Here is a 55,284-nt window from a genome sequence, read left to right as displayed (position 1 = left end):
CATGTCGATGCCACAGCCGGTATAGAAACCGCCGTTGACCTGGGTGGTGTGGATGACCGTGTTGCGAAAGCGATGGAACAAGGTGTTGTCGGGCACTTCCGGCTGCTGCCAGAAGGTGTCCAGCCCACCTTGGTGGGTAAGGCCCGGCATGGCGTAGATCGGCTCGGCCAGCACGCAGGTGGGCCGGTGGTGCAGCAGCGCCGAAGCCCCGGCGGTGCTGTTGACGGTGATCATGCCGGCGATGTGCGAAAGCAGCGTGGGCATGTGCCCGCTTTCCATGAAATGCACCCGGTCTTCCACGCCGTACTGCGTGGCGAGCCTGGCCACGACCTTGCGGTAGTTCACCAGCCCGGGTGTCAGCGGGTGGTTCTTGATCAGCAGGCGGGCATCGAAGGGTGCGTTGAGCGAAAACGAGTCGATGACATGGGCGATCACCTGCTCCATGTTCTGGAACGGCGAGTGGTCGCGGATTTGCGCATCGCTGTCCAGTTGAAGCGGCAACAGGAAGGTCGGGTGCCGCTCGCGGGCCACTTCGGCCACCAGCGCATCGTCGTGCACACGGGCGCGCATCAGGCGCAAGCCCTGGCGGATGAACCCGGCATACTCGGCCGCCGCGCTGAACGGCGCATGGGTGCGATAGCGCGGGTAGAACAGCGGGTTGAGCGCGCCACCGACGTGATACAGCACATCGTGGGTGGCCCGTGCGGCAAAAGACAGCTTGAAGGCATTGCCGTTCTGGTAGCGCGGGATGTGCTTGCCCACCTCGCGGTACCACTGCGGGTCACGGGGCAGGCGCGAATGGTTGTTCACCCCGTCACGCTCCAGGGTCACCCAGTAGGGCCGGAAGTAACCTTCTTCGAACACATGCACGCGCACACCATGCAGCCGTGCCAGCTGCACCGCCGGGCGATGCACCGGGCGGCAGTCGCCGAACAGCACCAGGTCGGTGATGTCCAGTTGGCGCAGCACCTGGGCATACCACGCTTCGCTGTCCTCGGCCTTGTGCGGGCAGTTCAGGTAGCCACCGCTGGCGCCATACAGGGCGTCGCCCACGTTGAAGCGCACGCTGTGTACGCGCTGGCCAATGCCGCGCAGGGCTGTGGCCAAGCGGTTGAAGAACGGTGAACTGACCCCTTGCAGGAACAGGAAGTTATGGGTGGGGATACGCAGCAGCGGACTACGCGTCGCCCGTGCATTCAGTTGTTGGGGCGCGTGATCCCCAACAAACTGCTCAAGCGTCGTTTCAAGTCCTGCCATCGGGAGGTAGCTCCTTGCTGGGGTAGCGAATGCCAATGCTGTAGTTCGTAAAGCGTCTGTTCTGCAGTGGTGAAGCGGTTGGTGATGCGGCTTACATAGGTGGGGTAGAGCAGCAGCGTGCCGGCCACCAGTTCATCCAGGCTCAGGCGCCGGCTGCGCCTTGCCTGCACCTGAGGCTGCAGGTCCATGTCCCGGGTCAGCCCCCAGCCGGCGTAGAACGGCTGGCCGTAGGTCGTCACCGGTACCCCGCGCAGCAGCGCTTCGAAGCCCGACTGCGAGGTCAGCACATGCACCTCGTCCACAACCTCCAGCAGCTGCTGCAAAGGGGCGTTGCCGATCACCTCGTCGCACCAATGCACGGTTTGTGCCTCATCGTCGCCACGGGCGCGGGTACCGGCCAGTACTTCGGGGTGCGGCTTGTACAGCACCCACGCCTGCGGGTTGTGCTCGCGCACAGCGCGCAGCAGTTGCAGGTTGCTGCGGATCTGGTGGCCGCCGAAGCGGATCGACGCATCGCCCTCCACCTGGCCTGTAACCAGGATCACCTGGCGCGCCTCGGCCGGGCGCTGCCAGTTGGCGCCTGGCAAGTTGTACTTGGTCAGCCCGGCGCTGCAGATGGCCAGGCGCAGGGCCTGGGCACGGGCCAGCAGCTCGGTGCTGAAGGTTTCGCTGGCGAGGATGCGTTCCAGCCGCGAGGGGCGGGTGGCGTCGTAATAGATGCCCAGGTCATCGATTACCCACGACAGCGGCCGCGCCTTGCCGGCGCCCAGGCCCACCGAGCGCAGGAAACCGTCCTCGACACGGTTGACCGGTTGCGGGTGGTCACGCAGGTGATCGTCATGCTTGCAGCCCCACGACACCACCGGCAAATCACCGGTCAGCGGTTGTTCGGCCTTGACGAAGCGGATGGCCGCGCCATTGAAAAACAGGCCTGCGAGCGGCTCTTTCCAGCGGCTGAAACCGAGCATCTGCACGCTGCCGGGCAGCACACTGCGGTGCCGGCGCTGCAGGCCCAGCCAATTGATCAACGCTTCTGGCGTGCTGGGTGTGCCGCGTTCGGGGCATACATAGCGCGGGTAGGCCACCAGGCTGGCGTGCACCAGCTGCGCCAGCGGCACCGGCATACGCCGCGCTGGTGCGGGCAGGCGGTCGTCGGTCAGGCCCCAGCCGGCATAGAAGGGCATGCCCCAGGTGTGCACCGGCACGCCCCAAAGCAGGGCGTCGAAGCCCAGTTGCGAGGTCATCACATACACCGCGCGCATGCGCGGCAGCAGCTCGGCCGGGTGCACATTGCGCGCCAGCACCCGGACCCGCGGGTTGCCCGCCAGCGCCGCCAGGTCGTAGTGCCCGGCCTTGCGACCGGCGACCACGTCGGGGTGCACCTTGAGCAGGATGGTGCTGTGCGGGTAGCGCGCCAGGGCCGCTTCAAGCATGGCCTGGAAGTCGGCCGTGCCGGCGCCTTGCAGCGAGGCGTCGGCGCAGGTCTGGTCGGCCACCAGCACACAGTCCGCCGGCAAGGGCGGCTGTTCGATGCGCGCGTCGTTGTACTTGGAAACCCGCTGCTGCTGCCACAAGCTGCGCAGCGCATCGGCGCGCTCGGCCTGCTCGGCCGTGAGGGGCGTGGCGATGAGTTGCTCCAGCCGTGACGGCTGGCTGGCGTCGTAATACACCCCGACGTCATCGACGATCAGCGACAACGGTGGCTCATCTGCCCCCAGCCCCACCGAACGGACAAACCCGTCTTCCAGCGTCAGCACCTGCTTGCCGGCCTTGCGCGCCTCGGCCATGGCCTTGAGCGCACTGGGCTTGCGCCCCCAGGCCATTACCCAGTCCGCGGCCGGCACATCGCGCACGGCACCGCTGTGCAGCGCGAAATCGGGCAACAAGGCAGGCAAGGTACTGATGCGCTGGGCACCTTTGGACAGGATCAGCAAGCGCGGGCGGTGTGACGCGTCATCCATAAACGAGAAGCGGGGTTCCATACCAGAGCAAGGTGACAGGGCGTTGGACCCTTTTGGGATCCAGAATTTTTAGGCGGCGAATCTTAATACAATTCCGCATAAGGAGAATTGCTTTTAGAGGAATTTCTAACAAAGAAATCACAGATTTTTCAGCAATGTTGAGGGCAATAGAGGCGAATTGACATCAATTCACAGCTAATGACCGTCTGTCGGTGAATTTTTGTGACCTAACCTCAAATTCCGAGCTTGCGTACGGTCGTCAGCGAACTTTCAGCGCAGCGCTATCCTCGTAATGAGGGCTCGTCAATAGATTGATGTCATGGAGACCTACCGCATGCATAAAACCAAGATGCTGCACCGGACCTGCATCCTGGCCATGATGGCCACTCCCCTTGCGGCGACTGCCGCCCCCAGCACTGAACCCCGCTTCGTCGTCGGCCTGGTCGGCGCCTATGACGATTTCAACTTCCACGGTGGCAGGCAATCTCACAGTGAGCACGTCTGGGAGGGCGGCCTGTTCGCCAGCTACGGCAACAAGATGACCGCCGAATCCGGCCTGGTGTACCAGCTGGGTGCGGAGGGCAAGTACGCCGAGCAGAGCGACTACAAGTTCAAGGATGCCCGGGGTGCGTTGGATCTTGGTTGGCGCGTGGCGCTGGATGCGCGCAACTTTGCCGATGTGATCGTGGGGGCCGGCTACACCTGGCAGCGCTTCGAGCTGGTGTCACACAGGCTCGACACCGACCTGACCTACGAATCACCGTTTGCCAAGTTGGCGCTGGGTTACAACCACCAGTTCGATGCGTCCACCGTGCGGGTAGAGGCGGGGGTGCGGCACATGTTCAGTGGTCGGGTGAATCTGGATGTTCAGGGCTTTGATGATGACAGTGGCGACATGAAGGATCGCACCAACCCTTACGCCGAGATCACCTTGTTGATGAACCAGCAGGGCAATTTCCCGATTCAGGCGGGGCTTTATTACATTCGCTCCAACTATGAGCTTGAGGACAAGTCGCTGTTGGCGGATAACACCGAGCTCAAGCGCGATGAGTTTGGGGTCAAGTTGGGGATTGCGTTCTGAGGGTGGGTTGGGGGTGTGTCTGGGCTTGTAGGTGCTTGGCATAACAAGGCATCAGGGCTTCCAGGTGCCTGCCACAACATATGTAGCGCCTGTGAGATCGAGCGCCGCCCGCGCGGCGCATCGCGGATAAATCCGCTCCTACATTTGTTTCGGGCCAATCACTCCTGTGAAGCCAACAGGGACCGCCTTGTTGGCATGGCGATGCATCTTGGTGGGCGCTGATGCAGCTCCACCTGTCTCCAGTCATGCACAAAGGCGGACACCCTAACTGGCACAGGCCAGACTGGCTCGAAAGAAATGTAGGAGCGGATTTATCCGCGATGCGCCGCGCGGGCGGCGCTCGATCTCACAGGCGCTGAAGATGTTGCGGCAGGCCCATCGCGGCCCTGACCCATTTTCCAGTCAGGCCCTTGTGGCCCTGATGCAATCTCCAGCCATGCACCAAGGCGGACACCCTAACTGGCACAGGCCGGACTGGCCCGAAACAAATGTAGGAGCGGATTTATCCGCGATGCGCCGCGCGGGCGGCGCTCGATCTCCCAGGCGCTGAAGATGTTGTGGCAGGCCCATCGCAGCCCTGACCCATTTTCCAGTCAGGCCCTTGTAGCCCTGATGCAATCTCCAGTCATGCACCAAGGCGGCCCCCCTAACTGGCACAGGACAGACTGGCCCGAAACAGACTGTGGGAGCGGGCTTGCCCCGCGAAGCGCCGCGCGGGCGGCGCTCGATCTCCCAGGCGCTGATGATGTTGCGGCAGACCCATCGCAGCCCTGACCCCATCTCCAGGCAGCCGCTTGAGGCCCTGCCATAGAACAAAGCCTTACTGACTATGCCCCGTGCGCTCCATAGCTGCCCCCAGTGCATCCGCCTGCCCCCAGGCAATCTGTATCGCCCGCAACCCATGCATCAGCAGCTGGCGCGTCTCTTCATCCTCGACCCGCTCAAGGGCCCGGCGACTGTCGCTGTAGGCAAACATCAAGTAATTGGAAATATTCAGCAGCACATATTCCTTGGGAACAATGTTGTCGCTGATGGCTCGGGAAAAGGTTCTGTCGAGTGGTAAATCAATGTGGGGTGGATCGGGTACGATTTTTTTCATGGCTATTCCTGAACGCTTCTGGCACACCACCCTTCCGTTCCACAGGAAGGGTGGCGGCGGTACGCGGGGTGGAAACCCGAGTGCATTCAGGAAAACTCGGTAGGCACGAGGCCTCCCGCGTACAGCCGCCATTAACGACAGAATCCAAAATGCTTGTACGGGTTTCCACGCCCGGTCACTGAGCATCAGCGACACCAAAAGCCTATTGGGCAGGCTTCCCATCCACAATCAGACGCCTGTCGACAGACTGCGTAGGATATTTTCCCAACCCCATCACCTCCACCCCTGAACTGTAGGAATCTTCTGAATTCACCTTAAGAATCAGCCAATCAAAACCCGCCAGTCACTTTCCCACCAAACCCCGTCCCCAACGCTTTGCATCACATGACAAAAACCTTACCATTCGCCGCTTCGAATTGACTGCAGTCTTCAGGGACGAAAATGAACCACCTCGACATCGCAAAAGAAGCCCTCATCGCCCAGGCTCAAGCCGTCACCCAACTGGCCGACCGCCTCGATGGCGAATTCCAGAGCGCTGTAGAACTGATTCTCGGCTGCCAGGGCCGTACCGTCGTGTGTGGCATGGGCAAGTCCGGCCTGATCGGCCAGAAGATGGTCGCCACCTTCGCCTCCACCGGCACCCCAAGTTTCTTCCTGCACCCCGCCGAAGCCTTCCATGGCGACCTGGGCATGCTCAAGCCGATCGACGTGCTGATCCTCATCAGCTACAGCGGTGAAACCGAAGAGCTGATCAAGCTGATCCCGAGCCTGAAGTCGTTCGGCAACAAAATCATCGCCATGACCGGCAACGGCAAGTCGACCCTGGCCAAGCACGCCGACATCTGGCTGGATATCTCGGTCGAGCGCGAGGTATGCCCGAACAATCTGGCGCCGACCACTTCGACCCTGGCCACCATGGCCATGGGCGACGCCCTGGCAGTGGCATTGATCGACGCCATCCAGTTCAAGCCGATGGACTTCGCCCGCTACCACCCCGGTGGCAGCCTGGGCCGCAAGCTGCTGACCCGCGTGCGTGACGTGATGCACTCGCCGGCACCGGTGGTGACCCCGGCCACCAACTTCCACGACTGCCTGCTGGTCATGACCCGTAGCCGCTTGGGCCTGACCGTGGTGATGGACGACGACAAACTGGTCGGCATCGTCACTGATGGCGACCTGCGCCGGGCGCTGTTGGAGAATGAAGGCATCGTTCATGAAAACGTTGCCCAGTTCATGACGGCCAAGCCGCATACCATTCAGGAAGATGCGCAACTGTCCGAGGCTGAGGCGTACATGCTGGATAACAAGATCCGTGCATTGGCGGTGACGGATGCTGAAGGGGCTGTAGTGGGTGTGGTCGAAATCTTCGACTAATACCGAGACCAGCAGCGCAGATGGGCTGCTGGTTCTTCAGTGGGGGTTGCTGGTCTTGATGAGTTCATAGTGCAAGACAATGTCTGGGCATGCTGAAGCTTCAGTTAAAGAGGATCAGCCTCCCCCTGGTGATGTCAAATCATACTGCGGTTTTAGATCGGATAGCGAGCGGGCCGAGCAGGCGTTCGAATTCTTTTAGTTTTGGGTTGTTTGGTGATCGATCTTTAATTGCGTTGACGTGCTGAACGCAATCCTCAAGGCGATTCTCTAGGATTAGTGACTCGATCAATAGAGTTCGAGACTTAATGTGTCTTGGGTTGAGGAGTACGCATTTTTCAAATTCCTCAATTGCCAGTTTTTGTTTTTCTAGTTTGAGAAATATTAGGCCGCGAGAAAAGTAGGCATTGTCCATTTTTGGAGAAAGCTGTATTGCTTGGTTTTGATTGTTCAGTGCTGACTCATATAGGCCTAGATCAAATTGTGCAATGCCAAGTTTGTGGCGGGCAATTGCGTTATCAGGGCTCATATTGCATGCTGCCTGGAGGTGGTTGGAAGCAAGCTTGCTGTCTCGGTCAAGCAAGGCTAGATGACCAAGAAAAAGTTCCTTTCCAAACTCCGGGTGATCAAATTCATTTGACCAAGGAAGATTGGGGAGTTCTCCAGTTTCACCAAATCTCTGTATTAGCCCCATCAGGTCAAAGCGCTGACCAATAAATGTTGAAACTGCATGTGGTCCGCCGCGCAGAGCGTAGCGCTTAATATTTTCTATGTCATGGGTCTTGCTGGCTTGGAATATATCAGTTAGGTCTGTGTCGCCGTAGACTTGCGTAACTGATAAGTTAGATTGTTTGAGAAGTGGGCGTATATCGGCATAGCCCTTATGCTGTTCTTTTTTTCCCATGGAGCCGCTTCGGGTCTCTCGGCCGTAAAGTAGAAACTCTCCTCCAAAAGATAAGCATCTAGTTTTTACGTCATGTAATTCGTTGGAAAGGATTGCGCCATAAAGCATCGCTCCGTACCCGCCCATTGAGGGGCCAAGAAAAATTACTTCTTGGGGGGATGTGCTACGTATGATTTCCAGTAGTGATGCCGCTGCTTGAAGTGCAGTACGACCTAATCCTGGGATTCCGTGAACATACCAACCATTATCTGAGTCGTTGAGGAAAATTTTATTTCCTGGTATTGGGGACATGACACGCCAGAACATGAATTTTCCTGGTTCGATGTCGACAGAGGAGAAGATGACGTAGGTTTTGGTTGAGTTGGAATCCCGAACTACTTTGATGAAGTCACTTTCCAATGCTACTGAGTTGTTTTTTTCGGGCATGTAATTGCGCTTCTTGAGTGAGGGCTGTGCTGGCCATGATACTGCTAAGGGCGCTGCGCATCATAGGCTTATTCTGAGGGGCAGTATAGAACATCAGAGGGGCATGTATAAGGTGGTGATTGTGGGCGTCAATCATCGGCTCAAAAGTCAGATTTTCAGGCTAGGCGGCGCGTTTGGTCAGAGTGTTTGTTTCGATAGAGGTAAGATTGGATTGGTGACGCCGCCCGCTGTTGGGGCGGCATTTATTCGTTTCTGCTCCAGGCACGTGTCCCTAGTCGCAGCAGCTAACGCCATAACTTAACATCAAGGATCGAATCTTTCATTAACGCTCTTCCTTTAGCTGAAATGCATTATCAGATTCTGAATTTTTACTGCGCCATCTTCGCCATGACCTTCGCATACCCCGCAGCGCTACCCAGCACCGCATCCTTGCCTTGCGCAAACAGAATGGCGTCGGCCACTTCGCGGAACGCACCCGTACCGCCCGCCGCATTCAGCGTCTTAGTGGCGGCAGCTTTGACGTAAACCGGAGCATCAGCCACAGCAAACGACATCCCACAGGCAGCGAAGGCAGGCAAGTCAATGCAGTCGTCCCCGATGCAGGCGGTTTGCTCTGCCGTAACACCCGCCTCAGCCATCAGCTGGTTGCAGGCCGCGAGCTTGTCCTTCACGCCAAACTGGCACAGCGTCACACCCAAGTCCGCTACACGCTTGCGCAACGTCGCCGAGTCACGCCCGGAAAGCACCGCCACCCGCACGCCATTCTCTTCCAGCAAGCGCATGCCCATGCCGTCACGTACATGGAAGCGTTTGAGGCATTCGCCGGTCGCGTCGTAGTAGATGCCACCATCGGTCAGCACGCCGTCCACGTCGGTAATCACCAGGCGGATATCAGCAAGCGTCGGTTTGGGCACTGGCGCTTGCCCGGTCATCAGGGCGCGCACCTGCTCCAGGCACTCGGGGGTGTCCACGCCAGGGCCGGTTGGTTCGACGACATAAGCCCGAATGCAGTAACCCGCAGCCATCAAGCGCAGCTGCTCCAGTTTCTCGGCATGCTCCATCATCGGCCGCGGCAGGCTGGAATACTCGGCCAGCACTTCGCGGCGATAGGCATAAACGCCAACGTGCTTGAGGTAGGTCGCCGCTTCACTGTCACGTGGGTAGGGGATGGGCGAGCGGCTGAAGTACAGCGCGTTGCCATTGCCCGCCAGCACCACTTTGACGGTGTTCGGGTTGGTCGCTTCATGCGCGTCGATGGGGTGGCACAGTGTGCCAACACTGACACTGCCATCTTTCAGCATGCCGGCAGCCAGGGCCTCGATATCTGCCGGGCGCACCAGCGGCTCGTCGCCTTGCAGGTTGATGTAGATGTCCGCATCAACCTTGGCCATCACTTCAGCGAGGCGGTCAGTGCCAGACGGGTGGTCTGGCGAAGTCATCACGCACACGCCGCCAAAGCCGCGCACGGCCTCTGCAACTCGCTCGTCGTCAGTGGCAATGACCACGACCTGCGCATTGGCAACCTGCAGTGCGCGCTCGTAAACATGCTGCACCATCGGTTTGCCAGCGATATCGGCCAGTGGCTTGCCCGGCAGGCGGGTGGAGCCGTAGCGGGCCGGGATGACGATCGCGACCCGTTGTTCAGAAGTTGCCATGCTTGCAGTCCTTGTTGCCGGGCTTACGAAATAACCAGTGGCTGGAAACCTTTGACCAGATCATCCAACGCCTTGATCTGTGCCAGGAACGGCTCCAGCTTGTCCAGCGGCAGGGCGCTCGGGCCGTCGCACTTGGCCTGGTCGGGGTTCGGGTGGGCTTCCAGGAACAGGCCGGCCAGGCCAACCGCCATGCCGGCGCGGGCGAGGTCGACCACCTGTTCGCGACGGCCACCGGAGGCAGTGCCGGACGGGTCGCGGTTCTGCAGGGCGTGGGTGACGTCGAAGATGATTGGCAGGTTGTCGCAGGTGCGCTTCATCACGCCAAAGCCGAGCATGTCGACCACCAGGTTGTCGTAGCCCATGCAGGTGCCGCGGTCGCAGAGGATCAGCTGGTCGTTACCGGCTTCCTTAAACTTGTGCACGATGTTCTGCATCTGCGACGGGCTGAGGAACTGTGGCTTCTTGATGTTGACCGGCTTGCCGGTCTTGGCCAGGGCCACCACGAGGTCGGTCTGGCGGGCCAGGAAGGCGGGCAGCTGCAGCACGTCAACCACTTCGGCGACCGGGGCGCACTGGTGGATCTCGTGCACGTCGGTGATGATCGGCACGCCGAACTCGGCTTTCACTTTCTCGAAGATGCGCAGGCCTTCTTCCATGCCCGGGCCACGGTAGGAGTGGATCGAGGAGCGGTTGGCCTTGTCGAAGCTGGCCTTGAACACGTAAGGGATGCCCAGTTTCTCGGTAACCCGAACGTACTCGGCGCAGGCAGTCAGGGCCAGGTCCTCGGATTCGAGCACGTTGATGCCGCCAAATAGAACAAATGGCGCTGAGTTAGAGCAGGTGATGTGAGGTGCGATTTTCATGATATTACTCGTGAATTTGTCGCCGCTAATAGCGTTAAAAATAGAGAGAGGGGCGAAGGCCCCTCTCTGCTAGTTAGAGTTTTACGTCATGTTAAGGCTTTACATAACGGCGCATGTAGATGTTTCCTATGATGCGTACATGTGCCGCTTTAGAGTCGGCAAAAAACTTACCAGGTGTTTCCTGGAATTTTTTAAATTTCCGATCGTTCGAGGTCCTGCGAACAAGCCACTGAATAACTTTGTGCTCAAACTTTGGCTTGTGTTCGTTTTGAAGGTGCTTGAGCGGTTGAACCTGCAGCTCTGATCTTGCGGCATTGCCAATACCATTGGCACCCTTGGCCGCAGGTGCTGTGTTTGCTGCTTTTTTCTGTGCTTCAAGGTGTCCTTTGATAGACGCCATGCCTGCCTTCCAGACACAGTTCTCGTCTACTTTGTCAGGGGGCGGAAGAATGGTCTTAAGCCCGGCACCACCATAGGCATCTTCAAAGACGACGCCACTGAAGATCTGAGCATCGACAGGGTGCGGGGCGCTAAAGAACCGGTCAAGCAGTCTAAGAGACTTGTTTGGCTCGATATCAATGGCAGGCAGTCGGCGGCCCAGAATTGCACAGGTTTCATCAATGAAGTCCAACGCGCCGCTGTGGATCATGTGAACCACTTCCTCCCTGCGAGCTTCAGCAGGGAAGCGCTCCATGAAGACCGGTGTCAGTTCATTGTTCCAGTCAAGATCCATCCGAATGAATGAGCTGTCCTTGCTGCTGAACAGCGTCTCATAAAGAGGGACGAACTTGCAGAACGGGTGGAAAGTATCATGCCTGTCGATAAACTCACCCAGGTAGCCACGGCTTGGCATGCCATAGGTGTCAACACGCTTCAGCGCCTGCCTGAAGGTAATCAGGTAATAGCCGCCAAACAGCTTCTGTTTTTCGGTAAGTTGATACAGCGATTCTTGCATTGTGCCGGCGTAGCCGATGTCTACGATGCTGACATTGCCTTCGTCCAGCAGGCCTACTTGCTTGAGGTAGGACAGGTAATTGGATCTTTCTTTTTCCGCAGTGCTCAAGATGACCGGAAGCATTTCAATAAAGAAGGGCTTCAGCATCTCCTGATGCTTATTGCTTACCACGGTGTCCAACGTAAGATCGTGGCGCGCCAGGACGTCTTCCGGGATCTCGGAAACATGCAGGCCAAAGCGAGTAGTCAGCAGGTGTCGGAGAGTTGTGCGTGAGAAATCCACATGCAGCAGATCCATTACTCCCGTTACATCTTTCACCTTGGCCAGGTTTACAGCGCGGCGCGAGCACAGCAGATAAATGCTTTTGGGTGCATCTGGGTAAAGCTTGGCAATGCGATCATATGCCTCCTTCATGATGAGGCCGTCGCGGGAAAGGAAATAAAGACGATCCACTTTATCGCGAATCGCTTTTTCCATCACCCATTTGACGTAGCCAAGCAGCAAGGGGCCATGAGCGGCGTAGCCAAGTCGCCATGCCTCACCGCAGAACAGGGTGCCGCGGCGATGTGGCAGGTATGGGTTGTCGTGGAATCTGTTGCCAATGATTGCCAGCATCATCTGCCAATCCAGGGCATGGCGTTCTTCGTCACGTTTCCAGGGAATCGTATAGCTATCGCACTCGGCAAATACTTCAGATGCTTTTACCAAGTGGAAAGGCTTGATGCCACGATCTTTTGCCTTGATAACGTCGGCAGCAAGGTTGTCGCCAACATGCAGAATATTTTTGGCAGGGATATTCAGGTCTTTGAGGACATAGTCAAAGAGGCGGCCGTTGTGCTTCTTGACTTTGGCTTCCGAGGATACATAGAACTTATCGTAGCCCGTATAGCCATTTTTGTGCAGTACCTCCTCCAGGAATGATTTTGGGAGGTACATGTCAGAGATTAGAATGATTCGGCGTCCGAGGCTTTTTGCTTCATTGAACGCTTTGAAGCCCGATGACCGAGGATACAGAATGTCCATTTCTGTCTGCATTTCCAGCTCTTTGACTTTGTTTGCAATGTCAAAGCTGACTCCCTGCTGTTGGGAGAATGCATGGTAGATGTGGTCGATGTGCGTCTCGCCTTCGCCGCGGGCGATTGCTGCTTCAAAGGCGGCTTTTTCAGCTGCACGCCGTGCATTCTTGAAGTTGAGCGAAGGGATGTCGCAAATGGCACGAACTTCCTCTTCCATCATGGTGAACATGTCGGATGGGGATTTCAGTGGGCGGTAAAGCAGGGTGTCGAAGATGTCGAACGAAATAACGGGATGTTTTGCAATTTGATGAGACAGTTCGACGCAGTGGTCAATGGACGACTCATTGTTGACGCGCGCGGAATAACCGAGTTGCTTGAGGTAGTCCTCTTCTCGTCTGAATTTCTTCAGATACTCGGCGAAATCCACACCATTCGTCCAGTCAGGGAAGCTACCGGCTTTCATTTCGCGAGCTTTTTGCAACCAGTTCAGGTATCGGTCGCCTTCAGCGGAAATGTGCTGGATTGGAATGTGCTGCGTTTTGATGGCCGCGATAATTGCACTGTCTCGGCTCGGCGTTTCGCGAGCAGAGATCTGGGCAAGAAACGCTTGAAGTTTGGAGGCCGAGGCAAATTTGGATATGTGACTGTCGCCAAGCGTCAGAAGTGGCTTCTGCCAAAATGCCGCTTGGTAGCCAAGCGACGAGGAAATGGTGATAACACCATCGACGTCTGGCACGATAAGTTGCGACACCGATGGAATGTTGTCGAACGATTCGATGTAGACAAAGTTGCTGTAGCGAGCGCGTAGGTACTCGATATTTTGGCGCGTCAGCACGGCGCTTCGCGTTTGGCCCGACCAGTAGTTGGTGACCAGAAGAGCATAGTCACTCGGTAGCTTCTCAAGGATTTCGATGAGGACGTCAAATTGGCTTTTTCTGCCAATCACGGAGTTGATCATGAAATAATTGTCGATTTGCAGAGGCAGCAAGACGACACGTTGGAAGCGCTTTTTGGCTTCGCCGAGAGCGACTTTAGTTGGTGCAACGCTGTTGAGGAAGCGTCGCTCATATTCGCGCAGTTCCTGAATAGCTACCTGTTCTTCTGGTGTGCAGGCATCAAAAGCGCTGTTACTACTGTCTTTCAGTAACCCATCGTCGAAAGAAATCAGCTCTGAATACGGGGCGCGAGAGAAGAAGCCTGGCATTTGGTACATAATGCGTGCTTCGGGGAAAACGGACTGTAAATAAGGCATTGGCGTTTCCCATACCAATACCATGTCCGGGGTGAAACCTTCTGGTAGGCCTTCTTTGATAAGGGCTGTCAGCCTATCAACTTCACCTTCACGGAACGTTCCGTCTTGGTGGCGGAGAGAGCGTTCATACGAGTTTTCACCTTCAGTCCATTGAATAGGATCAATGACAGAAACGGTGCCCAGTGCCTTCATGTGCCCATCGCGCAGGGCGTGCTCGGCTACAGCGGTGCTCATGATGCAATGTACGTTAGCACCTGCGTTCTTCAGTGCTACGACCTGCGAGATGATGGAGCCGCGCAGCGTGGGGTAGCGGAATACAGGGTTGCCTAGTTCAATTGCAGGCTCTAGGAAGAAAATAATATTCATGTCATATCTCGTGTATCAGCCTCGCGCAGGTCCTTCGCGCGAGGCTCGATCATAAACGAAGCTTCAAGCCGTTCAGTTACGGGCTATCAGTTGTATGCGCCAGTAGCACGGCCCAGCAGCATGGTCTGTACGATTGGCGAGATAATTTTTTGCCATTCATACACTGCGGAATTAGTTACGTAGATGGTGTCGTCAGGTCGGATCGCAATCTGCCGCGCATAGAAGATCGCCGCCGGATCACGCATATCCAGGCGCAACACCGTCGGTTTACCATTGGCCGAATCACCCATGCGGAACACGAACACGCCTTCTGGGTTGGCATTCGCTTCACGCAGGCCGCCCACGCTACCCAGCGCATCCAGCAGGTTGGTGTTCTGGCTAGGCAGGTCTTTCAAGCCTGGCTCGCTCACTGCCCCCATCGCCACGAACCGCTGACGCGCACGGTCCAGCACCACTTCCGAATTCGGTCGCAGCACCATGTTGTTACCGGCCAGCACGTCCTCATAGTTGAACTGCTGCACCTGATCACCCGTGCGCACAGTCACATTGACCAGGTGTGGTTCCAGCACCGGGCCACCGGCCTGGTTCACGGCATCCAGCAGGGTCAGCGGGCCTTGCAGGGTGCTGAAGCGCCCTGGGGTCTTCACCGCACCAGCAACCAGCACCGAACCCGACAGGTCACCCACCAGGTCGACGTGGGTCTGCACGTCGGTGGTAATGCCCTTGAGCTTGCGACGAATCATCTGCTCGACTTCGTTCAGGGTCATGCCGGCGACGAATTCACGCCCAACGTAAGGCAGCGAGATCATGCCTTGAGCATCGACGCGGGTTTTCAGCTGGGTACCGCCAGTGGCCAGCGGTGCGAACAGTGCAGAGCCTTCTGGCGCGGTATCAGCAATCAGGATGTTGAGCACGTCACCCGAGGCCAGGCGCACTTCCGCCGATACCGGCTTGGTGACGCTGGCCAGGGCAGGGCGCGGTGCACCGAACATGTACGGGGCGATGTTGCTGGCATTGATGTCGACGAGGTTGTACGCCTCGTTCTTGCTTTCGATCGTGCCCTTGTACGGGCCTGCGCCCGACAGGGTGCCGCCGCAACCGGCCAGGCCCAGGGTTGCCAGGGCAAGTGCTGCCAGTTTCAGGTTGAAGCGCTTGGAGACAGCCAGGGAATTAATCACGGTGATCCTCGATCGAAGCCAGAATGAAGCGGGTAATGCCGTAAAGCATCAGCAGGCCCAGCAGAATCGTCGCCAGGTTGTACCAACGCTCTGGGTAAAGGGCGAGTTCAGGGGTGTTGGGGCTGACCACGGTCACCAGGGTGCGGATCTTCTTGCTCGCTTCGATGCGGGCATTGTCCAGCGCGGCGACGGCAGTCTTGTAGGTTTCTTCGGCAATGCCGGCGTCCAGCATCAGCTGCTGGTAGCGCGAAGCGACCACGTTCAGCTGCGAGCCTTGCGGCGACGACACCAGCAGGCGCTTTTCTTTGGCCAGCTGCTGGGTGATGGCTTCGACCTTCTGCTTCTGCTGGCGTACCTGAGGGGCGTCGCCACGCAGCTTGAAGGACATTTCGGTCAGGGCGGCCTGTTCCTTGGTGTACTGGCTTTCCAGGTCGGCAATGATGGTGGCGCGGCTCTGCGCGGTGTTGCCACCGTCCAGTACCTTGTTGTCGTTCTGGAAGGTCAGCAGCTGGGTCTTGCGCTTGCCGTAGTTGATGCGCGCGGTTTCCAGCTCGCCCTGGGCGAACTTCATCTGCTCGCGGGCGATGTTGTGGCTCACTTCGTTGACGAAGTGTTCGCTGGCCTGGAGGATCACCCGCAGCATCTGCTCGGACAGCTCAGGGGTGAAGGCCTGCACTTCTACCCGCAACAGGCCGGTGGTTTCGTCGTAGCGGGCCGAGACCATGCGCTGGTAGTACTCCAGCAGGTCTTCGCGCGGGGCGTCCTTGTCGAGCCAGAAGAATACGTCGCTACGCTGGGCGGCGTATTGCCCGATCCAGTGCAGCTTCTTTTCCAGCAGCAGCATCATGTCCATCGAGGTGATGTATTCGCGCAGGTACAGGGTTTCTTCGCGCGAGGCTGGGTTGGCGCCGGTCAGCAGGGTGGCCAGGCCGGGCACCTGGGCGCCCTGGTTGTTGCCGTCCTGGCGCACCACCACCTGGGCGGAGCTGACATAGCGGTCGATGGCGAAGATGCCGTAGTACACGCCGGCCAGGATCATTGGCAGGACCACCATGGCCAACGCCAGGCGCCAGCCCTTCTTGTTACCCGTACTGCTCATAGTTGGATGCATCCTTGATGTGGAACGGTGCTGCTTAATTGGAAGAGGGGTGATCAGCTGTTGTAGGCCTTGATGCCTTCGGCGACGTCGTCGTACACCTGGATGCCGCCATCGCGTACCAGCAGCACCACGTCACAGAGCTTTTCGATTTCCGGCATGGAGTGGGAAACCATCACCACGTTGGATTTCTGCAGCTTTTCCTTGAACACGTCGGCGCACTTGCGCTTGAACTGGGCGTCACCCACCGACATCACTTCGTCGATCAGGTAGTAGTCGAAGTCGAATGCCATGCTCAGGCCGAAGGCCACGCGCGAGCGCATGCCCGAGGAATAGGTCTTGATCGGCTCGTCGATCCAGTCGCCGATTTCGGCAAACTCCTGCACGTAGCGGATCTTTTCACGCATGGCTTCGCCGGTGGCGCCGTAGATGCGGCAGACGAACTTGATGTTGTCGCGCCCGCTCATGCTGTTCTGGAAGCCACCGGTCAAACCCACTGGCCAGGAGATGCTGCGGTCGGTGACGATGGTGCCGGAGTCGGGCACATCGGCGCCGCCCAGCAGGCGCATCAGGGTCGACTTGCCGGCGCCGTTGCGGCCTATCAGGCCGATGTTCTTGCCAGGCGGAATGGCCAGCGACAGGTTGCGAAAGACATATCGCCGGCCATTGGGCGTGAGGTACGACTTGGTGACGTTTCTGAGCTCGAACACGTGTGGCCTGTACTTAACCGTTCTTGGTGGAAATCAGGTGCATCCTGCGGGCGCGGTAGGCCCCAAGGGACAGGAACAGCAAAACCGTGGTGAAGGCGATGACGTACGTGGTGGACACGCCATCGACCGGGGTGTAGTGCGGCAACACCTCGGCGCGGATCAGCTCGACGATGTGCAGGAAGGGGTTGAGCAACAGCACCGGCATCATGGCCTGCGGCAGGTAGGCAGCAGGGATCAGCACACCCGAGATGAAATACAGCGGGAAGAACGCCATGCGGATGACAAACCTCAGGCTCGGCAGGGCGTGGGTGACCAGGGCCAGCAGCATGCCCAGGCCGAAGGCGAACAGCAGGCCCAGGGCCAGGGTGGCGACCCATTGCAAGGGGTGGTGCAGCGACATGTCGAAGCCGTACCAGGCAAAGCCGAACACGATGATGGCGTACACGGTGGCGGCGATGCAGGTTTCGACGATCACCCGGGCGACGTAGGTGTCGAGTGGCTTGATCTGTTTGTAGCCGAACAGCGGGCGGTTTTCCCGCAGGCTGTCCATCAGGCGCAGGGCGGTGTTGCGGTAGAGCAGGAAGGGCGCCATGCCGACCAGAATGAAAACCGGGTACTCGACGCCAGACACGGTGCGCCCGCGCAGCATGCCGAACAGCAGGGAGAAAACGAGCAGGTGGCAGATCGGTTCCAGCAGCAGCCACACGGCATCCAGGCGGTGGTCGCCGAGCCGGGAGCGAGCCTCACGCAATACGAGGGCAAAGATGACCGATTTCTGGATCTGGAGGGAGGAACGAGGCTTCAAGATGGTAACCGCAAAGCAAAGCAGCGCGCCAAGGCACGCCGGAATTCATCTTCAGGAAAGGCCCGAGCCCCCTGGCATTTTGCCTGGGCATGTTCCGGAGACTTCCATGTTCTAAGGGGCGGGAGGTTAAGCGCGGGAAGGCATAAGCGTCAAGGATGTACCACGTTTGAATAGGAAAGTTCAGGCCGCTTGAGGTGTTATTTTCGCCGTTGATCGTGTTTCATCTTTGCTGTGAACGGTGCGGATACAGGCACTTTGCCGTATGTCGGATTTGCCCCGTTGTCGGCATGCCGGCTATCCGGCCTTTGTGAATGCGCGACTGAACGCTTGAGGCAGGGGCAATCACGTTTACACTAACGCCATCATTCATTAGGCCAGTACGGGAACGACCTGACCCATGACTATTCTGGTTACCGGCGGAGCCGGGTTCATTGGCGCCAATTTCGTGCTCGATTGGGTAAGCCAGTCGGGCGAGACGATCATCAACCTGGACAAGCTGACCTACGCCGGCAACCTTCAGAGCCTGGCCAGCCTGGAAGGCAACCCACAGCATGTGTTCGTGCACGGGGACATCGGCGACAACGCGCTGGTGCTGCGCCTGCTGGCCGAGCATCAACCACGGGCGGTGCTCAACTTTGCCGCCGAGTCGCATGTCGACCGCTCCATCCATGGCCCGCAGGCATTCGTCGAAACCAACGTGGTCGGCACCTTCCAGTTGCTCGAGGCGGTGCGCGCGTACTGGCAGGGCCTGGGCCAGACTGCACAGGGCGCTTTCCGCTTCCTGCATGTTTCCACCGACGAGGTGTACGGCTCGCTCAAGGCCGACGAGGCGGCGTTCACCGAAACCCATCAGTACCAACCCAACAGCCCGTACTCGGCCAGCAAGGCGGCCAGTGACCACTTGGTGCGCTCCTACCATCACACCTATGGCTTGCCGGTGCTGACCACCAACTGCTCGAACAACTACGGGCCGTTGCATTTCCCCGAAAAGCTGATCCCACTGATGATCGTCAACGCCCTGGGCGGCAAGGCGCTGCCGGTGTATGGCGACGGCCAGCAGATTCGTGACTGGTTGTATGTCAAGGACCACTGCAGCGCCATCCGCCGAGTACTGGAAGCAGGGCGGGTAGGGGAGGTGTACAACGTCGGCGGCTGGAACGAGATGGCCAACCTGACCATCGTTCACCGTGTCTGCGCGCTGCTCGACGAGCTGCGCCCGCGTACTGACGGCCAACCCTACGCCAGCCAGATCAGCTTCGTGCAGGACCGCCCCGGCCATGACCGGCGCTACGCCATCGATGCTCGCAAGCTCGAGCGCGAGTTGGGCTGGAAACCGGCGGAAACCTTCGACACCGGTATCCGCAAGACTGTGCAATGGTACCTGGCCAACGCGGACTGGGTGGCGGCTGTGCAGTCGGGCAGCTACCGCGAATGGGTCGAGAAGAACTACGCGGCACGTAGCCAATGCTAGGCTTGCCGATAATGGCAAAAAGATGGCTACGCACACGCCTCATCCGTCTGAACGGAATCTACTGACATGAACACTGACACGACCACGCTCAATCGCAAAGGCATCATTCTGGCGGGGGGCTCAGGCACCCGCCTGCACCCGGCCACCCTGGCGATCTCCAAGCAACTGCTGCCGGTTTACGACAAGCCGATGATCTACTACCCGCTGACCACGCTGATGCTGGCGGGTATCCGCGACATCCTGATCATCTCCACCCCGCAGGACACGCCGCGCTTCGAACAGTTGCTCGGTGATGGTCACCGGTGGGGCATCAACATCACCTATGCCGTGCAGCCATCGCCGGACGGCCTGGCCCAGGCGTTCATCATTGGTGAGGACTTCATCGGTAACGACCTGTCGGCATTGGTGCTGGGTGACAATATCTACTATGGCCACGACTTCCAGGCGTTGCTGCTGGACGCCATGGGGCGGCGCGAAGGCGCCAGTGTGTTCGCCTACCACGTGACCGACCCAGAGCGGTACGGGGTGGTGGAGTTCGACAGCACCGGCAAGGCCATCAGCCTCGAAGAAAAGCCGCAGCAACCGAAGTCCAACTATGCCGTGACCGGGTTGTACTTCTACGATCAGGATGTGATCGAGATGGCCAAGGGGCTCAAGCCTTCGGCGCGTGGCGAGCTGGAGATCACCGACCTCAACCGCCTGTACCTGGAGCGCGAGCAGCTGTCGGTTGAAGTGATGGGGCGTGGCTATGCCTGGCTCGACACCGGCACCCATGACTCGCTGCTCGAAGCCAGCGGCTACATCGCTACCATCGAGCGCCGCCAGGGCTTGAAGGTCGCCTGCCCGGAAGAGGTTGCCTACCGCCAGCGCTGGATCGACGCCGAGCAGCTGGCCAGGCTGGCTGCACCGCTGACCAAGAACGGTTATGGGCAGTACCTGCAACGGGTGCTGCGCGATACGATCTTCTGAGGCAGTAGGTTATGTGCACGCCTGTTGTGGGAGGTTTTTCTCGCTGGGCGTGCAACATGTTGTGACGTCTAATCTGGTAACTATTCCCTCGCGCCAGTTGCTGGGCCAATGGCCTGTGAGCCGCTAGTTTGAAAGGGCAGCCAAGGAGCTTGCTGCATTCAAACCTAACTCACAGGAGTGACCTTCATGCGCAATACCGTCCTCAACTACCTGCTGCTGCCGCTGTTTGCCGGTTTGTCGTTTTCCATCAGCGCCGCGCCGGGGGCCGCCACCTTGCCGAAGGAACCGGTGCCGGTGGTCAGCCAAGTGCAAGCGCCTGCGGGCGTGGTCGATCTGAACAAGGCCGATGCGCCAACCTTGCAGCGTGAGCTTAATGGCATAGGCAAGGCCAAGGCCGAGGCGATCGTGGCTTATCGGGAGGCCAACGGGCCGTTTGCTTCGGTGGATGAACTGCTGGAGATCAAAGGCATTGGCAATGCCTTGCTGGAGCGCAATCGGGCCAAGCTGATGGTGGAGTGAGCGCGGCTTAGTTAGTTGCTGTGCCGGCCCTTCGCGGGGCAAGCCCGCTCCCACAGGGATTGCATGTGCTTCAGGTGCTGTGGTTCCTGTGCTGGCCCTTCGCGGGGCAAGCCCGTTCCCACAGGGATTGCATGTGCTTCAGGTGCTGTGGTTCCTGTGCTGGCGCTTTCGCGGGGCAAGCCCGCTGCCACAGGATTCCATGTGCTTCAGGTGCTGTGATTCCTGTGCAGGCCCTTCGCGGGTAAGCCCGCTACCACAGGGGGATTGCATTGGCTTCAGCTGTTGCGATCTAGCCAGGGGCAGGTGTGTTGGTCAATTTCAGAAAAGCGGCACGGTCTTTTGTGGGAGCGGGCTTGCCCCGCGAACACCGGCGAAGCCGGTGCCAGGCAATGCGTTTGGGTTCAGCGGTCCTGCGCATCCTTGGCATCGGCCTCGGCATTGCGTTCATGCACCTTGCGCAGTTGCTCATCAGTCAAGGGCAGTTTTTTTGCCGTATCGCGCAGCATCATCAACCCGCCAACGATCGACCCGAGGGCTATGATGAGTATCAGCCAGGCATACCAGGGCATTGTGTGTTCTCCTGTAAACATCACGGGGCAGTACGTGTACAAATATTGAACAATCGCCGGTTCCGTTGGTTCAATTATAGGCTCCGCGCCTTGCCGGGCCAATTCCGTTGACCCGCGGCCCCCAAAGCCTGTGCCACTTCGTTTACAATGCGCGCCGTTTACGAATTGCCAAGAGACCCCGACCATGTCCGCCTGCCAGACGCCCCTGATCGTCGCCCTGGATTTCCCTACCCGTGACGCCGCCCTGAAGCTGGCCGACCAGCTCGACCCCGCCCTGTGCCGGGTAAAAGTTGGCAAGGAGCTGTTCACCAGCAGCGCTTCGGGCATTGTCGAAACCCTGTGCGCGAAGGGCTTCGAGGTGTTCCTCGACCTCAAGTTCCACGACATTCCCAACACCACGGCCATGGCGGTCAAGGCTGCTGCCGAGATGGGCGTATGGATGGTCAACGTGCATTGCTCCGGTGGCCTGCGCATGATGGCTGCCTGCCGCGAAGAGCTGGCCAAGCGCAGCGGCCCGCAGCCGCTGCTGATCGGCGTGACCGTGCTGACCAGCATGGAGCGTGAGGACCTGGCCGGCATCGGCCTGGACGTGGACCCGCAAGAGCAAGTGCTGCGTCTGGCGGCCCTGGCCGAAAAGGCCGGTATGGACGGCCTGGTGTGCTCGGCACTGGAAGCACCGGCGCTGAAGGCTGCACACCCGGCGCTGCAACTGGTGACGCCTGGCATCCGCCCTGCGGGCAGTGCCCAGGATGACCAGCGCCGTATCCTCACCCCGCGCCAGGCGCTGGATGCAGGCTCCGACTACCTGGTGATCGGTCGCCCGATCAGCCAGGCGGCAGACCCGGCACAGGCGCTGGCAGCCGTGGTCGCAGAGATCCGCGGTTGATCGACCAGCCTAGCCAAGGCTGAAAAAAAGGGCCGGCATGCAGTGCGCATGTCGGCCCTTTTTCATTGCCTTGCGAATCAGGCAATAACCAGCGGCTGGAAGCCTTTGATCAGGTCGTCCAGCGCCTTGATCTGTGCCAGGAACGGCTCCAGCTTGTCCAGCGGCAGGGCGCTCGGGCCGTCGCACTTGGCCTGGTCCGGGTTCGGGTGGGCTTCCAGGAACAGGCCGGCCAGGCCAACCGCCATGCCGGCGCGGGCGAGGTCGACCACCTGTTCGCGACGGCCACCGGAGGCAGCGCCGGACGGGTCGCGGTTCTGCAGGGCGTGGGTGACGTCGAAGATGATCGGCAGGTTGTCGCAGGTGCGCTTCATCACGCCGAAGCCGAGCATGTCGACCACCAGGTTGTCGTAGCCCATGCAGGTGCCGCGGTCGCAGAGGATCAGCTGGTCGTTACCGGCTTCCTTGAACTTGTGCACGATGTTCTGCATTTGCGACGGGCTGAGGAACTGTGGCTTCTTGATGTTGACCGGCTTGCCGGTCTTGGCCAGGGCTACCACCAGGTCGGTCTGGCGGGCCAGGAAGGCGGGCAGTTGCAGCACGTCAACCACTTCGGCGACGGGTGCGCACTGGTAGATCTCGTGCACGTCGGTGATGATCGGCACGCCGAACTCGGCTTTCACTTTCTCGAAGATGCGCAGGCCTTCTTCCATGCCCGGGCCACGGTAGGAGTGGATCGAGGAGCGGTTGGCCTTGTCGAAGCTGGCCTTGAACACGTAAGGGATGCCCAGTTTCTCGGTAACCCGAACGTACTCGGCGCAGGCGGTCAGGGCCAGGTCCTCGGATTCGAGCACGTTGATGCCGCCGAAGAGGACGAACGGGGCGGTGTTGGAGCACTCGATGGTGGGGGTGATCTTGATCATGGTCATCTCTGCAAATCCCTTGTCACTGGTTTCAGTGGCGAAGGGGGATCTTACAAGATCTGCGTTGCCCGTGCCGGCCCTTTCGCGGGGCAAGCCCGCTCCCACAGGGCGGCGCACAGTTCAGCCGTTGTGGTAATCCTGTGGGAGCGGGCTTGCCCCGCGATAGGGCCGGTACAGGCTAGGCGCAATCTCAGACCTTCAACACCAACTTGCCAAAATTCTCGCCGCTGAACAGCTTGAGCAGGGTCTCGGGGAACGTCTCCAGCCCCTCGACCACATCCTCCTTGCTCTTGACCTTGCCCGCGGCCAGCCAGCCGGCCATTTCCTGCGCGGCCTTGCCATAGTCCTTGGCGTGGTCCATGACCACGAAGCCTTCCATGCGCGCGCGGTTCACCAGGAGCGCCAGGTAGTTGGCCGGGCCTTTGACAGCTTCCTTGTTGTTGTACTGGCTGATGGCGCCGCAGATGACGATGCGTGCCTTGAAGTTGATGCGGGTGAGCACGGCGTCGAGGATTTCGCCACCAACGTTGTCGAAGTACACGTCAACCCCTTTGGGGCATTCGCGTTTCAGGCCAGCCAGCACGTCTTCGGCCTTGTAGTCGATCACGCCGTCGAAGCCCAGTTCGTCCTTCAGGTACTGGCATTTCTGCTCGCCACCGGCAATGCCGACCACATGGCAGCCCTTGAGCTTGGCGATCTGGCCGACGATGCTGCCCACCGCGCCGGCTGCGCCGGAGATGACCACGGTGTCGCCAGCCTTGGGCTGGCCGACTTCGAGCAGGGCGAAGTAGGCGGTCATGCCGGTCATGCCTAAGGCCGAGAGGTAGCGGGGCAGGGGCGCGAGCTGGGGGTCGATCTTGTGCAGGCCCTGGGGCTCGCCGGTGAAGTAGTCCTGCACGCCGAGGGCACCGCTGACGTGGTCGCCGGGTTTGTAGTCCGGGTGGTTGGAGGCGACCACTTCGCCGACGCCCAGGGCGCGCATCACCTGGCCGAGGGCGACGGGCGGGATGTACGACTTGCCCTCGTTCATCCAGCCACGCATGGCCGGGTCCAGCGACAGGTAGAGGTTGCGTACCTGGATCTGGCCGGCGGCGGGGGCCTCGGCAGGCACTGTCTCGAAGGTGAAATCGTCACGGCGCACGGCGCCGACCGGGCGTCTGGCAAGCAGGAAGCGGCGGTTGGTCTGGGTCATGGCAGGTCCTTTTAGGCGATGAGGCACAGCGGTCAATTTAACCTGCTGATGCAGGTTGGTCCGCAAAATCACTGGTAAGCATGATAGCCCAACCGTTGCCCTGATGATGCTGCCCAGCCGGGCGGTGGGCTGACTAGACTCTGCCCGGAAACCTGCAAGCTGCTGCGGTCCTTGAACTGATGATTGGAGCAAACGATGAGCATGACCTTTTCTGGCCGGGTAGCCCTGGTCACCGGCGGTGCGGCGGGTATTGGCCGGGCAACGGCACTGGCCTTTGCCCGCGAAGGGCTGAACGTGGTGGTGGCCGACCTCGACCCGGTCGCTGGCGAGGCCACGGTGGCCCTGATTCGCCAGGCCGGTGGCGAGGCGCTGTTCGTGGCCTGTGACGTGACCCAGGACGCCCAGGTGCGCCAGCTGCACGAGCGCACCATCGAAGCCTATGGGCGCCTGGATTACGCCTACAACAATGCCGGCATCGAAATCGAAAAGGGGCGCCTGGCCGAGGGCAGCGAGGCGGAGTTCGACGCCATCATGGGCGTCAATGTCAAAGGCGTGTGGCTGTGCATGAAGTACCAGCTGCCGCTGCTGCTGGCCCAGGGCGGTGGGGCGATCGTCAACACCGCATCGGTGGCGGGCCTGGGCGCGGCGCCGAAGATGAGCATCTACGCCGCTTCCAAGCATGCGGTGATCGGCCTGACCAAGTCGGCGGCCATCGAATATGCCAAGAAGGGTATCCGGGTGAATGCCGTGTGCCCGGCGGTGATCGACACCGACATGTTCCGCCGCGCCTACGAGGCAGACCCGCGCAAGGCCGAATTTGCCGCCGCGATGCACCCGGTCGGGCGTATCGGCAAGGTCGAGGAAGTTGCCGGTGCGGTGTTGTACCTGTGCAGCGACGGGGCGGCCTTTACCACTGGGCACAGCCTGACGGTAGATGGCGGGGCCACCGCAATCTGAGCACCGTTCGCGTAGCACTGCGTAACCTCTTGACGGTGAGTGTTAAGTTGTGTAAAGGCGAGTTGCTTTGCGGCTGTCTATACTTTTGCGACTCAGTATTGGGATGCAACAGTGGAAACAGTCAGTACCAACCCGCCTGCCCGGCATACCCCGATCATGGATTTCGCGGCATGCCGGGGTATTGCCGAGGGCCCCGCATTCATCGTGGCGTCGGGCGCCTCTGCCAAGGGCTTCCCCATTCAGCGCTTCGCCCATGTACCGATGATCACGCTCAACGGCGCGATCTCGATGTTCCCGGAACATGGCCTGCGCCCTTACTTTTATGTGTGCACCGACACCGGGTTTGCCCACCAGCAACCTGAGCTCTATGCAAAGGCGGTACGGCTCAGCCAGCGTGTGGCGGTCTGGCCGAGTGAAGTAGGGGCGCTACCGGTGCCAAGCAAGGCGCACATCTTCCCGTTGGCCAAGGCGGCTCGCTCGCGCCTGTTCGAAGCACTGCTCAACCCCAACCCGCACCTTGTGCGCAGCCGGGCATGCTGGGGCAGCCGCTCGCGATCGCTGGGCTTTAGCAAAGACCTGTCGCAAGGGTTTTTCGATGCGCGCACGGTGGCCTATGCGGCGCTGCAGATCGCCTGTCATCTAGGCTTCAATCAGGTTTTCCTGGTCGGGGTTGACCTCGACCAGTCGGTGGGGCGCTTCTATGAGGCCCCCGGCCAGTCGGTTTCGCCCTGTGGCCTGGATGAGGCCTATGAACGGCGCATCCTGCCCTCGCTGACGCTGATGGCCGATCGGGTTGTCGATGAGCATTTTGCCGTCTACAACCTGTCTGCCACCTCGAAAATTCCGGATGCTGTGATCCCCAAGGTCACCCTCGACCAGGCCCAGGCGATGATCCTGGGTAACCCGCCTCAGGCCTGCATGTGCACCCACCCCGCGTGAACCTTTACTGGCCGATGGGCCCATGTCGCCTATAGGCAGGGCGCCCGCGCCCAAACCGATCTCCAGCACGCAGGGCGACCTTCAGCTAGCTGATAGCGACAGGCCTATAGCCATTTGACACCATTTTGCCGCCAACCCCTTGTTAGGAGGCAGAAAACGTTGCCACGCTTGACCCTCGGCAAAACCTTGCACGGTGAAGGGGGATCGGCGATGGCGGCGAACAGGCACGGTGTTCTGGCCAACCTGGGCATGGCCCGCAAACTGGGCCTGGGCTTTGCCCTGGTGCTGCTGCTGACTGTCGCGGTGGCGGCCATCGGCATCGCGGCGCTGCATAGCGTTGGCCAACGCTTCGACGGCCTGCGCGAGCTAGGCCAGTTCAATACCGACCTGTTGCGCCTGCGCCAGCACGAGCAGGCCTTTGCCTTGCGCTCCGACATCAAGGAGGCCGAGGCCTTGCGCAGTGGCTTGCAGAACCTTGCCGAACGCGCCCGCAGCCTGCCGGCGCTGGCGGCGGCCGAGGCTGACCTGGCGGCCTACGGCCAGGCCTTTGAAGCCTTCGTCGAAGCCGTGCAGGCCAAGGAGCTGGCGCTGGACATGGCCAGTTGGTCGGTGTCCAGCGTGGCCAACAACCTCGATGTGCTGCAGGCCGGCCTGGCCGACGACGCCACCTATACCCTCAAACAGTCCCAGGGCCAGCAAGGAGGCGAGTTCCTGGAGCAGGCGGGGCAGGTGGCGCAGGTGTCGCGGCTGATGCTGCAGGCCATGGACCAGGCACGGGTGCGCCTGGACAAGAGCCGCAAGGGTGAGGAGGGGGAACAAGGCCGTATCGCCCAGACGCTCGAGGCGGCGCAGTTGGTCGAGCAGCTCAAGGCGGCGGTGACCGATGCGGGCTACCAGAGTGTGCTCGGCGAGGTGGCCGGGCACATTGCCAGCTTCTCCGACAAGCTCAACGAATACACCGACCTGCTCGGCAAGGAGCAAGGCATCAAGGCGCAGCTGCAGGCAAGTGCCGAGCAGGTCACCGGGCGGGTAGACCAGGCCTATGCGGTCGATCAGCAAGCCATGCAGGCTGAGTTGGCGCACAACAGCTTGGCCATCGCCCTGGCCACCGGGCTGGCGTTGCTGGTGGGCATCCTCGCCGCCTGGTTGATCACCCGCGCCGTGGTCGGCCCGCTCAAGCGCGTGATCGGCCGAGCCCAGCGCATTGCCGCTGGCGAGTTGGGCCTGGAGGACGAAGCGCCGCGCACCGATGAAGTGGGTCAGCTGATGCAGGCCATGCAGCAGATGGCCGCCGGGTTGTCCGGGGTGGTCAGTGGCCTGCAGCAAGGCATCGAGCAACTGGCCGGGAGCGCTCAGGCGTTGTCGGCAGTGACCGAGCAGACCAACCGGGAAGTTGGCAGCCAGAAGGAAGAAACCGAGCAGGTGGCCACCGCCATGCAGCAGATGACGGCCACCGTGCACGACGTGGCGCGCAATGCCGAAGAAGCCGCGCAGGCGGCGCAGGCGGCCGATGACAAGGTCGACGCCGGCCAGCGCGTGGTGCGCGAGAGCATGCAGCGCATCGAGCAGCTGGCGACGGCAGCGGACACCGCCAGCGCCGGCATCGACAGCCTGAGTGCCGAGATCCACACCATTGGCGATGTGCTGGCGGTCATCAAGAGCGTGGCCGAGCAGACCAACCTGCTGGCGCTCAACGCGGCCATCGAGGCGGCCCGGGCGGGTGAGCAGGGGCGTGGTTTTGCGGTGGTGGCCGACGAGGTACGGGCCCTGGCCCGGCGTACCCGGCAGTCGACCGAGGAAATCGAACGGCTGGTGGCCAGCCTGCGTGGCAATGCCCAGCAGTCGGTGGCGCAGATCCGCGGCAGCACCGAGCTGGTGCGCCTGGCCGTGGCCGATGCGTTGCAGACCGAAAGCGCGCTGGGCAGTATTGCGGTGGCAGTGTCGTTGATCCAGCAGATGAACCAGCAGATTGCCGCGGCGGCCGAGCAGCAGAGTTCCGTGGCCGAGGAAATCAGCCGAAGCGTGACGCAGATCCGTGGCAGTGCCGACCAGGCGGCGCTGGCGATGCAGGACAATGCCCGGTCCAGTATCGAGCTGGCGCAGTTGGGCAGTGACCTTAAAGGCATGGTTGGCCATTTCAGGCTATGAGTGTCAGGCGGAAGATTTTTGTAGGGGTTGAGATCGAGCGCCGCGCGGGCGGCGCTCGATCTCAACCGCAACGCCGATCTACCGTCGAACACCCCGCGGATTGAGGATCAGCAAGGTCAGCACCCCCGCCACGATCCCCCAGAACGCCGAGCCGATCGAGAACAGGGTCAACCCTGAGGCCGTCACCATGAAGGTGATCAGCGCCGCCTCGCGCTCCCTTGCCTCGCTCATGGCCACGGTCAGCCCGTTCATGATCGAACCGAACAACGCCAGCGCCGCAATCGACAGCACCAGCTCTTTCGGCAACGCCGCGAACAAGGCCGCCAGGGTGGCGCCGAACGTGCCGGCAATGCCATAGAAAATCCCGCACCATACCGCCGCGGTATAGCGTTTGCTCGGGTCTTCATGGGCGTGCGGCCCGGTGCAGATCGCGGCACTGATCGCGGCCAGGTTGACCCCGTGCGAGCCAAACGGTGCAAGCAGCAGCGAGGCGAAACCGGTAGCCGAAATCAGCGGCGAGGCGGGCACCTGGTAGCCGTCGGCGCGCAGCACGGCCACGCCAGGCATGTTCTGCGAAGTCATCGCGACCACGAACAAGGGAATGCCGATGCTGATGGTCGCGGCCAGCGAGAAGCTTGGCGTGGTCCACACCGGTGTGGCCACTTCCAGCTTGAAGCCGCTGAAATCCAGCAGGCCGAGGGCGCCGGACAGTGCCGTGCCCACCAGCAAGGCGGCCAGTACGCAGTAGCGCGGCGACAGGCGCTTGACCAGCAGGTAGCTGAAGAACATGCCAAGTACCAGCAGGGTGCGATGCTGGGCGGCAACGAAGATTTCACTGCCGATCTTGAACAGGATCCCGGCCAGCAAGGCCGACGCCAGCGATGCGGGGATGCGCTTGACCAGGCGTTCGAAGCTGCCGGTCAGGCCGCAGATCACCACCAGCACCGCACAGGTGATGTAGGCACCGATGGCTTCGCCGTAGCTGACCCCGCCCAGACTGGTGATCAGCAGCGCAGCACCGGGGGTTGACCAGGCCACGGTGATTGGCGTGCGGTAGCGCAGCGACAGGCCGATGCTGCACACCGCCATGCCGATCGACAACGCCCAGATCCACGAAGAAATCTGCGCGCTGGTCAGGCCGGCTGCCTGGCCGGCCTGGAACATCAGCACCAGCGAACTGGTGTAGCCGGTGAGCATGGCAATGAAGCCGGCGACCACCGCCGACGGTGAGCTGTCTGCCAGGGGCCGCAGGCGTGCGGAAGTGGCATCGGTCATGGGTTGGGTCCTTGTCCAGGTGTAAGCATTTTTTTCAGACTAACGCGGGCTGGATTGATCCTTGCCATACAGCAGGCATTGCTTTTAGCCGTACAGTCGCCAACTATTGGGCAAGTTTGCGCAACTGCATGGGAGGGGGCGGGCAATGTACAAGGTGTATGGTGACTACCAGTCGGGCAATTGCTACAAGGTCAAGCTGATGCTCAGCCTGCTCGACCGCCCGTATGAATGGCAGGCGGTGGATATCCTCAAGGGCGAGACCGAAACGCCTGAGTTTCTGGCCATGAACCCCAACGGCAAGGTGCCGGTGCTCAAGCTCGAGGACGGTACCTGCCTGTGGGAATCGAACGCCATCCTCAACTACCTGGCCGATGGCAGCGAATTCCTGCCCAGCGAGCCGCGTCTGCGGACCCAGGTGTTGCAGTGGCAATTCTTCGAGCAGTACAGCCATGAGCCGTACATTGCCGTGGCGCGGTTCATCCAGTTCTATCTGGGGCTGCCGGACGAGCGCGTGGAGGAATACCGCAAGCTGCACAAGGGCGGTTACAAGGCGTTGAAGGTGATGGAGCGGCAGTTGCAGATGACGCCGTATCTGGTCGGGGACCAGTACTCGATTGCCGATGTGGCGCTGTATGCCTACACCCATGTGGCGCATCAGGGTGGCTTCGACCTGACGGATTACCCGGCAGTACGCGAGTGGCTGGCGCGGGTGGCCAGCCATCCGCGGCATGTGCCGATGGTCGACTGAGCTGACGCGGCTCCCACAGGGGGTCGCGCAGGGATTACGCGAAGCGTTTGTCCAGATAGGCGATGATGGCCTTGGATTCATACATCCAGGTCACCTTGCCCTGTTCCTCGATGCGCAGGCACGGCACTTTCACCCGGCCGCCACCTTCGAGCAACGCCTGGCGATGCAGGTCGTCGTTCTTGGCATCACGCAACGCTACCGGCACGTTCAAGCGGTGCAGGGTACGGCGGGTCTTCACGCAGAACGGGCAGGCATGGAACTGGTACAGCGCGAGGCCCTTGGCCTCCTGCTCGACACGCGCCTGGGCCGCGGCATCACGCTTCTGCTTGGCTGGGCGGCTGATCCAGTCGCCGAACACGATGAGCTGGCCGAGGCCGACCCGCAGGGCTTTGACGATCATGGGCTACTCCTGAAATGAAAAAGCCGACCCCTGGGGGCCGGCTCGGGTCATGCGCCGATCACTTGATCAGGCTGAGGAACTCGCTGCGAGTCGAGGCGTTTTCACGGAACTCACCCAGCATCACCGAGGTGAGCATGGTCGAATTCTGTTTTTCCACGCCGCGCATCATCATGCACATGTGCTTGGCTTCGATGACCACTGCCACGCCAGCGGCGCCAGTCACCTGCTGCACGGCCTCGGCGATCTGGCGGCTGAGGTTTTCCTGGATCTGCAGGCGGCGGGCGAACATGTCGACGATGCGCGCGACCTTCGACAGGCCCAGGACCTTGCCCTTGGGCAGGTAGGCCACGTGAGCCTTGCCGATGAAGGGCAGCATGTGGTGTTCGCACATCGAATACAGCTCGATGTCCCGGACCAGCACCATCTCACTGTTGTCGGAGGTGAACAGCGCGCCGTTGGTGACTTCTTCCAGCGTCTGCTCGTAACCGCGGCAAAGGTACTTCATGGCCTTTGCAGCCCGCTTGGGCGTGTCGAGCAGGCCCTCACGGGAGACGTCCTCGCCAAGTTGGCTGAGGATCTCGGTGTAGTTCTGTTCCAGGGACATGTATCTACCTGTGGGAAAAATCGCAAAAATGAAGGGTACGGCGGCGCGCGCGGCGCTGCAAGCACGGCGTTACTCGTCGCGGCCTTCCATCATGGTTCGCTTGAGCATCACATACACCGCGCCGGTGCCGCCATGGCGGGCCTGGCACGAGGTGAAACCGAGCACTTGCGGGTGCTGGCGCAGCCAGGTGTTGACATGGCTCTTGATCATCGGGCGCTTGCCGTCCAGGCGGGCGGCCTTGCCGTGGGTCACCCGTACGCAGCGGACTTCGAGCTGGGTGGCTTCGGCGATGAAGGCCCACAGGGTTTCGCGGGCCTTCTCCACGCTCATGCCATGCAGGTCGAGGCTGCCTTCGAAGGCGATCTGGCCGAGCTTGAGCTTGCGGATCTGGCTTTCCTGCACGCCATCGCGGCGCCACATCAGCTCGTCTTCGGCACCGACGTCGATGACGAACTGGTCGGACAGGCCGTCGATCACCAAGGTCTGGTCGCTGCGGATGGTCGCCGCCTGGCGCAGGCCGGCGAGCTGCTTGCGGTCGGTTTTCGGTTTGCCCACATCGGCGCGGTCGTGCTTGATCGGCTTGACGCCGCGCACTTCGGCGCTGAACAGGGAAAAATCGTCGTCTTGCATGGTGCCTCCACGTGGGCGGCGTAGTTTACGCGATCAACCCTGCGTCGTCAGTACCGGCCTCTTCGCGGGTTTACCCCCGAAGAGGCTCGCAGCTCAAGCCACTAATCATGCTTTTTCATCAGGTGCGGCGACAGGTTCAGCTCGCGCCCGCGGCGCAGGCGAATGCGGCTGCGCCGCCAGAAGCGCACGCCCAGGTACAGCAGCAACAGCCCTGCCACGGCCAGGATGCCGGCCAGCGGGCGGTTGGCATTGAGTTCGGCGAGTGCTGTGTAGTTGCCAAGCAGCCCGGCGATGCCGGCCATGCCCAGCAACACGCCGAGTGTGGCGATCAGGGCCGACAGGCCGGCGGCAATGCGCGCACCCCAGTTACGCGGTTCCCGCGGGCGCAGACGCTTGGCGTCGAAACTGCCTTTGAGCTTCATTCCAGTTTCCTCTGTGGACATCCGGAATTCGACCTGGGCCCGGCCCTGGGGTTCCGCCCGGCTGCCGGGCGGTCATCGCAACGTCAGCTCAGATCAGGCTGGCGGTAGGGGCGACACAGGCGAAGTTGTCGGCCATCACGGCCATTTCACACGCGTGGATCTGGGCGGCGGGGATCACCTGATCCTTCAGCGCCAAGTCACGTGTTGCCGAGGCGTCTTCCACCAGGGTGCAACGATAACCATAGTCCTTGGCGCGGCGCACGGTGGTGCTGACGCTGGAATGGCTCATGAAACCGCACACGATCAGGTCCAGGTGCCCCAGCGCCTGCAGGGTGTCGTGCAGCTTGGTGTTCTTGAAGGCGTTGGGCATGCGCTTTTCGATGACGATTTCACCTTCGCGCGGCTCCAGGCCCGGGATGAACTGGCCGGCCGGGCCCTGCGGGTCGAAGCGCCCGCCAACGGTACCGAGGTGGCGAACGTGGATGATCGGACGGCCGGCCTTGCGGGCAGCGTCGAGCAACCGGGCGATGTTGGCCACGGCCTCGTCCATGCCCGACAGTTGCAGAGGACCGCTCAGGTATTCCTTCTGCGCATCGATGATGATCAGGCTGGCTTGGCTCAGCTTGGCCGGCGGATAGTCGCGACCAGTGAGGCGGAACATCGTGGTTGGAACGGACATCAAGGGCTCCTTGGGTAGGGCTTTTGTATACCTATTCTCCCTTGCCTTGGCGCCAATGGGAATGGTTGACATCGCAAGCGGCGTGGTTACTGGCCTGTGGCTTGCCGCTGGAGCATCGCGGGGAACAAATGTACGGGTTGGGCTGTTAGACTTTTGTACGGTCTGAATAGGAGTACCCCGTGATCACATCTCGTCTGCGCACGTTGCGCGACCATATCCGCTGGGCGGTCAGCCGCTTCCATGAGCACGAGCTGTTCTTCGGCCATGGTGCCGACAATGCCTGGGACGAAGCGCGCCTGCTGGTGCTGGGTGCCGTGCACTTGCCATGGGAAATCGCCGACAGCTACCTGGACTGCCAGCTCGAGGACGACGAGCGGGTCCGCCTGCAGCACCTGCTCAAGCGCCGCATCGAAGACCGCGTGCCGACCGCCTACCTGCTGGGCGAAGCCTGGTTCTGCGGCATGTCGTTCATCGTCGACGAGCGCGTGCTGATACCCCGCTCGCCAATCGGCGAGCTGATCGAGAAGCGCTTCGAGCCGTGGCTGGCGGCTGAGCCGGCCCGTATCCTTGACCTGTGCACCGGCTCCGGCTGCATCGGTATCGTGGCGGCCGAAGTGTTCCCCGAGGCCGAAGTGGTGCTGGCCGACCTGTCGTTCGACGCGCTGGAAGTGGCCAACCAGAACATCGAGCGCCACGGCCTCGACGAGCGCGTGTTCACCGTGCAGGGTGATGGCTTCGCTGGCCTGCCAGGGCAGCGTTTCGACCTGATCCTGTCCAACCCGCCGTATGTCGATGCCGAGGACTTCGGCGACATGCCGGCCGAGTATCACCACGAGCCGGAAATGGGCCTGGCCTGTGGCAACGACGGTCTGGACCTGGTGCGGCGGATGCTGGCCGAGGCGGCTGACCACCTGACCGAAAAGGGCCTGCTGATCGTTGAGGTCGGCAACAGCCAGGTGCATGTCGAGGCGCTGTACCCGGAAGTGGACTTTGCCTGGCTGGAGTTCGAGCGTGGCGGGCATGGTGTGTTCATGCTCACCGCCGAGCAGTGCCGTCAACACCAGGAGCTGTTCAAGGCTCGCGTCTGAGCTGGGCCTGCCGGGGCTGCTTTGCAGCCCATTCGCGGGGCAAGCCCGCTCCCACAGGAGTGGTGCTATCCACAGGTTGGCATCGATCCTGTGGGAGCGGGCTTGCCCGCGAAGCAGGCGGCGCGGTTTCAGCGGGTAGCGATCCAGATCAGCAGCCCGGCCTGAAACACGGCAAACGCCACCAGGCAGGTGATGGTGAAGCGCAATCCGCTGTCTTCGCGCCGATATTTGGCAACCCGCTCATCGCGCTCGCGCAACTGCCCCTCTTTTTCCAGCAATTGCTGCTCGGCCTGCTGCAGCATGCCCGCTGCATCGAGCATGCTCAGCTGTTGCACCTTCTCGGTGTTCCAGCCGCCCTTGAGCTGGCTCACCGTGGTGTCGAGCGTACGGCCCTTGAGGTGCTGCGAGTCGGCGTATTCCACCTCCAGGCCGGTGGCGGTGATGAAGCGGTCACGGCGCAGGCGGGTGTCTTCGTTCAGTGCATCCTTGTTCGGCAGCGCCATGCCTTCGACCCGGTAGTTCGACCAGCGGCGCTGCAGCCACTGCACGGCCTGGCCCAGCATGAAGCGGCCGATGCCTCGGTTCAGTGGCTCCAGTTGCAGGCCGCTGTCGCTGCCGAGGGTCACCAGGCGCTCGGCGTGATCCACCCGCACATCCAGCTGGTTCTGCTCCTTGCGCACCTTTTGCCCGGGCAGGCGGATTTCCATGCGCAACAGGCTGTGGTCCTTGTCATGGCGCTCGGCATAGGCGAACTCGACGAAGCGCAATGGCCGTGCACCACTGTTGCGGTCGGTGGGCATGGGCGCCAGGCGCAGCAGCTGGAAGTGTTCGACGGCAAGGTCGGCCCAGGGCAGGGCGGCGGGCTCCGGGGCGTGCGGCTCTTCGGCTGGCTCTACGGCGGCGGGGGCATCGGTCATCAAGGCATTCCTCAGATACGGGCGGGCGCTGACCGGGGCTGCCTTGCAGCCCATCGCCGGCAAGCGCAGGGGCGCACAGCAATCTGCCTTGTGGAGATTCTGTGGGAGCCGCGCTTGCCGGTGATGGGCCGCAAAGCGGCCCCAATCAGCACCAATACCGTTTTATCGGCAGCTTTTGCCGATGTTTGAGGGTCAGGCCGAAGGCAGTTGGTGAATGAAGCTGACCACCCGCTCGCCGAGCTCCCGTGCCAGTGGCAATTCTGGGTTGAGGTAGCTGTCACGCTGCAGATGCATGTCCTTGGGGCTGATGCGCAGCATGTGGTTCATGCCGTCGATCAGTACCAACTGGGCATCCGGCTTGGCCGCCTTGAGGCGTTCGGCGTCGGCCACGTCGACCTGCACGTCGTTGCGGCCCTGCACGATCAGCGCCGGCATCGGCAAGCGGGCGAAGGCCTGCGCCGGGTCCTGCTGGAGCAGGGTGATCAGGTACGGCTGCACGCTGGGGCGAAACACCTGGCGCAACGGGGCCGGCACGTCCAGGCTGGTCTGCCCGGCCTGCAGGCGGTCGAGCAGGGCGCTGCCACCGGCCAGCTGCGCCGGCGGCAGGCGTTGGGCCAGTTGCTCGCGCAGCACATCTGCCAGTGGTCGGCCGATGCCGGCAAGGGTGATCACGGCGCTGGCACCGGCACGCTCGGCGGCCAGGCTGGCGATCAGCGCACCTTCGCTGTGGCCGACCAGGATCAGTGGGCCGAAGCGGGGGTCGGCCTTGAGCTTGCGGCTCCAGGCCACCACGTCGTCGACATAGCGTTGCACGCTGAGGTCGCGCTCATCCGGTGTCGCCGGCTGGCTGGCGGCCACCCCGCGCTTGTCGTAGCGCACGCTGGCGATATGTTCGTTGGCCAGCACCAGGGCCAGGCGCTTGAGGTTGTCGACGCGCCCCGAGGCCGGGTTGTTGCCGTCGCGGTCGGTGGGGCCGGAGCCGGCGATGATCAGCACCACCGGCGGCGGTGTGGCCTGTTGCGGCAACAGCAGGCTGCCGTGCAGCACGCCCTGGCCAGTGTCCAGGTCGATAGGGCGTTGCAGCACGGTAGGGGCGGCGGCCTGGGCCAAGCCAGTGCACAGCAGGAGGAAGAAGGCGACGAGGCGCGACATCATGCGGTACTACAGTGGGGAGATGACGGTTTGACCCAGTGTTTGTGGGAAGGTTCGGTGGCTGTATGTGGCAGGCCTGGCCGTTTCCCGGTTAAACCCGCTCTCACCGGGACCGCGCAAGGCCTGTGGGAGCGGGTTTACCCGCGAAGAGGCCAGCACAGGCAACCAAACCCTCTGTATACTCCCTGCTTTCGTTCACCTCAGGCAGATTTCGCGGAGCGTCCATGTCCGGCAATACCTATGGCAAGCTGTTCACTGTCACCACCGCTGGCGAAAGCCATGGCCCGGCGTTGGTCGCCATTGTCGATGGTTGCCCACCTGGCCTTGAAATCTCCCTCGCCGACTTGCAGCACGACCTCGACCGGCGCAAGCCTGGCACCAGCCGGCACACCACCCAGCGCCAGGAAGCCGACGAAGTGGAGATCCTCTCCGGCGTGTTCGAAGGCCGAACCACCGGCTGCTCGATCGGCCTGCTGATCCGCAACACCGACCAGAAGTCCAAGGATTACTCGGCGATCAAGGACCTGTTCCGCCCGGCCCACGCCGACTACACCTACCACCACAAGTACGGCATCCGCGACTACCGTGGCGGCGGCCGCAGTTCGGCACGGGAAACCGCCATGCGCGTGGCCGCCGGTGCCATTGCCAAGAAATACCTGGCCACCCAGGGCATCCAGGTGCGTGGCTACATGAGCCAGCTGGGCCCGATCGAAATCCCTTTCAAGACCTGGGATTCGGTGGAGGAAAACGCCTTCTTCAGCCCCGACCCGAGCAAGGTGCCGGAGCTGGAGGCGTACATGGACCAGCTGCGCCGTGACCAGGATTCGGTCGGGGCCAAGATCACCGTGGTCGCCGAAGGCGTGATGCCCGGCCTGGGCGAGCCGATCTTCGACCGCCTCGACGCGGAACTGGCCCATGCGCTGATGAGCATCAACGCGGTCAAGGGTGTGGAAATCGGCGCCGGTTTCGCCAGCGTTGCCCAGCGTGGCACCGAGCACCGTGACGAGCTGACCCCGGACGGCTTCCTCAGCAACAATGCCGGCGGCATTCTTGGTGGCATCAGCTCGGGCCAGCCGATCGTCGCCCACCTGGCCCTGAAGCCGACCTCCAGCATCACCACCCCGGGCCGTTCGATCGACGTCGATGGCAACCCGGTCGACGTCATCACCAAGGGCCGCCATGACCCGTGCGTAGGCATCCGCGCCACGCCGATCGCCGAAGCGATGATGGCCATCGTGCTGATGGACCACCTGCTGCGCCACCGTGCGCAGAATGCCGATGTGAAGGTCAACACCCCGGTGCTGGGCCAGCTCTGACATAGCCAGGCCCGGCCACTTCGCGGGCAAGCCCGCTCCCACAGGATCACCACCACTTGCAAGCGTGTGAGGTCCCTGTGGGAGTGGGCTTGCCCGCGAAGTGGCCGGTACAGCCTCACACAAGGCCCACCCGATGCCTGAGATCCCCTACTGGCGCCTGTCCAGCTTCTACCTGTTCTACTTTGCCCTGCTGGGTTCCACCGCCCCGTTCCTGGCCTTGTACTTCGACCACCTGGGCTTCTCCCCGGCACGCATCGGCGAGCTGGTGGCCTTCCCCATGCTGATGCGCTGCATCGCTCCCAACCTGTGGGGCTGGCTCGGCGACCGCAGCGGCCAGCGCCTGCTGATCGTGCGCCTGGGTGCCTTGTCGACCCTGGCGACCTTCTCGCTGATCTTCTTCGGCAAGAGCTATGCCTGGCTGGCGCTGGTCATGGCGCTGCATGCGTTCTTCTGGCATGCAGTGCTGCCGCAGTTCGAAGTCATCACCCTGGCCCACCTGCATGGGCAGACCGCGCGCTACAGCCAGGTGCGCCTGTGGGGTTCGATCGGCTTCATCCTCACCGTGGTCGGCCTGGGGCGGCTGTTCGAATGGCTGAGCCTGGACATCTACCCGGTGGCCTTGGTGACCATCATGGCCGGCATCGTCGTCGCCAGCCTGTGGGTGCCCAACGCCCAGCCGGTGGAGCAGGGCGAGCGCCGGGAGACGGGCGGCTTCCTGCGCCAGCTGACCGCGCCGGGGGTGATCGCCTTCTATATCTGCGTGGCGTTGATGCAGCTCAGCCACGGCCCGTACTACACCTTCCTCACCCTGCACCTGGAACACCTGGGCTACAGCCGCGGTGCCATCGGCTTGCTGTGGGCGTTGGGGGTGGTCGCCGAAGTGCTGATGTTCATGGTCATGAGCCGTGTGTTTGCCCGCTTCAGTGTGCAGCGGGTGCTGCTGGTCAGCTTCCTGCTGGCGGCGCTGCGCTGGCTGTTGCTGGGCAACCTGGCCGATGAGCCGGCCGTGCTGATCTTCGCCCAGTTGCTGCACGCGGCCACCTTCGGCTGCTTCCATGCCGCGTCCATTGCCTTCGTCCAGGCCAGTTTCGGTGCCCGCCAGCAAGGCCAGGGGCAAGCGCTGTACGCGGCGCTGTCCGGTACCGGTGGTGCGTTGGGCGCCTTGTATTCAGGCTACAGCTGGAAACTGCTGGGGCCGACCTTCACCTTTGGTATGGCCAGCGCCGCAGCGCTGGCGGCAGCCGTTATCATTGCCACTCGTTCGAAATCGACCAGGACCAGCAGCCGATGAGCATCCTCTGTGTTTTCCACCCGTCCAGCCCGGACTTGCCGAACAAGGTGCTGACCCACCACGACGACATCGCCGCGACCCTGGCCGAGCAGGGCGTACGCTTCAGCCACAGCCCGCTGGCGCTGCGCGTGCGCCCCGGCAGCAGCCAGGAGGATGTGCTCGATGCCTGCCGCGAGCACCTCGACCAGCTGATGACGGCCCAGGGCAGTGTGGCGTACGCGCTGCTCAACCGTGACGGCCTCGACCCGACCCAGGTGGATGTGCGTGACGAGCATGTACATGACAGCGACGAAGTGTTCGCCGTGGTGGCCGGCCGCGCGCAAGTCGGCATGCGCCTGGGCGAGTATGTGTATACGGTGCTGTGCGAGAAGGGCGATCAACTGGTGGTCCCGGCGCAGACCCGGCGCTGGGTTGAGCTGGGGGATAACCCGTTCTGCCTGGCGTTGCGCCTGTTTGGCAGTGAGCAGGGTACAGAGCCGCGCTTTACCGGCGATGCGACCGCTCGAGCGTTTCTCGGGATCGACGAGCTTTGATGCCTGACCGGCCTCATCGCGGATAAATCCGCTCCTACAATCAGGTACCCCGCCATCCCTAAGGGCAATGCAGTACCTGTCTGTAGGAGCGGATTCATCCGCGAGAGGCCGGCACAGACAAACCTCAGCGGTAGGTCGGCAGCGCGAACCGCTGCTGACTCTGCAGCATGGAAATCACCGGCAGTTCACTGGCCTGCTCGGCCAGGTCACGGCGAATGGCGCTGATTGCCCACGAGAGCTGCTCGGCACTGTGGAGTTGGCCGTAGGTCAGCACGCGGCGGGTTACCTTGCCGTCAGCGGCGCGCAGGGTCAGCAACACGCCACCGTCAGGGCGGGGCTGGGTGGCAACCTGATAGGCCGAGAACACCGAGACGAATTTTTCCTGGATGAGGTCCATATCAACTCCTGACTGTTGTGTGGGCAGACGTGAGTTGATCGTTGCAGTGACCGTGCCAGAACTGGGAGATGGGAAAAGCCCAGCAAATACAGGGTGTTATGGGGTTTTTTCAGAAGCGGCATCGTGCAGGCTGCATGGTCGTGCATTTTGCACAGTGCATTTTGCACGGCTCAGGCTTTGCCTATCGACCCAATAGAATCTGAACCTTTGACCCTAATGGCATGCCTGACAAAAACTTGGGCAATCATTTATGCCAGGAGGTTCCCGATGTCCGCTCAACCCACCGCTACCGCCATGACCGATGACGAAACCGCCGCCTTTGCCGAGCAGGTCTTCGAGCGTGCCCGCCAGGGCGATGCCGATATGCTCGGGCGCCTGCTGGCCAGCGGTCTGCCGGCCAACCTGCGTAACCACAAGGGCGACACCTTGCTGATGCTGGCCAGCTACCACGGCCATCATGAAGCGGTAAAGGTGCTGTTGGCCCACGGTGCCGACCCGCTGATCGCCAACGACAACGGCCAGCTGCCCATCGCCGGTGCGGCGTTCAAGGGCGACCTGGCGATGATCTGCCTGCTGCTGGAAAGTGGCGTGCCGGTGGATGCTGCCGCACAGGACGGGCGTACCGCGCTGATGCTGGCGGCAATGTTCAACCGTGGCGAGATTCTCGATTACCTGTTGGCCCAGGGGGCTGACCCGGCGCGCCAGGACGCTCGCGGCGCCACGGCGCTGATGGCGGCGCAGACCATGGGCGCAGTGGACACCGCCGCCCGGCTGCAAGCGCTGGCCGGCTAACCGCCCGGGGGCATTTGCGGCTATCCTTGGCGACTTTTCACCCGTCGCAGGCCCCCTTCATGAAAAACCAGTTGCTCGAATTCATCAGCCTCATCGGTGCCGGCTGCATGCGCGATGAGGACATCGAGCGCATCGCCGACGAGGCCGCCCAGGCCTACGCCGACCCCGCCGCCTTCCTGGCCGCCAACCCTGATATCAACTACGACGACAGCTTCCCGATCCCGCTGGGTGAATGGGTCGTGCTCGGCAGCCTGCCTGACACCGTGGTGTTCCAGGCCGACACCTACCAGGAGCTGTTCCAGCGCATCAGCGATTCGTTCGACCAGAGCGTGCCGTTCACCCTCAAGCCCAAGCAACTGGCGCGCACCGAGCCGCTGACTGCGCTCAACCGCATTCAGGTGCAGATGGGCGCGTTGAACAAGGAAGCCGGTGGCTATGTGCTGCTCAACTTCAGCCAATTGCTCGATGATGAACTGCAGATGGTGATGGTTGGCCAGCAGGACCTGGCGCGGGTGCTTGAGCTGGGGGCAGAGCTGGGCATCAAGGTGGAGCCGGCGCTGGAGGCCTTGAAGGTGGCGGTTCACGTCTGATTTGCGGCGCTCGATCTCACCGACACCACAAATCCACCGGCGAACCCATCTAACCCAACGCGGTATCGAGAAACATCATCACCGCAAACCCACCCATCAACCCCAGGGTCGCCGAGGTCTGGTGCCCGTTGCGGTGGGTCTCGGGAATCACCTCGTGGGACACCACGAAGATCATCGCCCCCGCCGCCAGCCCCATGCTGATCGGGTAAGCCAGGGCAAACCCGGTGGAAATGCCCAGGCCAATCACCGCGCCCAAGGGTTCCATCAGCCCCGAACCAATCGCCACCAGCGCAGCTTTCAAGTTCGACAGCCCGGTCGCCCGCAAGGCCAACGCCACGGCCAGGCCCTCAGGGATGTCCTGGATGGCGATGGCGCTGGTCAGCGGCAGGCCGATGTTCATGTCGCCATTGGCGAAGCTCACGCCGATCGCCATGCCCTCGGGCAGGTTGTGCAAGGTGATCGCCAGCACGAACAACCATACCCGGCTGATGCGCTCGGCCTCCGGACCACAGGGGCCGGTGCTTTCATGCTCGTGCGGGGTGAAGCGGTCGAGGCCGAGCATCAGCAGCACACCCAGGCCCATGCCCAGCACCACGGTGAACGCCGCCGCCGGGCCGTTGCCGGTGATCGCCCGGGCGGCATCCAGGCCCGGCAGGATCAGCGAGAACGAACTGGCGGCGAGCATCATGCCGGCGGCAAAACCGAGCATTACATCCTGGCTGCGCGCGCTGACATCGCGCAGCACAACGGCCAGCACCGCACCGAGGGCGGTGGCGGCGAAACCGGAAAGCCCGCCGAGCGCGGCCAGGTGCAAGTTGTCGGCGTGGTCGCCGTTGATGGCATTCCAGAAGCTTGCCGCCAGCAGCACGATGACCGCCAGCAAGCTCACGCCCAGGCCCGCGCTGAGCCATGGTGTGCTGAGCACTTGCTGGCGCCAGGCATTCAGCAAGGAGGGTGGGGTGGCGCTTTGGCTGTGGGCGGGGGGCATACGAACCTCGAATCCATGAATGCTTGCAGTTTATGCAGTGACCTGCGCGGCTGGCCAAGGATTCCCTTCTATAGCCTTGATAGAGGATGATGCACAACGACAGCCTTTCAAGGAGAACGTGGCAATGGGCTCTAGCTTCAATGGCCTGGTCGGCCTGATCATCCTCGCCCTGGACATCTGGGCAATCCTCAATGTGATCAAGAGCAGCAGCGAAGTGGGGATCAAAGTGCTGTGGATTCTGCTGATTGCCCTGCTGCCAGTGATCGGCCTGGTGATCTGGGCGATTGCCGGGCCGCGGGGTAATGTGCGGATATGAAAGCCGCGTCCCAGACAAAATCAGCAATAGTAACGTGACAAAATTTTCACATTGGATTAAACAGAATCCGCTCCCGCATAATGCTTGCGTTGGGCCAGCCCCAACGCCATCTCCGCAAACCGCAATCCTAGGACCTTCCCATTCATGGCTAACACGGATGCCTTGAGGCAACAGGGCGCGCGAGCGTTCACGCCGACCTTGAAATCGCACCTGGCCTATACGCTGCTCAGCGGCCTGGTGATCATGTTGATGCTCAGCCTGGTGCGTCTGGCGCTGCTGGTCTACAACAGCGACATGATCGGCGACACCCCTTACTCGACCGTCGCCGAAGGCTTCTTCAACGGTTTGCGCTTCGACCTGCGGGTGGTGGTGTACCTGAGCATTCCGCTGCTGCTGGCGATGCTCAGCCCCTGGCTCATGGCCCGGCGTGGGCTGTTCCGCTTCTGGCTGACCGTGGCCTCGAGCGTGGTGATGTTCCTCGGCCTGATGGAGATGGACTTCTACCGTGAGTTCCACCAGCGCCTCAACGGCCTGGTCTTCCAGTACATCAAGGAAGACCCGAAGACCGTGCTGAGCATGCTCTGGTATGGCTTCCCGGTGGTCCGTTACCTGCTGGCCTGGGCCTTCGGCACCTGGTTGCTGAGCCTGTTGTTCAAGGGCATCGACCGCCTGACCCGTGGTACCGGCGAACAGCGCGTGGCGCCGTGGTATAACCGTCTGGCGGTGTTCATGGTGATCCTGCTGGTGGCCGTGGTCGCCGCCCGTGGCACCCTGCGCCAGGGCCCGCCGATGCGTTGGGGTGACGCCTTCACCACCGACTCGAACTTCGTCAACCAGCTGGGCCTGAACGGCACCCTGACCCTGATCGACGCCGCCAAGAGCCGCTTCGGCGAAGACCGCGCCAATATCTGGAAGCCGGTGCTGAAGCAGGAGCTGGCCACCGAGACCGTGCGCAAGCAGCTGCTGACCGCCCACGACACCCTGGTCGATGCCGACGAGGCTGCCGTGCGCCGCGACTTCGTGCCGCCGGCCGACCGCACCTTGCCGATCAAGAACGTCGTGGTGATCCTCATGGAAAGCTTCGCCGGCCACTCGGTAGGCGCCCTGGGCAGCCCGAACAACATCACCCCGTACTTCGACAAGCTGGCCAAAGAAGGCCTGCTGTTCGACCGCTTCTTCTCCAACGGCACCCATACCCACCAGGGCATGTTCGCCACCATGGCCTGCTTCCCCAACCTGCCAGGCTTCGAATACCTGATGCAGACCCCTGAGGGCGGCCACAAGCTGTCGGGCCTGCCGGCGCTGCTCAGTGCCCGCGACTACGACGACGTCTATGTCTACAACGGCGATTTCGCCTGGGACAACCAGTCCGGGTTCTTCGGCAACCAGGGCATGACCACCTTCATCGGCCGTAACGACTTCGTCAACCCGGTGTTCTCCGACCCGACCTGGGGTGTGTCCGACCAGGACATGTTCGACCGCGGCAACGAGGAACTGGCCAAGCACGATGGCAAGAAGCCGATCTACGCGCTGCTGCAGACCCTGTCCAACCACACGCCTTACGCGCTGCCAGCCAACCTGCCGGTCGAGAAGGTCACCGGCCAGGGCCGCCTGGATGAGCACTTGACCGCCATGCGTTATTCCGACTGGGCGCTGGGCCAGTTCTTCGAGAAGGCGCGTAAAGAGCCGTACTTCAAGGACACCCTGTTCGTCATCGTCGGCGACCACGGCTTCGGCAACCAGCAGCAGGTCACCGAGCTGGACCTGGGCCGCTTCAACGTGCCGCTGCTGCTGATCGCGCCGGGCATTCAGGAGAAGTTCGGTGCGGTCAACCACACCGTGGGTACCCAGGTCGACATCGTGCCGACCATCATGGGCCGCCTGGGTGGCGAGACGCGCCACCAGTGCTGGGGGCGCGACTTGCTCAACCTGCCTGAGGGCGACCCGGGCGTGGGCATGATCAAGCCGTCGGGCAGCGAGCAGATCGTCGGCCTGGTCAAGGGCGATCACCTGCTGATCGAGTCCAAGGACATGAGCCCGCGCATGTACCGCTACCAGCTGGGCAGCGAGTTCAAGGCCGAGCTGATCGAAAGCCCGGAGCAGCCGCAGATGCTGCAGCAGCTCGAGGCCTTCATCCAGACGGCGACCAAGAGCCTGCTGGACAACACGGCCGGTGTCGTACACGGTACGCCGAAGAAGTAACTAGCAAGCAGTAAACAGAAAAGGGCCGCATTGCGGTCCTTTTCTGTTGCTGAACGAATTCTCAGGCACAAGGTCTGCATCTACAGGCGTCACTCACCGGGTGTTCTTTGATTGAGAGGGCAATTCAATGAAAGAGTGGGAAGTCATCTTTGCCGATCAGAAAGGCGAGCCAACCACTTTGTTGATGCACGGTGAACAGTGCCCCAGCGAGGAAGAGGCTGCCCGCGCCATCCGTTCGCATCTGTTTCCGGTCATGGATGAACTGGACCTCAACGACTTCCAGGACCGCGCTCCATCCCCTACCGCACGCTGGCTCAAGGAGCAGAATGGCGTGATCATCACCAGCATTCACGAAGCGCCCTGAATCACAGGTTGGCGTGGTGCCTGCGCAGGCACTACGCTGGTGGGAGGTGTGGGCCTTTTCTGCGGGCCTGCACCCATTCAATTCGCGTCTTGCATCAGCTCGATCTGCTGGCAATGCCGGCAGGTGCGTAGTGCACGGAAAGTCTATCCATCGCTTTATTCGGGAGGACGATTCATGAGCAGCCTGAACGACGATATCAGCAGCAATGTCCTGCGCCAGATGAAAGCTGGCGGTTTCGACTTCACCCGCATCCACCCCATCGAGTTCTACGCGGTATTTCCAGATGAAGCCGGCGCGCGACGGGCCGCCGGGCAATTTCGTGGTGAATCGTTGAATGCTCAGGTGCGTGAACTGGACGATGGCGCGTGGCACCTGGAACTGAGCAAGGTCATGTACGCCACCTATGGTGGCATTGGTGACTTCGAGGAGGCCTTCGAGCAGGTCGTATCACCCTATGGCGGCGAAGTCGAAGGGTGGGGCGTCAAGCACGAAAGGCCGATAGCCTGAAAGGAATGCATTGCCTTCTTCGCGGGCGTGCCCGCGAAGAAGCCTCCCCGACTTCAGGGCTTGCGCCCGGCCATATGGCCCAGATAGGCCAGCAGTTCATCCAGCTCCTGCTCACTCAGCACACTTTCAGTAAACCCCGGCATCCTCGCCTGCGGCCATTGCCGCAAGCTCTGCGGGTCTCGAATGTACCGGCGCAGGTACTCAGGCCGGAAATACTCGGTCGGGTTGTGTGGCACATTCAGGTCCGGCCCGAACTGAGCATCCCCCGCGCCATTGAGCCGGTGGCAGGCCAGGCAGTTCTGCTGGAACAGCGCAAAGCCTTGACGCACCGGGTCGTTGGCCGGCAAAGCGGGGTCGGGCAGCAGCGCCGGAAAACGCTGTTCGACCGGCGCCAGGCGGCGGATCGTGGCGACCTGGAAGGGCCATTGTTCGGGGCGAATGCTGCTTGCCTGTGGGTTAGTCCAGACCAGGTAGAAAGGCCCTGCGCTCGGTTTGCCGTCGCCCAGTGCCGGCCACGGCGTGGCTGGGTCCTCGACAGCCAGCCAGGCACGTGCCGGGCCTTCCTGCAGCAACGGCCCGGCCGGCATTTCTGCGGCAAAGCCATCCAGTGCCACTGCCTGTAGATGGTCATCGGCCTTCACCCCTTGCAGCAGCGTTGCCAAAGGCACGGCGCGATAGTGCATGGGCCGCTGGTAGGAAACGTCCTGATCGATATCGATATCGCGAGCCTGAGGGTGCTTCAGCAGTGCTTCACTGGACCACTGCCGGGCGCTGTCACCCAGCTCCAGGTGTAACTGCGCCGCCGATAGCGGCAGGCTCAACAACAGGGCTAGCGCAGCAAGGCAATGGCGCATGGGCAAACTCCGGCATAAAGCCGAAAGATTAACCCAAGCGAAGCATTGGCGCTGTCAACCGAACAACCGCGTAAGGTTGGGGAGGATCAGTAGCAAAGTCGTGGCGAAGAGAATGAGCCCGGCTTGGCGAAGTTTCGATTGTCTGAACATGGCGGACCGCCTTCTTGTTGTTATTCCTGAATACCCGGTGGCTTCCTTGTCGGGTCTGCTTGCCTCATGTATGTGGATATAAACCACCCGCAGGGCGAGCGTTATCCATTATTGAGAACCCTTTGTTCTAAAGGGCTAACTCTTAGATTTCGATTGGCTATGAGGCCAGTGGCCATTCCGCTGACACGCTCTGCCTAGACAGCCGCGTCTCCACCCGCGGTTCCCCGACAAAATGTGACCGTTCGTCAGTACAGCCTACTTGCTTGTACGTGTCTTTCGCGTCAGTCTCTACACCAGATTCCCACCCATGTCGTTCAGGACTATCCCTATGTCGTTACGCATCTGCATCCTTGAAACCGATGTCCTGCGACCGGAGTTGACCGCGCAGTACCAGGGCTACGGAAGGATGTTCGAGCAGCTCTTCTCGCGTCAGCCGATCGCAGCCGAGTTTCGTGTGTACAACGTGATGAACGGCGACTACCCGCCCGACGGTGAACGCTTCGATGCCTACCTGGTCACGGGCAGCAAGGCCGATTCGTTTGGTAGTGATCCCTGGATACAGACCCTGAAGGCTTACCTGCTCAAGCTCTACGAGCGTGGCGAGAAGCTGCTGGGTGTGTGTTTCGGGCACCAGTTGCTGGCGCTGACCCTGGGTGGCAAGGCCGAGCGCGCCGATCAGGGCTGGGGGGTGGGCATTCACCGCTATTCACTGGCGGCGCATGCACCGTGGATGGACCCGGAGGTTTCCGAGCTGACCTTGCTGATCAGCCACCAGGACCAGGTTACCGAGCTGCCCGAAGGCGCCACGGTGATCGCCTCCAGCGATTTCTGCCCGAATGCGGCCTACCACATTCGCGACCAGGTGCTGTGCTTCCAGGGGCACCCGGAGTTCGTCCATGAATACTCGCGGGCGCTGCTCGATGCGCGTCAGGAGTACCTGGGGGACGAGGTGTATCACAAGGCCATTGCCAGCTTGGCCAACGAACACCAGGGCGACCTGGTGGGGGAGTGGATGCTGCGCTTCATCCAGCAGCCGGCCAAGGCCAGCGACAGCGCCGCCTGATCGATTACCGGGGCTGCCTTGCAGCCCATTCGCGGGCAAGCCCGCTCCCACTGCTATTGGATCGCATTCGAACCCTGTGGGAGCGGGCTTGCCCGTGAAGAGGCCTCACAGCCAGCCAGATTTCTTGAAGCTGGCATAGAGCCCGCTACAGCCCAGCGCAATCACGCCGAGTACCCCAAAGTAGCCATAGTGCCAGTTCAGCTCCGGCATGTTCTGGAAGTTCATCCCGTAGATCCCGGCAATCGCCGTGGGGAAGGCCAGGATCGCCGCCCACGCGGCAAACTTGCGCTGCACGATGCTCTGCCGTGACGACTCCAGCAGCATGCCGATCTCGATGGTCTGGCTGGCGATGTCGCGGATCCCGGCCAGGTCCTCCATCTGCCGCGTGACGTGGATCTGCACGTCACGGAAGTACGGGCGCATGTTCTTGTCGATGAAGGGGAAGCTCAGGCGCTGCAGTTCCTCGCTGATTTCCACCATCGGTGCCACATAGCGGCGCAGGCGCAGGATGTCGCGGCGCAGGCTGTGCAGGCGCTGGATGTCTTCTTCCTGCAACGAGTTGCTCAGCACACTGCGCTCCAGCTCCTCGATCTCGCCATGAATGGCCTCGCTGACCGGTTGGTAGTTCTCGGTGACGAAGTCGAGCAGGGCATACAGCACGAAGTCCTCGCCATGTTCGAGCAGCAGCGGGCGCGCCTCGCAGCGTTGGCGCACCAGGGCGTAGGATTTCGAGTGGCCGTTGCGGCAGGTGATGATGTAGCCGTTGCCGGCGAAGATGTGGGTTTCGATGAACTCCAGCTTGCCTTCGTGGCGTACCGGCGAGTAGGTGACGATGAACAGCGCGTCACCGAAGGTTTCCAGCTTGGGCCGGCTGTGCTTTTCCAGCGCATCCTCGATGGCCAGTTCGTGCAGGTTGAACTGGCACTGCAGGTTGGCCAGCTCCTCGGCATTGGGCTCTTCCAGGCCGATCCACACGAAGTGCCCCGGCTTGCGCGCCCACTCGCTGCCTTCGTCGATGCTGATGTTGGTGACCTTTCTGCCGGCGGCATACACCGCCGATGCCACGACTCGACCCATGGTTATCCACTTTTCCGGTTGCACACGGCTTACAGCTTGGGCTGTAGTGGCGCGCAGAGCAACCTAGCGATTGCCGAGTTCATCTTCCATATGGTCGATGCACTGCTGCATCTGGGTACGGCACTGTTCGATCAGCGCCGGCAGGTCCTGCTGGCTGAGGCCACTGGTGGCGATCGGTGGCAGCGAGCGCACGATCACGGTCCGCCGCCGCCAGCTGTTCAGGTTCAGGCGCCGGGCATAGCGGCTGACGCACACCGGCACGATGGGCACGCCGGCTTCGATGGCCATGTGGAACGCGCCTTTCTTGAACGCCAGCAACTGTTCTGCCGGGTTGCGCGTGCCTTCCGGGAAGATCCAGATCGAGGTGTCGTCACGCAGGATGCGCGTGGTGGTCTGCATCGCCTTGCGCGCCTGGTAGGCGTTCTTGCGGTCGATCAGCACATTGCCACCGAGCCAGAACAGCTGGCCGAACAACGGAATCCAGCCGAGGCTCTTCTTGCCGATGGCGACAGTGCGTTGCGGTACCACATGGCCAAGGATGAACAGGTCGAAGTTGGACTGGTGATTGGCGACGATCACGCAGCCAGGCGGCTGGTCCCACAGCGGGCCGACTTCGGTCTTGACCTTGATGCGCATCAGCCAGGTGGCCGGCAGGCTGTAGAGGCGGGCGAAGACCCGGCTGTTGTCGCGGTTGAAGGGGCGCAGCAGGCCGATCAGCAGGCCGACGGCGCCCACCAGCAGAAAGTGCAGCCCCAGCAGGAGCATGCGAAGCGAGTAAAGCATGGTACGACTCACACCAGACAGTCGCGGCGCAGTGTACGGCTGTGCACTGGCCGGGGCAAACCCTGGTGTAAGCCTGTGCGCCCTCTTCGCGGGTAAACCCGCTCCCACAGGTACAGCGCTGCACTCAGGGTCAGTGATATACCTGTGGGAGCGGGTTTACCCGCGAAAGGGCCGGTACAGGTCAGCCCATGTGGCCCTGATCGAGCAGAATCGCCTCGTCCAGGGCGTCCAGCAGCCCCTTGCGCACTTTCAGCTTGGTGTTCTTGTGCGCCAGCATGTTCAGCTTCTTCAGCTCACCGGCAACACCCTTGGCGATCTCCAGCAGCTGCTCGGCCGGCACCACCTTGTCGAGGAAACCGGCATCCAGTGCATCCTTGGGCTCGAACATCTCGGCGTTGATCACCGAGCGGTGGAAGGCCGAGCGACGCAGGCGGTCGCGGGCCAGCTCGATGCCGGCGTGGTGCATGGTCATGCCGATCTGCACTTCGTTCAGGCCGATCTTGTACGGGCCCTCGACGCCGATGCGGTAGTCGGCCGACAGCAGCAGGAAGGCGCCCTTGGCCACGGCATGGCCGGGGCAGGCGACGATCACCGGGAACGGGTGCGACAGCAGGCGCCGGGCCAGGGTGGAACCGGCGGTGACCAGGGCAACGGCTTCCTTGGGGCCGGAGGTCATTACCTTGAGGTCGTAACCGCCGGAGAGGATGCCCGGCTGGCCGGTGATGATCACCAAGGCACGCTCCTGCGTGGCGCGGTCGAGGGCGGCATTGAAGGCCGCGATGACGTCCGGCGAGATGGCATTGACCTTGCCGTTGTTCAGGGTCAGGGTGGCGATGCCGTCTTCGGCGTGGTAGGTAATCAGCTCGCTCATGGCGGAATCCTTTGGGTGGCGTGGCGACGACGTTACCCAGCACGGCAGGCCAGGTAAAGCAGCAAGGCTGACCGGCCAGTCAGCGCCGGGGCGCGATGCCTTGCACGGCGCGGGCAGAGCGTTTGCAGCGGGTAAAAGCGCTGGCGAGATTGGCAGCATTGCCCTGGCAACCTCGGGTTTTCAGTGGGTTGGCTTAAATGCATGAAAAATTTGAAAAAAATGCTTGCCAAAGAAAAGCTCTTCTACTAAATTAGCGCGCCTCGACGGGGTGAAAGCCTTGAAGAGAAAACGGTGAAGTGTCCGAGTGGTCGAAGGAGCACGCCTGGAAAGTGTGTATACGAGAAATCGTATCAAGGGTTCAAATCCCTTCTTCACCGCCACATTCTGAAAAGCCCCCGCGCTGAAAAGCTCGGGGGCTTTTTTCATTCTGGGCAGTTTGTGCCCAAACTTCTGAGCCTTGCGCGGACCCTGTGGGGGCGGGCTTGCCCGCTCCCACAGGGTTTCTACGAGCTGTCAGAAACTGATGGAAGCCGACAGCCGCGCCGTCCGCGGCGCCCCCTGGAACAGGTAGTTGTCGCCCAGGTAATCCCCCACATCGCGCCAGTAGCGCTTGTCGAAGACGTTATCCACGGTCAGCCGCAGCGTCGTGTCATACCCGCCAATGCGCGTGCGGTAGCGGCTGCCGAGATCGAACACGGTGTATCCACCCACCTCGACATTGCCGGCCTGGCTCGCATATTTACTGGCGCTGTAGCGCGCCCCACCGAGCAGTGCCAGGCCAGGCACTGGCAGGCTGTACTCGGCCTGCAGGGCTGCGCGCAGTCGCGGCACGTTGATCGCCTGATGGCCTTCATAGGCGTCGGTGCCGCTTTCCTGCACCCGGGCGCGAATCGCCGCGGCGCTGGCCTGAAGCTGAAGGTTCGAAGTTGCCCAGCCGCTGGCGCCCAGTTCCAGGCCGATGTTCTTCTGCTGGCCCTGCTGCACATAGGTGAAGCTGCCGTCGCCTTCCGGCCGTGCGTACTGGTACGCCTGGCGGATCTGGAACAGCGCGGCGCTGAAGCTCATGCCTTGCCAGTCACGCTTGATGCCGAGCTCCAGCTGGTGCGAGAGGGTGGGGGCGAGAATCTCGGCCGCGTTGCTGGCATACCAGGGCGCTGTGCCGCCCGCCGACAGCCCCTTGGCGTAGCTGGCATACACCGTGGTGTCGGGGCGGGGTTTGTAGATGAGCGCGGCATTGGGCAGCAGCTGGTATTGCCGGGTATGGCGCCCGGCCACGCCGTTCTCGTCCCAGGTCCTTTCATCCAGGCGCACTTCGCGGGCGCCAAGTACGGTCTGCCATTGCTCGTTGAAGCTGATGCGGTCGCTGACGAACAGGCCGTACTGGCGGCTGTCCAGGCGCTTTTCGCTGGCGCCGACCGCCTTGCCCGACGGCGCCACAGCCGGTGCGCCGGTATAGATGTTGCCGCTGCCGACCAGCTCGTTGTAATAGGGGCGCTGATCGAGCGTGCGGCGCTGGGCGCTGCTGCCCACGGTCAGGTCGTGCTGCACGCCCAGCGCGTCGAAATGGCCATTGAGCATGGCCTGGGCCTCATCGGTGCGGCGGGTATCGTCGGGGCTGCGGAAGTCGTAGATGTCGTAGTCGCCTTCGGGGCTGAAGTGTGACTGCCAGCCGCCCTCGCTGCCCCAGGCGAACGCGCTGTAGTCATCGATCACCACCTGGCTGCGCGACGCGCTCAAGGTGCCGGTCCAGGCCTCGTTGAAGCGGTACTCGAAGCGCCCACCGAGGTTCAGTGCGTCGGTCTGCACTGGCTTGGCCCAATGCTGGTAGGCCAGGCGGTCGCTCGGGTCGATGTCATGGGGCAGTTCGCTGCCGCCCAGCAGCTGGTAGCCCGGCACTGAGCGCTGCTCGCGGTGCTGGTATTCGGCGTCCAGCTGCAAGGTGGCCTCGGGGCTGATCTGCCAGTCGAAGGCCAGCGAGGCGAAGTCGCGCCGGCCGTCGGCATGGTCGACGTAGGAGCGGATGTCCTCATGGGCCAGGTTGGCGCGCAGGCCGAACTGGCGCTCGCTGCCGAACCAGCCGCCGAGATCGGTGGCCAGGTAGCGCTCGCCTTGCGCGTTGGTCGAAACCGTCACACTGCGTACGTCGGCGGCGCGCTTGGTCACGTAGTTGATCAGCCCGCCAGGCTCCGATACGCCGCTCTGTAGCCCGGACAGGCCCTTGAGCAGCTCGACCTGCTGCTTGTTCTCCAGCGCCACGTTCTGCTCGCCGGCGATGGTCTGGCCGTTGATGCGGTAGCTGCTGGCGGCATTGAGCTCGAAGCCGCGCACGTTGAAGTTTTCGTAGTAGCCGATCGGGGCATAGCTATCGCCCACCGAGGCGTCGCTTTGCAGCACTTCGCTGAGCAGGCGGACCTGGCGGTCTTCCAGTAGCTGCTGGCTGAACACGCTGACCGAGGCCGGGGTGTCGAGCAGTGGCGCGGGCTGGAAGCCGCCGACCGAGGCCTCGCGAACCTGGTAGCCCTCATCGCCGTAGGTATCGGACACTTGCACCGGGGCCAGTTCCAGGCTGTCTTCAGCCAGGCCATGGGGGCTGTGCAGGGCCAGGCCCAGGCTGAGCAGGCTCAGGGGCAGGTGAGGGCGAAGCAGGGGCATGCAGAGAGCGTCCTTGGGGCAGATACCGCGCAGGCCCTTTCGCGGGTAAACCCGCTCCCACAGGTACGGCACTGCCCATGAAAGCAGTGCGGAACCTGTGGGAGCGGGTTTACCCGCGAAAAGGCCGGAACAGGCGAAAAAAGGGCCGCTATCTTAACAGGGCCAAGCCCCGCTGGGGTTCAATCGGCAGGTGGCGGGCGGCGATGCTGGCGCCAGGTGTCGTCGATTTTCGACCAGGTCTTGCCGTCGGTGATGGCCATCAGTTTGCGGCCATCCTTGAAGGTGGCCAGGAAGGTGGCCTCTTCCTCTTTACCGCCTAGCCAGAGGCCGGCAAGCAGGCCAACCGGGCCGGCCACCAGCGCCCCGGCCACGCCCCAGCCGAGGGCGGTACCCAGGCTGCGACTGGACTCCAGGCTGGCCAGGCGCAGGTCAGCGATGCGGGCAAGTGAAATGCGTTCGCCAGGTGAGGGGCTGCGCGGGGTCTTGAGTGTGAGCGATCCATTGCGAAACTCGCCTTCACCTTGCAAGAAATCGCCGGATTGCACCGTGAGTCTTGTCATTGATTCGTCCTGTCAGTGAAAGGTCCTTGACCAGCGCCTACTGAGCGCCGCCGGGGCAGCCAAGTCAACGATCAGGCGACGGAGGGTAATGCGACAGCCCGTCGCGCTCAATGGTGGCTTCAGGCTAGCTGCGCCGCGGCCTTGCGCTGCGCCAGGCCCCATACCACCAGGGCCAGTGTGCCGATCGCCAGGCCTGCCACCACGATGCCCATCCACCCTTGCCGCTGGAATAGCTGCGTGCCCAGCAACGAGCCTAGCGCACCACCGACGAAGTAACAGGTGATGTAGCCGGCATTCAGCCGGGTACGTGCTTCAGGTCGCAAGGCGATCACCGCATTCTGGTTGCTCACGTGCACCAGTTGCACGGCCAGGTCCAGTACCAGCACGCCCAGCAGCAAGGCCAGCAGCGAGCTTTCGGCAAAGCCCAGCGGCACCCACGACAACAGCAGCGCCACCAGGCCAACGGTGGTGCCCAGCGAGCCTTTGCCACGGTCGGCCAGGCGCCCGGCCCAGTTGGCCGCCAGGGCACCGGCCGCGCCGGCCAGGCCGAACAGCCCGATGGCGGCGTCGGAGTAGTGGTAGGGCTCGCGCGCCAGCAGGAACGCCAGTGGTGTCCAGAACAGCGCGAACAGGCTGAATGCCAACAGGCCCAGCAGCGAGCGCAGGCGCAGCACGGGCTCTTCGATGAACAGGCGGAACACCGAGCCGATCAGCGCCGGGTACTTCAAGCCAGCATGGCTGTTGTGCTCGGGCAGGTTGCGGTACAGCGCCAGTGCCGTCAGCGCCATCAGCGCCGCGGCCAGCACATAGATGCTGCGCCAGCCGCCCAGCTCGGCCATGAAGCCGGCCGCAGTGCGCGCCAGCAGGATGCCCAGCAGCAGCCCGCTCATCAACGTGCCCACTGCGCGGCCACGCTGATGCGGCTCGCTCAGGGTGGCGGCCATTGGCACGAGGATCTGCGCCACCACCGAGAACAGGCCGGTGAGCGCGGTGCCGAGCAGCAGCCAGGGCAGGCTTGGGGAACAGGCGCTGATGACCAGGCCGAGGGTGGAAATGGCGGTCATCACCACGATCAGCCGGCGCTGCTCGAACAGGTCACCCAGCGGCGCCAGCAGCAGCAGGCCGGCGCCATAGCTCAGTTGCGCGGCAATGACGATACTGCCGGCGCTGGCGGTACTCAGGCCGAACTGTTGGGCGATGCTGTGCAGCAGCGGTTGGGCGTAGTAGTTGCTGGCCACGGCCAGGCCGGTGGCGGTAGCCATCAGCAGGATCAGGGCGCGGCTCAGGGATGGGGATTTCATGGGCATTCCGTTTGCGGCGGTAGGTATGAGGTTGTTTGCGGTTGGCGATGGATGTTCAGTGCCTGTGGGATCGAGCGCCGCCCGCGCAGCGCATCGCGGATGAATCCGCTCCTTGTATGTTGTGTCTGGCCTAACGAGAGAGGTTATGCTCGTTGGGCTAAGAAGCACTTCCGGGGAGACCGATCGCTCCTGAAGGC

Annotated in this window: 52 protein-coding genes, 1 tRNA gene and 1 pseudogene (1 of these 54 only partly in view); 23 read left to right on the top strand and 31 right to left on the bottom strand. The window is 61.9% G+C overall.

The genetic code is table 11. The annotated features are described in order from the left end of the window. Both ACIPZ5_RS23550 and ACIPZ5_RS23545 read right to left on the bottom strand, forming a co-directional pair. Positions 1–1,257, bottom strand: the 5' portion of a protein-coding gene (locus ACIPZ5_RS23550; protein ID WP_400810867.1) for a capsule biosynthesis protein. Its footprint begins 63 nt before the window's first position; 1,257 of the gene's 1,320 nt are visible here — the first part of the coding sequence; it begins with the start codon at positions 1,255–1,257; its stop codon lies off the left edge, out of view. Continuing rightward, the gene (locus tag ACIPZ5_RS23545; RefSeq protein ID WP_400810865.1) at positions 1,197–3,218 is read right to left on the bottom strand and encodes a capsular polysaccharide biosynthesis protein; all 2,022 of its coding nucleotides are present in this window, start codon (positions 3,216–3,218) and stop codon (positions 1,197–1,199) included. The genes ACIPZ5_RS23550 and ACIPZ5_RS23545 overlap by 61 nt, the downstream gene beginning before the upstream one ends. Before the next feature lie 334 nt (positions 3,219–3,552). Here ACIPZ5_RS23545 and ACIPZ5_RS23540 point away from each other — a divergent pair, with 334 nt between their 5' ends. Beyond that, complete coding sequence (locus ACIPZ5_RS23540) at positions 3,553–4,299, top strand: outer membrane beta-barrel protein (RefSeq protein ID WP_343600315.1); 747 nt, start codon at positions 3,553–3,555, stop codon at positions 4,297–4,299. Between the two features lie 820 nt (positions 4,300–5,119). Here the strand turns inward: ACIPZ5_RS23540 and ACIPZ5_RS23535 are convergent. Continuing rightward, a complete protein-coding gene (locus ACIPZ5_RS23535; protein WP_400810863.1) occupies positions 5,120–5,398 on the bottom strand; it encodes a hypothetical protein in 279 nt (92 codons plus the stop codon). A gap of 441 nt (positions 5,399–5,839) precedes the next feature. Between ACIPZ5_RS23535 and ACIPZ5_RS23530 the strand changes: the two genes are divergently transcribed. After that, positions 5,840–6,772: a KpsF/GutQ family sugar-phosphate isomerase gene (locus ACIPZ5_RS23530; RefSeq protein ID WP_343599529.1), complete on the top strand. Its 933-nt coding sequence runs from the start codon at positions 5,840–5,842 to the stop codon at positions 6,770–6,772. A 139-nt stretch (positions 6,773–6,911) separates the two neighbouring features. Here the strand turns inward: ACIPZ5_RS23530 and ACIPZ5_RS23525 are convergent, their stop codons facing one another. From ACIPZ5_RS23525 to ACIPZ5_RS23490, 8 genes are all read right to left on the bottom strand, one after another. Then, entirely contained in the window at positions 6,912–8,099 is a 1,188-nt protein-coding gene (locus ACIPZ5_RS23525; protein WP_400810861.1) for a tetratricopeptide repeat protein, read from the bottom strand. A 368-nt stretch (positions 8,100–8,467) separates the two neighbouring features. Further along, the gene (gene kdsB, locus ACIPZ5_RS23520) at positions 8,468–9,754 is read right to left on the bottom strand and encodes a 3-deoxy-manno-octulosonate cytidylyltransferase (RefSeq protein WP_400810859.1); all 1,287 of its coding nucleotides are present in this window, start codon (positions 9,752–9,754) and stop codon (positions 8,468–8,470) included. 23 nt (positions 9,755–9,777) lie between these two features. Further along, complete coding sequence (kdsA, locus tag ACIPZ5_RS23515) at positions 9,778–10,617, bottom strand: 3-deoxy-8-phosphooctulonate synthase (protein WP_400810857.1); 840 nt, start codon at positions 10,615–10,617, stop codon at positions 9,778–9,780. A gap of 91 nt (positions 10,618–10,708) precedes the next feature. Further along, positions 10,709–14,206 (bottom strand): HAD-IA family hydrolase, encoded by a 3,498-nt coding sequence (locus ACIPZ5_RS23510; protein WP_400810855.1) that lies wholly within the window; start codon positions 14,204–14,206, stop codon positions 10,709–10,711. A gap of 86 nt (positions 14,207–14,292) precedes the next feature. Continuing rightward, positions 14,293–15,384, bottom strand: a complete 1,092-nt coding sequence (locus ACIPZ5_RS23505) for a polysaccharide biosynthesis/export family protein (RefSeq protein WP_400810853.1) — start codon at positions 15,382–15,384, stop codon at positions 14,293–14,295. Then, positions 15,377–16,483, bottom strand: coding sequence for an ABC transporter permease (locus ACIPZ5_RS23500; protein ID WP_400810851.1), 1,107 nt, complete (start codon positions 16,481–16,483; stop codon positions 15,377–15,379). Before ACIPZ5_RS23500 ends, ACIPZ5_RS23505 begins: the two co-directional genes overlap by 8 nt. 53 nt (positions 16,484–16,536) lie before the next feature. Further along, positions 16,537–17,190 carry an ABC transporter ATP-binding protein gene (locus tag ACIPZ5_RS23495; protein WP_400810849.1) on the bottom strand — a complete coding sequence of 218 codons (654 nt, stop codon included), beginning with the start codon at positions 17,188–17,190 and terminating at the stop codon, positions 16,537–16,539. Positions 17,191–17,203: 13 nt separating this feature from the next. After that, positions 17,204–17,995 (bottom strand): ABC transporter permease, encoded by a 792-nt coding sequence (locus tag ACIPZ5_RS23490; RefSeq protein WP_343599545.1) that lies wholly within the window; start codon positions 17,993–17,995, stop codon positions 17,204–17,206. A 397-nt stretch (positions 17,996–18,392) separates the two neighbouring features. On the opposite strand from ACIPZ5_RS23490, the gene rfbB reads away from it, so the two are divergent. The 3 genes from rfbB to ACIPZ5_RS23475 all read left to right on the top strand — a co-directional run bounded on the left by rfbB (position 18,393) and on the right by ACIPZ5_RS23475 (position 20,954). Then, entirely contained in the window at positions 18,393–19,466 is a 1,074-nt protein-coding gene (gene rfbB / locus ACIPZ5_RS23485; RefSeq protein ID WP_343599547.1) for a dTDP-glucose 4,6-dehydratase, read from the top strand. Positions 19,467–19,532: 66 nt separating this feature from the next. Then, entirely contained in the window at positions 19,533–20,435 is a 903-nt protein-coding gene (rfbA, locus tag ACIPZ5_RS23480; RefSeq protein ID WP_400810847.1) for a glucose-1-phosphate thymidylyltransferase RfbA, read from the top strand. A 186-nt stretch (positions 20,436–20,621) separates the two neighbouring features. Further along, positions 20,622–20,954, top strand: coding sequence for a ComEA family DNA-binding protein (locus tag ACIPZ5_RS23475; protein ID WP_343599551.1), 333 nt, complete (start codon positions 20,622–20,624; stop codon positions 20,952–20,954). 401 nt (positions 20,955–21,355) lie between these two features. On the opposite strand, the gene ACIPZ5_RS23470 is transcribed toward ACIPZ5_RS23475, so the two are convergent. Next, positions 21,356–21,523: a DUF2897 family protein gene (locus tag ACIPZ5_RS23470; protein WP_016500979.1), complete on the bottom strand. Its 168-nt coding sequence runs from the start codon at positions 21,521–21,523 to the stop codon at positions 21,356–21,358. Positions 21,524–21,707: 184 nt separating this feature from the next. On the opposite strand from ACIPZ5_RS23470, the gene pyrF reads away from it, so the two are divergent. Further along, complete coding sequence (gene pyrF / locus ACIPZ5_RS23465; RefSeq protein WP_054886624.1) at positions 21,708–22,409, top strand: orotidine-5'-phosphate decarboxylase; 702 nt, start codon at positions 21,708–21,710, stop codon at positions 22,407–22,409. Between the two features lie 77 nt (positions 22,410–22,486). On the opposite strand, the gene kdsA (ACIPZ5_RS23460) is transcribed toward pyrF, so the two are convergent. Both kdsA (ACIPZ5_RS23460) and ACIPZ5_RS23455 read right to left on the bottom strand, forming a co-directional pair. After that, a complete protein-coding gene (kdsA, locus tag ACIPZ5_RS23460; protein WP_152959350.1) occupies positions 22,487–23,329 on the bottom strand; it encodes a 3-deoxy-8-phosphooctulonate synthase in 843 nt (280 codons plus the stop codon). Positions 23,330–23,519: 190 nt separating this feature from the next. Then, entirely contained in the window at positions 23,520–24,521 is a 1,002-nt protein-coding gene (locus ACIPZ5_RS23455; protein WP_400810844.1) for an NADP-dependent oxidoreductase, read from the bottom strand. Positions 24,522–24,716: 195 nt separating this feature from the next. Between ACIPZ5_RS23455 and ACIPZ5_RS23450 the strand changes: the two genes are divergently transcribed. From ACIPZ5_RS23450 to ACIPZ5_RS23435, 4 genes and pseudogenes are all read left to right on the top strand, one after another. Continuing rightward, the gene (locus ACIPZ5_RS23450; RefSeq protein ID WP_313711500.1) at positions 24,717–25,478 is read left to right on the top strand and encodes an SDR family oxidoreductase; all 762 of its coding nucleotides are present in this window, start codon (positions 24,717–24,719) and stop codon (positions 25,476–25,478) included. Between the two features lie 111 nt (positions 25,479–25,589). Next, a complete protein-coding gene (locus tag ACIPZ5_RS23445; protein WP_400810842.1) occupies positions 25,590–26,417 on the top strand; it encodes a lipopolysaccharide biosynthesis protein in 828 nt (275 codons plus the stop codon). Positions 26,418–26,627: 210 nt separating this feature from the next. Then, a pseudogene (locus ACIPZ5_RS23440) lies at positions 26,628–27,704 on the top strand (HAMP domain-containing protein); the annotation flags it as partial. Next, complete coding sequence (locus tag ACIPZ5_RS23435) at positions 27,684–28,565, top strand: methyl-accepting chemotaxis protein (protein ID WP_400810903.1); 882 nt, start codon at positions 27,684–27,686, stop codon at positions 28,563–28,565. The pseudogene ACIPZ5_RS23440 and the gene ACIPZ5_RS23435, both read left to right, overlap by 21 nt. Before the next feature lie 78 nt (positions 28,566–28,643). Here ACIPZ5_RS23435 and ACIPZ5_RS23430 read toward each other — a convergent pair whose 3' ends face one another. Next, a complete protein-coding gene (locus ACIPZ5_RS23430; protein WP_343599560.1) occupies positions 28,644–29,840 on the bottom strand; it encodes a benzoate/H(+) symporter BenE family transporter in 1,197 nt (398 codons plus the stop codon). A gap of 145 nt (positions 29,841–29,985) precedes the next feature. Between ACIPZ5_RS23430 and ACIPZ5_RS23425 the strand changes: the two genes are divergently transcribed. Beyond that, the gene (locus ACIPZ5_RS23425) at positions 29,986–30,588 is read left to right on the top strand and encodes a glutathione S-transferase family protein (protein WP_343599562.1); all 603 of its coding nucleotides are present in this window, start codon (positions 29,986–29,988) and stop codon (positions 30,586–30,588) included. Positions 30,589–30,622: 34 nt separating this feature from the next. On the opposite strand, the gene ACIPZ5_RS23420 is transcribed toward ACIPZ5_RS23425, so the two are convergent. From ACIPZ5_RS23420 to ACIPZ5_RS23400, 5 genes are all read right to left on the bottom strand, one after another. After that, positions 30,623–30,988, bottom strand: coding sequence for a glutathione S-transferase N-terminal domain-containing protein (locus ACIPZ5_RS23420; RefSeq protein ID WP_261941103.1), 366 nt, complete (start codon positions 30,986–30,988; stop codon positions 30,623–30,625). Between the two features lie 58 nt (positions 30,989–31,046). Further along, entirely contained in the window at positions 31,047–31,592 is a 546-nt protein-coding gene (folE, locus tag ACIPZ5_RS23415) for a GTP cyclohydrolase I FolE (RefSeq protein WP_103449647.1), read from the bottom strand. 69 nt (positions 31,593–31,661) lie between these two features. Further along, the gene (locus ACIPZ5_RS23410; protein ID WP_261941102.1) at positions 31,662–32,222 is read right to left on the bottom strand and encodes a Smr/MutS family protein; all 561 of its coding nucleotides are present in this window, start codon (positions 32,220–32,222) and stop codon (positions 31,662–31,664) included. Between the two features lie 101 nt (positions 32,223–32,323). Further along, the gene (locus ACIPZ5_RS23405) at positions 32,324–32,644 is read right to left on the bottom strand and encodes a hypothetical protein (protein ID WP_400810839.1); all 321 of its coding nucleotides are present in this window, start codon (positions 32,642–32,644) and stop codon (positions 32,324–32,326) included. Positions 32,645–32,732: 88 nt separating this feature from the next. Continuing rightward, positions 32,733–33,323, bottom strand: coding sequence for a cysteine hydrolase family protein (locus ACIPZ5_RS23400; protein WP_085675474.1), 591 nt, complete (start codon positions 33,321–33,323; stop codon positions 32,733–32,735). A gap of 179 nt (positions 33,324–33,502) precedes the next feature. On the opposite strand from ACIPZ5_RS23400, the gene prmB reads away from it, so the two are divergent. Then, positions 33,503–34,411, top strand: a complete 909-nt coding sequence (gene prmB / locus ACIPZ5_RS23395; RefSeq protein WP_343599568.1) for a 50S ribosomal protein L3 N(5)-glutamine methyltransferase — start codon at positions 33,503–33,505, stop codon at positions 34,409–34,411. 128 nt (positions 34,412–34,539) lie between these two features. Here the strand turns inward: prmB and ACIPZ5_RS23390 are convergent, their stop codons facing one another. Further along, entirely contained in the window at positions 34,540–35,328 is a 789-nt protein-coding gene (locus ACIPZ5_RS23390) for a hypothetical protein (protein ID WP_400810837.1), read from the bottom strand. Positions 35,329–35,520: 192 nt separating this feature from the next. Next, on the bottom strand, positions 35,521–36,483 hold the full coding sequence (locus tag ACIPZ5_RS23385; protein ID WP_261941099.1) for an alpha/beta hydrolase: 963 nt from the start codon (positions 36,481–36,483) through the stop codon (positions 35,521–35,523). A gap of 221 nt (positions 36,484–36,704) precedes the next feature. On the opposite strand from ACIPZ5_RS23385, the gene aroC reads away from it, so the two are divergent. The 3 genes from aroC (at position 36,705) to ACIPZ5_RS23370 (ending at position 39,620) form a co-directional block, all read left to right on the top strand. Next, positions 36,705–37,796: a chorismate synthase gene (gene aroC / locus ACIPZ5_RS23380; protein WP_261941098.1), complete on the top strand. Its 1,092-nt coding sequence runs from the start codon at positions 36,705–36,707 to the stop codon at positions 37,794–37,796. 133 nt (positions 37,797–37,929) lie between these two features. Next, positions 37,930–39,087 (top strand): MFS transporter, encoded by a 1,158-nt coding sequence (locus tag ACIPZ5_RS23375; RefSeq protein ID WP_400810835.1) that lies wholly within the window; start codon positions 37,930–37,932, stop codon positions 39,085–39,087. Further along, positions 39,084–39,620: an oxidase gene (locus ACIPZ5_RS23370; RefSeq protein ID WP_400810834.1), complete on the top strand. Its 537-nt coding sequence runs from the start codon at positions 39,084–39,086 to the stop codon at positions 39,618–39,620. Before ACIPZ5_RS23375 ends, ACIPZ5_RS23370 begins: the two co-directional genes overlap by 4 nt. Before the next feature lie 124 nt (positions 39,621–39,744). On the opposite strand, the gene ACIPZ5_RS23365 is transcribed toward ACIPZ5_RS23370, so the two are convergent. Then, positions 39,745–40,017, bottom strand: a complete 273-nt coding sequence (locus tag ACIPZ5_RS23365; protein ID WP_027596016.1) for a DUF3509 domain-containing protein — start codon at positions 40,015–40,017, stop codon at positions 39,745–39,747. A gap of 267 nt (positions 40,018–40,284) precedes the next feature. Between ACIPZ5_RS23365 and ACIPZ5_RS23360 the strand changes: the two genes are divergently transcribed. Then, complete coding sequence (locus ACIPZ5_RS23360) at positions 40,285–40,809, top strand: ankyrin repeat domain-containing protein (protein ID WP_343599572.1); 525 nt, start codon at positions 40,285–40,287, stop codon at positions 40,807–40,809. Positions 40,810–40,868: 59 nt separating this feature from the next. Then, complete coding sequence (locus ACIPZ5_RS23355) at positions 40,869–41,399, top strand: hypothetical protein (protein WP_343599573.1); 531 nt, start codon at positions 40,869–40,871, stop codon at positions 41,397–41,399. 49 nt (positions 41,400–41,448) lie between these two features. On the opposite strand, the gene ACIPZ5_RS23350 is transcribed toward ACIPZ5_RS23355, so the two are convergent. Continuing rightward, positions 41,449–42,387 (bottom strand): ZIP family metal transporter, encoded by a 939-nt coding sequence (locus ACIPZ5_RS23350; RefSeq protein WP_261941093.1) that lies wholly within the window; start codon positions 42,385–42,387, stop codon positions 41,449–41,451. Positions 42,388–42,511: 124 nt separating this feature from the next. On the opposite strand from ACIPZ5_RS23350, the gene ACIPZ5_RS23345 reads away from it, so the two are divergent. The 4 genes from ACIPZ5_RS23345 (at position 42,512) to ACIPZ5_RS23330 (ending at position 45,776) form a co-directional block, all read left to right on the top strand. Next, positions 42,512–42,703 carry a PLD nuclease N-terminal domain-containing protein gene (locus ACIPZ5_RS23345; RefSeq protein WP_261941092.1) on the top strand — a complete coding sequence of 64 codons (192 nt, stop codon included), beginning with the start codon at positions 42,512–42,514 and terminating at the stop codon, positions 42,701–42,703. Between the two features lie 144 nt (positions 42,704–42,847). After that, positions 42,848–44,905 (top strand): LTA synthase family protein, encoded by a 2,058-nt coding sequence (locus ACIPZ5_RS23340; protein WP_261941091.1) that lies wholly within the window; start codon positions 42,848–42,850, stop codon positions 44,903–44,905. Positions 44,906–45,032: 127 nt separating this feature from the next. Then, entirely contained in the window at positions 45,033–45,269 is a 237-nt protein-coding gene (locus tag ACIPZ5_RS23335; protein WP_261941090.1) for a hypothetical protein, read from the top strand. 174 nt (positions 45,270–45,443) lie between these two features. Next, the gene (locus ACIPZ5_RS23330) at positions 45,444–45,776 is read left to right on the top strand and encodes a ribonuclease E inhibitor RraB (protein ID WP_261941089.1); all 333 of its coding nucleotides are present in this window, start codon (positions 45,444–45,446) and stop codon (positions 45,774–45,776) included. Positions 45,777–45,829: 53 nt separating this feature from the next. On the opposite strand, the gene ACIPZ5_RS23325 is transcribed toward ACIPZ5_RS23330, so the two are convergent. Beyond that, on the bottom strand, positions 45,830–46,630 hold the full coding sequence (locus tag ACIPZ5_RS23325; protein ID WP_343599574.1) for a cytochrome c: 801 nt from the start codon (positions 46,628–46,630) through the stop codon (positions 45,830–45,832). Between the two features lie 478 nt (positions 46,631–47,108). Between ACIPZ5_RS23325 and ACIPZ5_RS23320 the strand changes: the two genes are divergently transcribed. Further along, the gene (locus ACIPZ5_RS23320) at positions 47,109–47,843 is read left to right on the top strand and encodes an amidotransferase (RefSeq protein ID WP_343599575.1); all 735 of its coding nucleotides are present in this window, start codon (positions 47,109–47,111) and stop codon (positions 47,841–47,843) included. A gap of 105 nt (positions 47,844–47,948) precedes the next feature. Here ACIPZ5_RS23320 and ACIPZ5_RS23315 read toward each other — a convergent pair whose 3' ends face one another. From ACIPZ5_RS23315 to ACIPZ5_RS23305, 3 genes are all read right to left on the bottom strand, one after another. After that, a complete protein-coding gene (locus tag ACIPZ5_RS23315; protein ID WP_313711524.1) occupies positions 47,949–48,920 on the bottom strand; it encodes a magnesium and cobalt transport protein CorA in 972 nt (323 codons plus the stop codon). Between the two features lie 63 nt (positions 48,921–48,983). Beyond that, the gene (locus ACIPZ5_RS23310; protein WP_343599576.1) at positions 48,984–49,703 is read right to left on the bottom strand and encodes a lysophospholipid acyltransferase family protein; all 720 of its coding nucleotides are present in this window, start codon (positions 49,701–49,703) and stop codon (positions 48,984–48,986) included. Between the two features lie 181 nt (positions 49,704–49,884). Further along, a complete protein-coding gene (locus ACIPZ5_RS23305; protein WP_400810831.1) occupies positions 49,885–50,574 on the bottom strand; it encodes a crotonase/enoyl-CoA hydratase family protein in 690 nt (229 codons plus the stop codon). Positions 50,575–50,864: 290 nt separating this feature from the next. Here ACIPZ5_RS23305 and ACIPZ5_RS23300 point away from each other — a divergent pair. Further along, positions 50,865–50,954: transfer RNA gene (locus ACIPZ5_RS23300), tRNA-Ser, on the top strand. 133 nt (positions 50,955–51,087) lie between these two features. On the opposite strand, the gene ACIPZ5_RS23295 is transcribed toward ACIPZ5_RS23300, so the two are convergent. The 3 genes from ACIPZ5_RS23295 to ACIPZ5_RS23285 all read right to left on the bottom strand — a co-directional run bounded on the left by ACIPZ5_RS23295 (position 51,088) and on the right by ACIPZ5_RS23285 (position 55,087). Next, positions 51,088–53,226 (bottom strand): TonB-dependent siderophore receptor, encoded by a 2,139-nt coding sequence (locus ACIPZ5_RS23295; protein ID WP_343599578.1) that lies wholly within the window; start codon positions 53,224–53,226, stop codon positions 51,088–51,090. A 179-nt stretch (positions 53,227–53,405) separates the two neighbouring features. Further along, on the bottom strand, positions 53,406–53,786 hold the full coding sequence (locus ACIPZ5_RS23290) for a hypothetical protein (RefSeq protein ID WP_054883694.1): 381 nt from the start codon (positions 53,784–53,786) through the stop codon (positions 53,406–53,408). A gap of 119 nt (positions 53,787–53,905) precedes the next feature. Further along, positions 53,906–55,087 (bottom strand): MFS transporter, encoded by a 1,182-nt coding sequence (locus ACIPZ5_RS23285; RefSeq protein WP_343599579.1) that lies wholly within the window; start codon positions 55,085–55,087, stop codon positions 53,906–53,908. Positions 55,088–55,284: the final 197 nt, after the last annotated feature.

It is taken from the genome of Pseudomonas sp. NPDC089428 (assembly GCF_044749325.1).
Classification (GTDB): Bacteria; Pseudomonadota; Gammaproteobacteria; order Pseudomonadales; family Pseudomonadaceae; genus Aquipseudomonas.
Note: the sequence above shows the minus strand (reverse complement) of the source record. Positions and strands in the feature narration are given on the sequence as shown.

What these genes read in the sequence shown, in the direction of transcription:
- ACIPZ5_RS23545 (WP_400810865.1), bottom strand. Translation starts at nt 3,218, where the DNA reads ATGGATGACGCGTCACACCGCCCGCGCTTGCTGATCCTGTCCAAAGGT.
- ACIPZ5_RS23540 (WP_343600315.1), top strand. Translation starts at nt 3,553, where the DNA reads ATGCATAAAACCAAGATGCTGCACCGGACCTGCATCCTGGCCATGATG.
- ACIPZ5_RS23535 (WP_400810863.1), bottom strand. Translation starts at nt 5,398, where the DNA reads ATGAAAAAAATCGTACCCGATCCACCCCACATTGATTTACCACTCGAC.
- ACIPZ5_RS23530 (WP_343599529.1), top strand. Translation starts at nt 5,840, where the DNA reads ATGAACCACCTCGACATCGCAAAAGAAGCCCTCATCGCCCAGGCTCAA.
- ACIPZ5_RS23525 (WP_400810861.1), bottom strand. Translation starts at nt 8,099, where the DNA reads ATGCCCGAAAAAAACAACTCAGTAGCATTGGAAAGTGACTTCATCAAA.
- kdsB (WP_400810859.1), bottom strand. Translation starts at nt 9,754, where the DNA reads ATGGCAACTTCTGAACAACGGGTCGCGATCGTCATCCCGGCCCGCTAC.
- kdsA (WP_400810857.1), bottom strand. Translation starts at nt 10,617, where the DNA reads ATGAAAATCGCACCTCACATCACCTGCTCTAACTCAGCGCCATTTGTT.
- ACIPZ5_RS23510 (WP_400810855.1), bottom strand. Translation starts at nt 14,206, where the DNA reads ATGAATATTATTTTCTTCCTAGAGCCTGCAATTGAACTAGGCAACCCT.
- ACIPZ5_RS23500 (WP_400810851.1), bottom strand. Translation starts at nt 16,483, where the DNA reads ATGAGCAGTACGGGTAACAAGAAGGGCTGGCGCCTGGCGTTGGCCATG.
- rfbB (WP_343599547.1), top strand. Translation starts at nt 18,393, where the DNA reads ATGACTATTCTGGTTACCGGCGGAGCCGGGTTCATTGGCGCCAATTTC.
- rfbA (WP_400810847.1), top strand. Translation starts at nt 19,533, where the DNA reads ATGAACACTGACACGACCACGCTCAATCGCAAAGGCATCATTCTGGCG.
- ACIPZ5_RS23475 (WP_343599551.1), top strand. Translation starts at nt 20,622, where the DNA reads ATGCGCAATACCGTCCTCAACTACCTGCTGCTGCCGCTGTTTGCCGGT.
- ACIPZ5_RS23470 (WP_016500979.1), bottom strand. Translation starts at nt 21,523, where the DNA reads ATGCCCTGGTATGCCTGGCTGATACTCATCATAGCCCTCGGGTCGATC.
- pyrF (WP_054886624.1), top strand. Translation starts at nt 21,708, where the DNA reads ATGTCCGCCTGCCAGACGCCCCTGATCGTCGCCCTGGATTTCCCTACC.
- kdsA (WP_152959350.1), bottom strand. Translation starts at nt 23,329, where the DNA reads ATGATCAAGATCACCCCCACCATCGAGTGCTCCAACACCGCCCCGTTC.
- ACIPZ5_RS23455 (WP_400810844.1), bottom strand. Translation starts at nt 24,521, where the DNA reads ATGACCCAGACCAACCGCCGCTTCCTGCTTGCCAGACGCCCGGTCGGC.
- ACIPZ5_RS23450 (WP_313711500.1), top strand. Translation starts at nt 24,717, where the DNA reads ATGAGCATGACCTTTTCTGGCCGGGTAGCCCTGGTCACCGGCGGTGCG.
- ACIPZ5_RS23435 (WP_400810903.1), top strand. Translation starts at nt 27,684, where the DNA reads ATGCAGGCCATGCAGCAGATGGCCGCCGGGTTGTCCGGGGTGGTCAGT.
- ACIPZ5_RS23430 (WP_343599560.1), bottom strand. Translation starts at nt 29,840, where the DNA reads ATGACCGATGCCACTTCCGCACGCCTGCGGCCCCTGGCAGACAGCTCA.
- ACIPZ5_RS23425 (WP_343599562.1), top strand. Translation starts at nt 29,986, where the DNA reads ATGTACAAGGTGTATGGTGACTACCAGTCGGGCAATTGCTACAAGGTC.
- ACIPZ5_RS23420 (WP_261941103.1), bottom strand. Translation starts at nt 30,988, where the DNA reads ATGATCGTCAAAGCCCTGCGGGTCGGCCTCGGCCAGCTCATCGTGTTC.
- folE (WP_103449647.1), bottom strand. Translation starts at nt 31,592, where the DNA reads ATGTCCCTGGAACAGAACTACACCGAGATCCTCAGCCAACTTGGCGAG.
- ACIPZ5_RS23410 (WP_261941102.1), bottom strand. Translation starts at nt 32,222, where the DNA reads ATGCAAGACGACGATTTTTCCCTGTTCAGCGCCGAAGTGCGCGGCGTC.
- ACIPZ5_RS23405 (WP_400810839.1), bottom strand. Translation starts at nt 32,644, where the DNA reads ATGAAGCTCAAAGGCAGTTTCGACGCCAAGCGTCTGCGCCCGCGGGAA.
- ACIPZ5_RS23400 (WP_085675474.1), bottom strand. Translation starts at nt 33,323, where the DNA reads ATGTCCGTTCCAACCACGATGTTCCGCCTCACTGGTCGCGACTATCCG.
- ACIPZ5_RS23390 (WP_400810837.1), bottom strand. Translation starts at nt 35,328, where the DNA reads ATGACCGATGCCCCCGCCGCCGTAGAGCCAGCCGAAGAGCCGCACGCC.
- ACIPZ5_RS23385 (WP_261941099.1), bottom strand. Translation starts at nt 36,483, where the DNA reads ATGATGTCGCGCCTCGTCGCCTTCTTCCTCCTGCTGTGCACTGGCTTG.
- aroC (WP_261941098.1), top strand. Translation starts at nt 36,705, where the DNA reads ATGTCCGGCAATACCTATGGCAAGCTGTTCACTGTCACCACCGCTGGC.
- ACIPZ5_RS23375 (WP_400810835.1), top strand. Translation starts at nt 37,930, where the DNA reads ATGCCTGAGATCCCCTACTGGCGCCTGTCCAGCTTCTACCTGTTCTAC.
- ACIPZ5_RS23370 (WP_400810834.1), top strand. Translation starts at nt 39,084, where the DNA reads ATGAGCATCCTCTGTGTTTTCCACCCGTCCAGCCCGGACTTGCCGAAC.
- ACIPZ5_RS23365 (WP_027596016.1), bottom strand. Translation starts at nt 40,017, where the DNA reads ATGGACCTCATCCAGGAAAAATTCGTCTCGGTGTTCTCGGCCTATCAG.
- ACIPZ5_RS23360 (WP_343599572.1), top strand. Translation starts at nt 40,285, where the DNA reads ATGTCCGCTCAACCCACCGCTACCGCCATGACCGATGACGAAACCGCC.
- ACIPZ5_RS23355 (WP_343599573.1), top strand. Translation starts at nt 40,869, where the DNA reads ATGAAAAACCAGTTGCTCGAATTCATCAGCCTCATCGGTGCCGGCTGC.
- ACIPZ5_RS23350 (WP_261941093.1), bottom strand. Translation starts at nt 42,387, where the DNA reads ATGCCCCCCGCCCACAGCCAAAGCGCCACCCCACCCTCCTTGCTGAAT.
- ACIPZ5_RS23345 (WP_261941092.1), top strand. Translation starts at nt 42,512, where the DNA reads ATGGGCTCTAGCTTCAATGGCCTGGTCGGCCTGATCATCCTCGCCCTG.
- ACIPZ5_RS23340 (WP_261941091.1), top strand. Translation starts at nt 42,848, where the DNA reads ATGGCTAACACGGATGCCTTGAGGCAACAGGGCGCGCGAGCGTTCACG.
- ACIPZ5_RS23335 (WP_261941090.1), top strand. Translation starts at nt 45,033, where the DNA reads ATGAAAGAGTGGGAAGTCATCTTTGCCGATCAGAAAGGCGAGCCAACC.
- ACIPZ5_RS23330 (WP_261941089.1), top strand. Translation starts at nt 45,444, where the DNA reads ATGAGCAGCCTGAACGACGATATCAGCAGCAATGTCCTGCGCCAGATG.
- ACIPZ5_RS23325 (WP_343599574.1), bottom strand. Translation starts at nt 46,630, where the DNA reads ATGCGCCATTGCCTTGCTGCGCTAGCCCTGTTGTTGAGCCTGCCGCTA.
- ACIPZ5_RS23320 (WP_343599575.1), top strand. Translation starts at nt 47,109, where the DNA reads ATGTCGTTACGCATCTGCATCCTTGAAACCGATGTCCTGCGACCGGAG.
- ACIPZ5_RS23315 (WP_313711524.1), bottom strand. Translation starts at nt 48,920, where the DNA reads ATGGGTCGAGTCGTGGCATCGGCGGTGTATGCCGCCGGCAGAAAGGTC.
- ACIPZ5_RS23310 (WP_343599576.1), bottom strand. Translation starts at nt 49,703, where the DNA reads ATGCTTTACTCGCTTCGCATGCTCCTGCTGGGGCTGCACTTTCTGCTG.
- ACIPZ5_RS23305 (WP_400810831.1), bottom strand. Translation starts at nt 50,574, where the DNA reads ATGAGCGAGCTGATTACCTACCACGCCGAAGACGGCATCGCCACCCTG.
- ACIPZ5_RS23295 (WP_343599578.1), bottom strand. Translation starts at nt 53,226, where the DNA reads ATGCCCCTGCTTCGCCCTCACCTGCCCCTGAGCCTGCTCAGCCTGGGC.
- ACIPZ5_RS23290 (WP_054883694.1), bottom strand. Translation starts at nt 53,786, where the DNA reads ATGACAAGACTCACGGTGCAATCCGGCGATTTCTTGCAAGGTGAAGGC.
- ACIPZ5_RS23285 (WP_343599579.1), bottom strand. Translation starts at nt 55,087, where the DNA reads ATGAAATCCCCATCCCTGAGCCGCGCCCTGATCCTGCTGATGGCTACC.